The 57,671-nt window shown below is 45.9% G+C and carries 53 protein-coding genes (2 of these 53 only partly in view); 42 read left to right on the plus strand and 11 right to left on the minus strand.

The window, feature by feature from the left end:
- The 5 genes from P5G61_RS23280 to P5G61_RS23300 all read left to right on the plus strand — a co-directional run.
- Positions 1–474 carry the 3' portion of a GNAT family N-acetyltransferase gene (locus tag P5G61_RS23280; RefSeq protein WP_301248611.1) on the plus strand. It extends 186 nt beyond the left edge of the window, so the window shows 474 of its 660 coding nt (coding positions 187–660); its start codon lies off the left edge, out of view; its stop codon occupies positions 472–474.
- Positions 475–554: 80 nt separating this feature from the next.
- The gene (locus P5G61_RS23285) at positions 555–1,040 is read left to right on the plus strand and encodes a GNAT family N-acetyltransferase (RefSeq protein ID WP_301248612.1); all 486 of its coding nucleotides are present in this window, start codon (positions 555–557) and stop codon (positions 1,038–1,040) included.
- Positions 1,041–1,044: 4 nt separating this feature from the next.
- The gene (locus tag P5G61_RS23290) at positions 1,045–1,434 is read left to right on the plus strand and encodes a hypothetical protein (protein ID WP_301248613.1); all 390 of its coding nucleotides are present in this window, start codon (positions 1,045–1,047) and stop codon (positions 1,432–1,434) included.
- 82 nt (positions 1,435–1,516) lie between these two features.
- Positions 1,517–2,293, plus strand: a complete 777-nt coding sequence (gene murI / locus P5G61_RS23295; protein WP_301248615.1) for a glutamate racemase — start codon at positions 1,517–1,519, stop codon at positions 2,291–2,293.
- Between the two features lie 32 nt (positions 2,294–2,325).
- The gene (locus P5G61_RS23300; protein ID WP_301248617.1) at positions 2,326–2,877 is read left to right on the plus strand and encodes a histidine phosphatase family protein; all 552 of its coding nucleotides are present in this window, start codon (positions 2,326–2,328) and stop codon (positions 2,875–2,877) included.
- A gap of 69 nt (positions 2,878–2,946) precedes the next feature.
- On the opposite strand, the gene P5G61_RS23305 is transcribed toward P5G61_RS23300, so the two are convergent.
- On the minus strand, positions 2,947–3,309 hold the full coding sequence (locus P5G61_RS23305; RefSeq protein ID WP_301248618.1) for a DUF423 domain-containing protein: 363 nt from the start codon (positions 3,307–3,309) through the stop codon (positions 2,947–2,949).
- Between the two features lie 63 nt (positions 3,310–3,372).
- Positions 3,373–4,302: a type I pantothenate kinase gene (gene coaA, locus P5G61_RS23310; RefSeq protein WP_301248619.1), complete on the minus strand. Its 930-nt coding sequence runs from the start codon at positions 4,300–4,302 to the stop codon at positions 3,373–3,375.
- 193 nt (positions 4,303–4,495) lie between these two features.
- Between coaA and P5G61_RS23315 the strand changes: the two genes are divergently transcribed.
- From P5G61_RS23315 to odhB, 11 genes are all read left to right on the plus strand, one after another.
- Positions 4,496–5,281 carry a DUF3891 family protein gene (locus P5G61_RS23315; protein WP_301248620.1) on the plus strand — a complete coding sequence of 262 codons (786 nt, stop codon included), beginning with the start codon at positions 4,496–4,498 and terminating at the stop codon, positions 5,279–5,281.
- Positions 5,282–5,465: 184 nt separating this feature from the next.
- Entirely contained in the window at positions 5,466–5,975 is a 510-nt protein-coding gene (locus P5G61_RS23320; protein WP_301248621.1) for an 8-oxo-dGTP diphosphatase, read from the plus strand.
- Positions 5,976–6,003: 28 nt separating this feature from the next.
- The gene (locus P5G61_RS23325) at positions 6,004–6,372 is read left to right on the plus strand and encodes a YybH family protein (RefSeq protein WP_301248623.1); all 369 of its coding nucleotides are present in this window, start codon (positions 6,004–6,006) and stop codon (positions 6,370–6,372) included.
- Between the two features lie 175 nt (positions 6,373–6,547).
- Positions 6,548–6,970 carry a GNAT family N-acetyltransferase gene (locus P5G61_RS23330; protein ID WP_363325763.1) on the plus strand — a complete coding sequence of 141 codons (423 nt, stop codon included), beginning with the start codon at positions 6,548–6,550 and terminating at the stop codon, positions 6,968–6,970.
- A gap of 167 nt (positions 6,971–7,137) precedes the next feature.
- Positions 7,138–7,656 (plus strand): GNAT family N-acetyltransferase, encoded by a 519-nt coding sequence (locus P5G61_RS23335; protein ID WP_435874277.1) that lies wholly within the window; start codon positions 7,138–7,140, stop codon positions 7,654–7,656.
- Complete coding sequence (locus tag P5G61_RS23340) at positions 7,653–8,015, plus strand: cupin domain-containing protein (protein ID WP_301248624.1); 363 nt, start codon at positions 7,653–7,655, stop codon at positions 8,013–8,015. The genes P5G61_RS23335 and P5G61_RS23340 overlap by 4 nt, the downstream gene beginning before the upstream one ends.
- A gap of 143 nt (positions 8,016–8,158) precedes the next feature.
- A complete protein-coding gene (locus P5G61_RS23345) occupies positions 8,159–8,602 on the plus strand; it encodes an NUDIX domain-containing protein (protein WP_301248625.1) in 444 nt (147 codons plus the stop codon).
- Positions 8,603–8,943: 341 nt separating this feature from the next.
- Entirely contained in the window at positions 8,944–10,218 is a 1,275-nt protein-coding gene (locus P5G61_RS23350; RefSeq protein WP_301248626.1) for an S-layer homology domain-containing protein, read from the plus strand.
- A 26-nt stretch (positions 10,219–10,244) separates the two neighbouring features.
- Complete coding sequence (locus tag P5G61_RS23355) at positions 10,245–13,916, plus strand: DUF5704 domain-containing protein (RefSeq protein ID WP_301248627.1); 3,672 nt, start codon at positions 10,245–10,247, stop codon at positions 13,914–13,916.
- 642 nt (positions 13,917–14,558) lie between these two features.
- Positions 14,559–17,432: a 2-oxoglutarate dehydrogenase E1 component gene (locus tag P5G61_RS23360; protein WP_024628292.1), complete on the plus strand. Its 2,874-nt coding sequence runs from the start codon at positions 14,559–14,561 to the stop codon at positions 17,430–17,432.
- Between the two features lie 5 nt (positions 17,433–17,437).
- Positions 17,438–18,712 carry a 2-oxoglutarate dehydrogenase complex dihydrolipoyllysine-residue succinyltransferase gene (gene odhB, locus P5G61_RS23365; RefSeq protein ID WP_301248628.1) on the plus strand — a complete coding sequence of 425 codons (1,275 nt, stop codon included), beginning with the start codon at positions 17,438–17,440 and terminating at the stop codon, positions 18,710–18,712.
- Between the two features lie 125 nt (positions 18,713–18,837).
- Here the strand turns inward: odhB and P5G61_RS23370 are convergent, their stop codons facing one another.
- The 4 genes from P5G61_RS23370 to mnmL form a co-directional block, all read right to left on the minus strand.
- Positions 18,838–19,815: an alpha/beta fold hydrolase gene (locus P5G61_RS23370; RefSeq protein WP_301248629.1), complete on the minus strand. Its 978-nt coding sequence runs from the start codon at positions 19,813–19,815 to the stop codon at positions 18,838–18,840.
- 87 nt (positions 19,816–19,902) lie between these two features.
- Positions 19,903–20,880: a type I phosphomannose isomerase catalytic subunit gene (locus P5G61_RS23375; protein WP_301248630.1), complete on the minus strand. Its 978-nt coding sequence runs from the start codon at positions 20,878–20,880 to the stop codon at positions 19,903–19,905.
- 185 nt (positions 20,881–21,065) lie between these two features.
- Positions 21,066–21,650, minus strand: a complete 585-nt coding sequence (mnmM, locus tag P5G61_RS23380; protein WP_301248631.1) for a tRNA 5-(aminomethyl)-2-thiouridylate-methyltransferase MnmM — start codon at positions 21,648–21,650, stop codon at positions 21,066–21,068.
- A gap of 1 nt (position 21,651) precedes the next feature.
- Positions 21,652–22,605 carry a tRNA modification radical SAM protein MnmL/YtqA gene (gene mnmL, locus P5G61_RS23385; RefSeq protein WP_024628297.1) on the minus strand — a complete coding sequence of 318 codons (954 nt, stop codon included), beginning with the start codon at positions 22,603–22,605 and terminating at the stop codon, positions 21,652–21,654.
- 271 nt (positions 22,606–22,876) lie between these two features.
- Here mnmL and P5G61_RS23390 point away from each other — a divergent pair, with 271 nt between their 5' ends.
- On the plus strand, positions 22,877–23,065 hold the full coding sequence (locus P5G61_RS23390) for a hypothetical protein (protein WP_024628298.1): 189 nt from the start codon (positions 22,877–22,879) through the stop codon (positions 23,063–23,065).
- Between the two features lie 152 nt (positions 23,066–23,217).
- Positions 23,218–23,967, plus strand: a complete 750-nt coding sequence (gene trmB / locus P5G61_RS23395) for a tRNA (guanosine(46)-N7)-methyltransferase TrmB (protein WP_285074815.1) — start codon at positions 23,218–23,220, stop codon at positions 23,965–23,967.
- A gap of 116 nt (positions 23,968–24,083) precedes the next feature.
- On the opposite strand, the gene P5G61_RS23400 is transcribed toward trmB, so the two are convergent.
- Complete coding sequence (locus P5G61_RS23400; RefSeq protein WP_301248633.1) at positions 24,084–26,330, minus strand: AraC family transcriptional regulator; 2,247 nt, start codon at positions 26,328–26,330, stop codon at positions 24,084–24,086.
- 401 nt (positions 26,331–26,731) lie between these two features.
- On the opposite strand from P5G61_RS23400, the gene P5G61_RS23405 reads away from it, so the two are divergent.
- The 3 genes from P5G61_RS23405 (at position 26,732) to P5G61_RS23415 (ending at position 30,223) form a co-directional block, all read left to right on the plus strand.
- Complete coding sequence (locus P5G61_RS23405) at positions 26,732–27,637, plus strand: ABC transporter permease (RefSeq protein WP_024628303.1); 906 nt, start codon at positions 26,732–26,734, stop codon at positions 27,635–27,637.
- Between the two features lie 30 nt (positions 27,638–27,667).
- A complete protein-coding gene (locus P5G61_RS23410; protein ID WP_301248634.1) occupies positions 27,668–28,567 on the plus strand; it encodes a carbohydrate ABC transporter permease in 900 nt (299 codons plus the stop codon).
- A gap of 102 nt (positions 28,568–28,669) precedes the next feature.
- Positions 28,670–30,223, plus strand: a complete 1,554-nt coding sequence (locus P5G61_RS23415) for an ABC transporter substrate-binding protein (RefSeq protein ID WP_435874279.1) — start codon at positions 28,670–28,672, stop codon at positions 30,221–30,223.
- Between the two features lie 82 nt (positions 30,224–30,305).
- On the opposite strand, the gene P5G61_RS23420 is transcribed toward P5G61_RS23415, so the two are convergent.
- Positions 30,306–31,454 carry an MGDG synthase family glycosyltransferase gene (locus P5G61_RS23420; RefSeq protein ID WP_301248637.1) on the minus strand — a complete coding sequence of 383 codons (1,149 nt, stop codon included), beginning with the start codon at positions 31,452–31,454 and terminating at the stop codon, positions 30,306–30,308.
- 50 nt (positions 31,455–31,504) lie between these two features.
- Entirely contained in the window at positions 31,505–32,032 is a 528-nt protein-coding gene (locus tag P5G61_RS23425; RefSeq protein WP_024628307.1) for a phosphatase PAP2 family protein, read from the minus strand.
- 713 nt (positions 32,033–32,745) lie between these two features.
- Between P5G61_RS23425 and P5G61_RS23430 the strand changes: the two genes are divergently transcribed.
- The 9 genes from P5G61_RS23430 (at position 32,746) to P5G61_RS23470 (ending at position 41,588) form a co-directional block, all read left to right on the plus strand.
- Positions 32,746–33,984 carry a glycosyltransferase family 2 protein gene (locus P5G61_RS23430; RefSeq protein ID WP_024628308.1) on the plus strand — a complete coding sequence of 413 codons (1,239 nt, stop codon included), beginning with the start codon at positions 32,746–32,748 and terminating at the stop codon, positions 33,982–33,984.
- A gap of 312 nt (positions 33,985–34,296) precedes the next feature.
- Entirely contained in the window at positions 34,297–34,791 is a 495-nt protein-coding gene (gene infC / locus P5G61_RS23435; protein WP_024628309.1) for a translation initiation factor IF-3, read from the plus strand.
- A gap of 24 nt (positions 34,792–34,815) precedes the next feature.
- The gene (gene rpmI, locus P5G61_RS23440) at positions 34,816–35,019 is read left to right on the plus strand and encodes a 50S ribosomal protein L35 (RefSeq protein ID WP_017689665.1); all 204 of its coding nucleotides are present in this window, start codon (positions 34,816–34,818) and stop codon (positions 35,017–35,019) included.
- A gap of 88 nt (positions 35,020–35,107) precedes the next feature.
- Entirely contained in the window at positions 35,108–35,467 is a 360-nt protein-coding gene (gene rplT / locus P5G61_RS23445; RefSeq protein ID WP_017689664.1) for a 50S ribosomal protein L20, read from the plus strand.
- A gap of 577 nt (positions 35,468–36,044) precedes the next feature.
- Positions 36,045–37,085, plus strand: coding sequence for a BMP family lipoprotein (locus P5G61_RS23450; RefSeq protein WP_301248638.1), 1,041 nt, complete (start codon positions 36,045–36,047; stop codon positions 37,083–37,085).
- 340 nt (positions 37,086–37,425) lie between these two features.
- Positions 37,426–38,964, plus strand: a complete 1,539-nt coding sequence (locus P5G61_RS23455; protein ID WP_301248640.1) for an ABC transporter ATP-binding protein — start codon at positions 37,426–37,428, stop codon at positions 38,962–38,964.
- Positions 38,957–40,036 (plus strand): ABC transporter permease, encoded by a 1,080-nt coding sequence (locus tag P5G61_RS23460; RefSeq protein WP_301248641.1) that lies wholly within the window; start codon positions 38,957–38,959, stop codon positions 40,034–40,036. Before P5G61_RS23455 ends, P5G61_RS23460 begins: the two co-directional genes overlap by 8 nt.
- Positions 40,037–40,999, plus strand: a complete 963-nt coding sequence (locus P5G61_RS23465) for an ABC transporter permease (RefSeq protein WP_063564195.1) — start codon at positions 40,037–40,039, stop codon at positions 40,997–40,999.
- Positions 41,000–41,213: 214 nt separating this feature from the next.
- Positions 41,214–41,588 (plus strand): hypothetical protein, encoded by a 375-nt coding sequence (locus P5G61_RS23470; RefSeq protein WP_301248642.1) that lies wholly within the window; start codon positions 41,214–41,216, stop codon positions 41,586–41,588.
- Positions 41,589–41,594: 6 nt separating this feature from the next.
- Here P5G61_RS23470 and P5G61_RS23475 read toward each other — a convergent pair whose 3' ends face one another.
- On the minus strand, positions 41,595–42,041 hold the full coding sequence (locus P5G61_RS23475; protein WP_435874280.1) for a GNAT family N-acetyltransferase: 447 nt from the start codon (positions 42,039–42,041) through the stop codon (positions 41,595–41,597).
- Positions 42,042–42,639: 598 nt separating this feature from the next.
- Between P5G61_RS23475 and ilvB the strand changes: the two genes are divergently transcribed.
- From ilvB to P5G61_RS23495, 4 genes are all read left to right on the plus strand, one after another.
- Complete coding sequence (ilvB, locus tag P5G61_RS23480; protein ID WP_301248643.1) at positions 42,640–44,391, plus strand: biosynthetic-type acetolactate synthase large subunit; 1,752 nt, start codon at positions 42,640–42,642, stop codon at positions 44,389–44,391.
- A complete protein-coding gene (gene ilvN / locus P5G61_RS23485) occupies positions 44,388–44,870 on the plus strand; it encodes an acetolactate synthase small subunit (RefSeq protein ID WP_079346240.1) in 483 nt (160 codons plus the stop codon). The genes ilvB and ilvN overlap by 4 nt, the downstream gene beginning before the upstream one ends.
- A gap of 297 nt (positions 44,871–45,167) precedes the next feature.
- Complete coding sequence (gene ilvC, locus P5G61_RS23490) at positions 45,168–46,160, plus strand: ketol-acid reductoisomerase (protein WP_024628318.1); 993 nt, start codon at positions 45,168–45,170, stop codon at positions 46,158–46,160.
- A 123-nt stretch (positions 46,161–46,283) separates the two neighbouring features.
- The gene (locus tag P5G61_RS23495) at positions 46,284–47,825 is read left to right on the plus strand and encodes a 2-isopropylmalate synthase (RefSeq protein WP_301248644.1); all 1,542 of its coding nucleotides are present in this window, start codon (positions 46,284–46,286) and stop codon (positions 47,823–47,825) included.
- A gap of 227 nt (positions 47,826–48,052) precedes the next feature.
- Here P5G61_RS23495 and P5G61_RS23500 read toward each other — a convergent pair whose 3' ends face one another.
- A complete protein-coding gene (locus tag P5G61_RS23500) occupies positions 48,053–49,033 on the minus strand; it encodes an aldo/keto reductase (RefSeq protein WP_024628320.1) in 981 nt (326 codons plus the stop codon).
- 231 nt (positions 49,034–49,264) lie between these two features.
- Between P5G61_RS23500 and leuB the strand changes: the two genes are divergently transcribed.
- The 8 genes from leuB to P5G61_RS23540 all read left to right on the plus strand — a co-directional run.
- A complete protein-coding gene (leuB, locus tag P5G61_RS23505) occupies positions 49,265–50,350 on the plus strand; it encodes a 3-isopropylmalate dehydrogenase (RefSeq protein ID WP_024628321.1) in 1,086 nt (361 codons plus the stop codon).
- Positions 50,351–50,623: 273 nt separating this feature from the next.
- The gene (locus tag P5G61_RS23510; RefSeq protein WP_024628322.1) at positions 50,624–51,163 is read left to right on the plus strand and encodes a peroxiredoxin; all 540 of its coding nucleotides are present in this window, start codon (positions 50,624–50,626) and stop codon (positions 51,161–51,163) included.
- A gap of 357 nt (positions 51,164–51,520) precedes the next feature.
- Positions 51,521–51,937 (plus strand): hypothetical protein, encoded by a 417-nt coding sequence (locus tag P5G61_RS23515; protein ID WP_024628323.1) that lies wholly within the window; start codon positions 51,521–51,523, stop codon positions 51,935–51,937.
- A 442-nt stretch (positions 51,938–52,379) separates the two neighbouring features.
- The gene (locus P5G61_RS23520; RefSeq protein WP_301248645.1) at positions 52,380–53,483 is read left to right on the plus strand and encodes an ATP-binding protein; all 1,104 of its coding nucleotides are present in this window, start codon (positions 52,380–52,382) and stop codon (positions 53,481–53,483) included.
- A 127-nt stretch (positions 53,484–53,610) separates the two neighbouring features.
- Positions 53,611–54,579: an AAA family ATPase gene (locus P5G61_RS23525; RefSeq protein ID WP_301248646.1), complete on the plus strand. Its 969-nt coding sequence runs from the start codon at positions 53,611–53,613 to the stop codon at positions 54,577–54,579.
- A gap of 3 nt (positions 54,580–54,582) precedes the next feature.
- Complete coding sequence (locus P5G61_RS23530) at positions 54,583–55,698, plus strand: DUF58 domain-containing protein (RefSeq protein ID WP_301248647.1); 1,116 nt, start codon at positions 54,583–54,585, stop codon at positions 55,696–55,698.
- A complete protein-coding gene (locus P5G61_RS23535; RefSeq protein ID WP_301248648.1) occupies positions 55,695–57,011 on the plus strand; it encodes a DUF4129 domain-containing protein in 1,317 nt (438 codons plus the stop codon). The genes P5G61_RS23530 and P5G61_RS23535 overlap by 4 nt, the downstream gene beginning before the upstream one ends.
- Positions 57,012–57,094: 83 nt before the next feature.
- Positions 57,095–57,671 carry the 5' portion of an aldolase catalytic domain-containing protein gene (locus P5G61_RS23540; RefSeq protein ID WP_053780435.1) on the plus strand. The gene runs 380 nt beyond the window's last position, so the window shows 577 of its 957 coding nt (coding positions 1–577); the start codon lies at positions 57,095–57,097; the stop codon falls past the right edge of the window.

The raw sequence follows: 57,671 nt of genomic DNA on the forward strand, positions 1-57,671 counted from the left end.
CTTCCGCTCGATATTTCGAAGCTGATTAGAAGAGTAGAGACTTTCAGACCAGTGAAGGGTGTATGGATGGGTCCGGCGTATGCATTTCCCGAGAAGTGTGGCGAATGGCATGCAGATGTTCAGCTTATAGAGAGTGATCGTACCTATCTGCTGGCAGAGCATTTTCCTGAATTAATAGAGTGTCTGCATGTAAAAATGCCTGTTGCCGCTTATATCATTGAGGATTCGGCTGTCGCCGTATGTTGTTCAGCCCGTGTATCTAAACAGGGTGCAGAGGCGAGTCTGTATACAGCACCTGGCTACAGAGGACGGGGTTATGCAGCAGAGGCTGTAAAGTGCTGGCAGGTTCATGTTAAAGAGAGCGGGCGCATGCCGATCTATAGTACATCATGGGATAATATAGCTTCGCAGACGGTTGCCCGGAAGCTCGGACTCATCCAGTTTGGTGTGGATTTCAGTATCACGTCGTCATAAAGGATGGATTCATGTATGGTTAAATGGAGGGCAACGATCCACTGCGTTGAAGCCCGGAATCAAAAGTGGGTGCTGCAGCAATGATTAGGACCTTTGTGCAAAACGACCTGCAATATGTCATTGAAGCGCATATCCGTATCTATCGGGATGAGTATAATTATGATCATAGCTTTGCCGAGTTTATTGAAAATGCCGTAAATGAGTTTAAACGCTCCGGCAATTACGCGAGAGAAATGGTTTGGATTGTCGAGGTGAATCGGACTGCTTCTGGCTGCATTGGTCTGACTCAACTGGATGAACAGACAGCCCAATTGCGCTGGTTCCTCATTGAACCAGAAGCCCGTAATAGCGGCTGGGGACGACAGCTTATTGAAGAGGCTGTCCATTTTGCAAGAGAAAAAGGTTATGCATCTATCATCTTATGGACCAACGAGTCTCTGTCGGGGGCACGTAGATTGTATCAATCAATTGGGTTCGAAGTGGTTGAAATCCGAAGGCAGGTTCAGTCAGGACAGGAGCTAACGGAAGAAAAATGGGAGTTGATTCTGGAACAGGGGCAGGAGTGATTCCATGATTCGTAAACCTATTGCAAGTGGCATAGTAGTACTGTGTACAGCATGGACGTTGGCAGCATGCTCGAATCAGGCGGAAAGTCAGGACATAACCCGGAAGATTGAAAGCAACCTTCAGCAAGTCGTGAAGGGTCCTGAGATGACTCTGACCAGCAGTAATCCAGGGGATTATATTGGCGCTAACACTGAGGCATATGTTCAAATTCTGGATACGGGTGAAGAGGGACTGAACGTTCTAATTCATCAATTGGAGTCTAGTTCGCACGACGGGCTTAAGGAATGGATCATGGCTCAGGCAAGTACTGAGCTGCTCGGGGAACGTAATCCCGTTGAGCACTGGAAAAGTGGCAAAGACTGGCTCAGCCAGTATAAAATGAAGGTAGAATAACATAACTCACCTCCCAGTCATCATGAGCAGGAATGAGAGGTTCCAGGAACCCGAAAGAATACACGTTATAGAGGTGAAACCCTTGAAGAAGAAAATTGCATTTTTTGACTCGGGAATCGGTGGTTTAACCGTTTTGCATAAGGCGTTGCATCAATTCCCTGAAGAACAGTTTTTGTATTATGCTGATACACTGCATGTTCCTTATGGCCCCAAGTCCGCGGATGAGGTTAGAGGACATATTTTTAATTGTGTGGAGGCTATTGTTCAGGAAAATGTGCAAGCGATCGTGATTGCCTGCAATACAGCGACCAGTCTGACCGTGAAGGATTTGCGTGCCAAGTATGATATCCCCGTTATCGGGATGGAGCCTGCTGTAAAACCGGCAGTGGAGATGAATCGAAGAAGCGGCAAAAGGGTGCTTGTATTTGCTACTGCCCTGACCTTGAGTCAAACGAAATATCATGAACTGGTATCCCGCGTGGATGATCACCACAGTGTCGATTCCATTCCATTGCCTGAACTGGTGGAGTGGTGTGAGCAGCTGGATTTTGATCCACAGAAGATTGCGGCGTACTTCCGTCACAAGCTGGCGGATCTTGATCTAAACGTATACGGTACAGTTGTACTTGGCTGCACGCATTATCCGTTCTATACATCGATTCTTCGTATGGTTCTGCCAGATCACATTCAGATTATTGATGGCAGTACGGGAACGGTTAACCGCTTGAAGCAGCTTCTTGGGTTGGCGGATCAAAAGGGCGTATGGGCTGAGGATCAGGTTGATTTTCTAAGTTCGTCTGGCCGCTTGGAAGACCGGGAGAACATGCGAGTTGCACTCCAATATCTGGAGAAGCATTGAATGTAAGTTGAATCAACAGGAGGTGAGGGACGATGCAGTCTATTTATCTCATCCGTCATGCCAAAGCAACAGGGCAAGAGCCGGATGCCGAGCTTACAGATGAAGGACTTCGTCAGGCAGAAGAGCTTGCTAAGATGCTCGCAGAGCACCCTATACAATACATTGTGTCGAGTCCGTGGAAAAGGGCACTTCAGACCGCAGCGCCTCTGGGCAAAACCGTCCTGCAACATATACATACGGATGAACGTCTTCAAGAGAGGGTGCTCAGTTCCCTTCATCTGGATAACTGGATGGGTGTGCTTGAACGTACATACAAGGACGAAGACTGGACGGAGGAAGGTGGCGAATCTTCACGTTTCGCGACAGCTCGGGGCCTTGAAGTATTGGACGAGTTGTGGCGTCGACCTGAGCATGGCGGGGCTGTGATTACACACGGCAATATGTTATCTCTGCTCATTCGCAGCCATGATGCCTCCTTTGGATTCGAAGAGTGGAAAAAGCTAACTAATCCTGATGTATATGTCCTGGAAAAACAGCAGGGGGATGAAGTCACACACAGCATTCGCCGTATATGGCGAAGTTAAACATAAAGAGAGTGCTCCAGCGATTTGTAAGATCGGCTAGAACACTCTTTTCAATTTACGATGTTGGTTCTACAGAGCGGCGATTAATAACATGATCCAACCGGCCAGGAATGCTACTCCGCCCAAAGGTGTGATAGCACCCAGTTTTCGAACTCCAGTTACGCTTAGGGCATAGAGGCTGCCCGAGAACAAGAGAATACCGGCGAATAGCAGCCATCCGGCCAGCAAAACAAGAGAAGGTTGCTCCAGCCGATCAGCGAGCAGTCCAAGAAGAATGATTCCGAGTCCGTGAGCAAGGTGATACTGGACACCAGTTTCGTATATTTTGATCATATCAGCAGACAATCTGCGTTTGAGCGCGTGCGCACCGAATGCTCCGAGGGCAACAGCAAGAAACATCATGATACTTCCGAGTATAACCAGGGTCTGCATGTGTCTTGTCTCCTTTTAAATGGGTATTAAGCAGTACAACAGGATTTCTGCCTATTGTTATGTTTACAGCTTGCGCAATTGAATACGCTGAATTGAATGGTCCGCTTCCTTTTTCAGAATCAGTCTGGCTCGTCCTTTGGTTGGCAGAATGTTTTCATGCAGATTTTTGGCATTGATATCTTTCCAGATCTGATTTGCCGTAAGAACAGCCTCGTCCTCTTCCAGATTGGCGAAACGACTGTGGAAGAAGGAGTTCTTATTCTGAAATGCAGTATTACGCAGCAACTTGAAACGCTCAATGTACCAGTGACGGATATGCTCCTCTTCCGCATCAATATAGATGGAGAAGTCAAAAAAATCACTGACTAGCAGTGGAGTTTCCTTTTTGACCTGGAGCACATTGATTCCTTCAATAATGAGGATATCCGGCTGACAGATGGCCGTTTCCTCACCCTTAATCACGTCGTAGGCAAGATGGGAGTATACAGGAGCCTGTACTTTGGGTTTACCTGATTTGACATCACCCATGAATTGAATCAGTGACTTGATGTCGTAGCTTTCCGGGAATCCCTTCCGGTTCATGATACCCTTCTCTTGCAGCACGGCATTGGGATACAGGAAACCATCGGTTGTGACCAGATCTACCTTGGGATTTCCTTTACCTCTGGCGAGCATAGCCTGAAGCAGTCGGGCCGTTGTACTTTTGCCCACGGCAACACTGCCCCCAATACCGATAATGTAGGGAGCGTGATGTGCTTCTTTTTTCAAAAAAGATGCCGTTAAGCGATTCAGCTCTCGTGAAGCTTCGGCGTATAAGTCAATAAAGTGGGTAAGAGGTAGATAAATATCCTCAACTTCTTGAATGGATACCTCTTCATTTAATCCCTTTAGCTGTTCCAATTCCGCTTTCGTTAGTGGAAGAGTGGTCTGATGTTTCTTCAAGTCAGCCCATTCCTTGCGGTTAAACTCGGTGTAAGGAGAGTATAAATTCATGAGATCCCGCTTTCTGTATGTAATGTTATGTTGGCACAATCTTTAGTGTACCAAATTTCAGGGAACTGACAACACCTTTACATGGATGCTTCCTTTGTATATTCCCTGAAAGTTTAACGAAAAGCAACTTATAGGAAATTGTAAACCAAATTATGTTAAAGTCAACGTATACCATGCGGGAGGGTGACAGCAAATGATCGTATATGAGAGAGAGCATGATTTTGTTTTGACCGCACAGCATGAGCATGGACTAGTAGCCGGAGAAATGGCTTCCCATTGGAAAACGGAATTGTTAACGGATGAAGTGCATCGGGAAGATCTGATTCTTGCCGCAAGAGAGCATGATCGGGGATGGATTGAACTGGATTCGGCGCCATTCTGGAATGATTATAGTCAGATCCCATATTCGTTTCGTGATTTTCCGCTACGTCCGCGATTTGTATTTTATCGTAAAGGTATTGAAGAGGTACGTGAGAAAAACCTGTATGCCGGATTGCTGTGCAGCATGATGTATACAGAATTGTTTCAAAACAACCTGGGTGCTAACGCCCATGACGATGAAGACATCAGGGAGTATCTAAACGATGAACGGGAGCACCAGTTACGTTGGGAACAGCAGCTTGGTGGTGGTGAGGCGTTAAAACTCAGGCTGGAAAGTGATGTGGAAATCATGCTTTTTTGTGATCAACTCAGTCTGTTTCTCTGTATGGAGGAGCCCGGAACACCTGCTGCACGTTATGATTTTTTCGCCGAAGGACTCGGCTGTACCTTTGATGCCTGTTCAAGACAACCCATTCAGGCCGAGTGGCTGTCCAATGAGAAAGTAGGATTGTCTTTTGTGCCGTTCGATGAGGAATTTACGGTTACTATGCCTTACAAATCGGTGCCGAAAGCGAGTATCCGTAAATTCGGTCTGCTGCAGGCTTATCGCCGTGCCGAGTGGAAAGAGCGCCGGGTATTAATTACTGGCATGAGCTGAGTATCGCAAATCCGATAGCCGGTACAAAAAAACATCGCATATGTATAAAGATAAAGAGGCGGGCTTCGGAATTTTCCGGTGTCCGTCTTTCGTATGTGTTTATATCGAAGCAGGAAAATCTATCTTCATACCAGAATAAATTTCAAGGGGATTAGGTTTAGATAAGGCAAATGGGAGGATAAACATGAACACTCGAACTGAGATATTAACGATGTGTATGGTGTGGGACAAACAGAATGATCAGGTCCTGTTAATGAATCGACCGGATCGCAAAGGATTTCCTGGATATATTGCTCCTGGAGGAAAGGTCGATTTTCCGGAAAGTATTGTGGATGGTGCCATGCGGGAAGTTCAGGAGGAAACAGGAATTATAGTGAAAGAAATTACATATAAAGGTCTTGATGAATTCTGTGATCCGGAGCAAGGCTTGCGTTATATGGTATTCAACTATGTGGCCACTTCCTTTGAGGGGGAGCTACTGAGCGAGCCACCGGAAGGCGAACTGTTGTGGATACCTGTAGGGCAGGCGCTTGAATTGCCGATGCAGGATTGGTTTGCGGAACGTTTTCCGCGTTTTTTTCAAACAGGCACGTTTGAGCGGAGTGTGATCTGGGAGAAGTCAACCGGGCGCACACTGAAAGAAACATTTATGGTGTATAGCGATTCGGTTCTTGAACAGAGTGAAGTTAAATAAGTTAAAACATTTATTAGGAGGAAGAATCATGGGATACCAGCAAGCGCTGGAAGGATACATTGCGGCGACGAATACACATCAGTTTGATGAGGTAAACAAATGGTTATCACCGGATGCTGTCTATTGGTTTACGGGAACGTCTTGTACTACGCCTGGCGAAATTCGGGCTTATTTTGAGAATGCTTGGGAGACAGTCAAAGAAGAGGTTTACAGTGCAGAAGAGGTTACGTGGATTACAACTGGCGAAGAACAGGCGGTCTGTCTTTATAACTATCACTGGAAAGGAATTTACCAAGGGGAGCAGGCTTCTGGAAAAGGTCGGGCTACCAATGTATTTGTTGCAGGCATTAACGGAGAATGGAAATTAATCCACGAGCATTTAAGCACGGGTGAGTAACGTGAGGAAGTGAAATAGAACGCGTTGTGTTTTTATTACAGATGACTTGATTAAAGCAAAAAAATGTGGCTGTATTTGAATCTTGTCTCATATGTTATCAGCCAATTCTGTATATTTATATCCAGATATTATGATATAATGAAGTTTACTTTTTAAAAGGAGATGACTTGCTATTATGGAAATTACATTTCGTGAATCACTGAAAGGGATAGGTATCGACCAACTTAGCGGGAATTTTTTCGAAGGTTGGCCCAACCCTCCGTCTACGCCTACGTTTCTGAAGATGCTGGAACAATCCTATGCTGTTGAACTGGCTGTTGATGAAAATACCGGGAATGTGGTTGGCTTTATTCAAGCGATCTCAGACGGTGTTCTTAGCGCATATATTCCCTTGTTGGAAGTACTGCCGGAGTATCAGGGTAAGGGGATCGGAACGGATCTCATCAAGCGTATGTTCAATCGTCTGGGTGATCTCTATATGATTGATCTTTTGTGCGATAACGAACTTCAGGAGTTCTATGAGAAACAAGGTATGCAAAAAGCTTCTGGCATGATGATTCGTCATTATCACAATCAAGCTGGAGTAGTGAATAGCTAATAGATTTAGTGAACTAGATGGATGAAATAAAGTCTACAAATCGTTCCAAAGTAACCCAAGGTTACAAAAAGTGAAAAATATGAATATAGAACCAAACATTTATAGACGGAAGGTTGTTATATATTTGGTGATCTAGCCATACATAGGCTTCTGCAAACGGGACGTAAATGAATATGTACGATGAAAAGGTGGAGATTGGTGTGAAATTGTCGTTCCGGATTTTGGACTGGGAAGAAGAAAAACCTTATGGGCTTTTATTGATGGCAGATCCGTCCAAAGCCATAGTTGACGAATATCTGAGTCGCGGTGTTTGTTTTATCGCTGAATATGAAGGAGAAATGGTAGGAGAGTTTGTTTTGCTGAAGACGCGTCCAGAGACAGCAGAGATCGTTAATATTGCCGTACAGGAAGAATTACAGGGACAGGGCGTTGGCAAACACATGATCAAGGAAGCGATAGAGGCCGCCCGCAGGCTCGGTTGTCGAACGGTAGAAATTGGGACAGGCAACTCTAGCTTTCATCAGTTGAAGCTATATCAGCGTTGTGGGTTTCGCATTATAGGGGTCGATCGGGATTTCTTTGTGAAGCATTATGAAGAAGAGATTATAGAAGATGGCATTCGCTGCGTGGATATGATCCGTTTGGCGCTGGATCTGGAAACCGTTGCGGAGGAGAACAAGAAATGAAAATAGTTCGACTGAAATCAGAAGATTGTCGCAGCATCACCGCTTATGGCAGTAAGGGAGCGGAGATTACGCCGATACTCCGAAGCACATCAGCTTGTCACGTAGCCCAATTGAAACTGTCTGCAGGTGGAAGTGTGGGTTTGCATCCAGCGGTGGGTGAGCAGTTGTTTCTGGTGCTTGAAGGAGAAGGTTGGGTGGAAGGCGAGACGGGCGAACGGGTAGTAGTCCGATCGGGAGAGGCCGCGTACTGGACCAATGGAGAGAATCACCAATCTGGCTCGAACAAAGGACTAACCGCATTGTTGATTGAGGGTGAAGAACTGATTGTTCGGTTATCGCTAAAGGCGGAAGACTCTTAGATAGGGGCTGATGATTTGAGTGTCTGGGTCATTGTTATTATTATTGGGGCGATATTTGCTCCCTCGTTCTATCAGATGAATAAGCGCATTCGTAGATTGGAAGAGCAAGTTAGGCATCTCACAAACGAGAGGAAGAGTCTGTAGTGGATCAGTATACACATATGGGGGTATATGGTTTAGTCACTTGGGAGCAAAAAGTCCTGTTAGTTCATAAGGCGAGAGGAGCCTATATGGGGAAATGGGATTTACCTGGAGGAAGGTTGGAGTTTGGCGAGCAACCGGAGTTCGCCCTACATCGTGAGATCGAAGAGGAGACGGGCCTTTCCGATCTACAATTGGTGATTCATTCTGCGGAGTCGAATGTACTAGAGTGGATGTACGAAGGCAAGCCGGAAGAGCTTCACCATATCGGGATTCTGTACGATGTATATTTGACAAGCGAAAGTCGACCATCTGAGATCAAAAGGGAACCGGATGGCGAAGATTCACTGGGCGCACAATGGTTTACTTTGGAAGAGGTCGGAGCGTTATCGTTGACACCATTTGCAGAGAGTATGATTAAAAATTTTGATAGAAATTTATTTTGATTTGAATTTTAGGACTGGTCAAATGGAACAGAATCGTTTATTCTGTGATAGATAGATTACAAAATTTTCAATTGAATAGGACTGACACCTTAAAGCATAAGGCTATGAATCTGCGGATTCGTGGCCTTTTTTTGTGTTTTTACAGGTGAATTGGGTCTTAGGAAGGGGAGGTTGTATACCTTGTAGTGATGGGGATTGCTGAAAAATAATACCAAAAGCCTAGATTTGCATGGTAGAATATTGATGATTATGACAAATTTAGGTTTTGGTTTGAAAAGTAGTACGAGCGCTGAAGAAGCAGAAGTTTGCCCCATACTAAGGTACATAGGAGAGTGAGTAGATTGAAGAAACAGATGAGATTAGCTGATAGGAAATCAAAAAGAAATGTGTCGATCGTCGGTTTGTTGACGACGGCTTTGATGGCAGGAACGCTGCTGACTACTGGAACCGTGGGTCTGGTGTCTACTGTGGAGGCTGCTACAAGCACGAATGGAGCGGGCACGACGGCTCCTGCACTTACAAAGTTCAAAGATATCAAAGGGCACTGGGCGCAAGCTACCATTGTCAAAGCCTATGATAAAAAACTGATTTCCGGCTATCAGGATGGTACATTCCGCCCCAATGCCAAAATCACCCGTGGTGAGTATGCTACACTTCTCAGCCGTGCAACCAGTTTGGAAAAGGTACAAGGAGAGAATCCTTTTGCTGATCTCAAGGGACACTGGTCTGAATCAGCTGTGTCACAGTTGGTTGGTCAAGGCTTCATTGATGCTGGTGATTATCCAAAAGGATTCAATCCTAATGCCGAGCTGACGCGCTACGAGATGATGAAATGGATTGCGAACGGACTGATCAAATCGGGAACCAGTTTCCAGGATGCTTTTGACGACACTCGAGATACACTGCTACCTACCCCAGAAGTGAATCGAGGAACGATTCGTGCAGAGCAAATTCCTTATCTCGCACTTGTTCGCGGGACCGGTATTGTCGGTGGATTTGAGGACGGTTCTCTGAAGCCTGCTGATCCAACAACGCGAGCTGAAGTGTCTGCTATATTGCTGCGTTATATGGATGTGGAAGGTACGGATGCAGGGAAGTACAGTGATCTGAATGAGATGCGTGAGGTTGGCACAACGGGGACGAATTTAACGACGATTAGTAATTATAAGTATAGTTCTGGTTCTGCTAAGATTTCAGACTTATCTAAAGGCAATATTACCTTAACTAACAAATCTGGTGTAATGAAGATACATCGACTAATAGTTGTTGATACCACTAAGAGCATCCCTAAAGGTATTTATGCTTCATTATTATTGGAGAAAAATTATGTTCCTGGTTCGTATAAAACATTTTCTGATATTTCTTTCACTTCAAATTTAGAAGAATCCAATTTGTTAACATTTAACAAGGGATTTTCCGATTCTCTTATACAATTTAATCGTTTAGATTTGAAATTGGCAACAGAGAAGGGCTTTATAACGTTACCTATGAATTCTGGTGAACTCATTAAAAAAGGAGTTCAAACAAGATTCTGGATTACATCAACTTTAAGAAATAAATCTTGGTCCTACTTCTTGGAATCTGATACAGAAGGAGCGTTTAAAATCCAAAGGTAGACTGATTCAGGTGGTGAACAAAATGCATGAGCAAAATAGATAAACGTTTTTTTAGTCTCATTTTGGTAGCTGTGTTTGTTAATGAATTATTAGCTAATTTCCTTCTTCCCATTAACATCATTAACGCTGCGACAGATCAGTATGGGCCAAAATCAATGAAAAATCCTCAAAAAGTCACAGTCATAGCAACACCTACTATAGGAACACCAGGAGTGTACTGGTACCAGGTCGATGACGGGCGTTTCAAAGCAGAACATGCGGGGGGGCCAACTTATGCGAGAAACGCAGGGAGTTGTTCAAGTCCATATCCTGAAGCAAAAGAAGTACCTGATAATGTAGATTTTAGTCAATGGCCTGCAGAGAATTGGCCTGACTATAATGGGAACAGAGTAGATTCAGCAAACATTAAAAATATTCGAATACATGATGTGGATTATCAAGGCAGAGCAGATCAAAATTCCTATACTGGCGTTGATGACCCAACTCCACCGTTTCCTTCTACTATTGTTGCCATAAAGACTATCACTGGAGGTTATCATACTCCGACTGAAAAAAAACCATTTGCCAATGGTGGTGAGACAAATGCAGGCTGTCCCAAATACAATGTCGTTTATTACACTCCAATGGATATCATCTGGGAAGGCGATCTAGAAGAAGAAAAGGAAATTGACGTAACCCCAGATTCCACTCTAACGGTTGGACAAACCAAACAGATGGAAGCCAAAGTTAAGACGAAAAACTACGGTGCAACGAAATATAGTGAAGGCATCGACGTGAGTCGGCGTGAAGCTGAGACCACCTGGTGGTCATCCGATCCGAGTATTGTGAGCATTGAACCCAAAACAGGAATGGTTAAGGCTGAAAAGCCGGGTACTGCCTTTGTACGTGCAATCTGGAACAACGGTACATATCTCATCTCGGACACTGCTGACATTACAGTAACGTCCGAACCAGGACTCATTGTGAACCTGCCAAACGCCTGTAAAGCAGACACAGCTACACCGCTGCAAGCTAAAGCTATCCTGACCAAATCAGACCTTTCTGTTCATGAGCTTACCGCTCATTCCAAACTGACCTGGCAAAGCTCCAATCCGGCAGTAGCGACCATAGGTGCAGATGGGAAAATGACGATCAAGGGCATCGTCGGCAGCACCACTATCACCGCGCGATTTTTGGACCCTGCCCAGCAGTTGGATGAACAAGGTACGCAGGTGTTAGATGTAAAGGATTGCACAGGCAACGGAGGAGACGGGGGAACTGATCCAGGTAACGGGGGTGGTGTTGTGGGTTGCCCCGTGACCATCAGTCCACCTAGTAAAGGAGCGTTGATTGAATCGGCTGCCATGGACCCCTCCGTCCGGGGCGTGCTGAAGGCTGATGATCGGGGGTCTGAGAAGTTTGATGTCACCCGAGGCATCCCGACTTCTGAAGATCTCTATGCAAATGTCATGGCTAAAGGATACTTGTTCCAGCACCGTTGGGTGAACATGACGGGAACAGTGACTTATACGGTCAACGTAAAAAAGAAGTATCACAAAACATGGACGATTCCAGGCAGAGCCTCGACAGGACCGAATGATCCAGGCACTCCTCCACAACCTAAGGAACTAGACGTTCCTGGGGACAAACCAATGCAGGTCATCCGACAATATAGTTATTGGCAGATTGATAATTTGGAAGTCTTTCAGTTAAATCAAGCTACGATATCCAATTATGCACTTGGTGGCTACGGTGGTACAGTTACCCTGACTCCAAACGGATATACACCGCCGACCTTACAATCGGCTAATGATGATGCCATTACCGCACATGTGAAACCTGCACCTTGCAAGGAAATCGATCTTGGCACTGAAACTGTTCCAGGCGGTTCCACTGAACCGGCTACACCAGTCGAAACATCATTGTTCCAATCCAAAGCGGAGGCTGAGGTCAAAGAGAACACTGTAAATAATGACAAGGTCGTGTTTAACGGTGCCACTGTGATGGATTCTGCTCCGATGGATAAGACTGCTCCCCGACCTGGGACAATCCCTCAACCTGGCATGATCGGTGACAACGTGCTGTACCAAAATCGTTTAACTATTCAGAATACACTGGTCAACAAGGCGAACCAACCAACAACGGGCGAGATCGCATATGGCTTGATTCCTGGCAACATTAAAGGCGGGCAGGATCAGAAGTTTTCTATTCAAGGGATCAATTCTGTCACGGTGCATACACCTGTCGTTAACTACGCATGGGTGTCTGATGATCAGCCACATAACCAGAAAACGGTGCCTGATCTGACCAGTTCAGCGCTCATTTTGGAACGACCGTTTATTGTACGCATCCCGACTTCAGGCCAGCATCTGGACGTAAGCAGTTACCCGGGTTATGGCAATAGGGACTATGCGAAGTATTTTCGCATCAAGCAGATTCGTTTCCCATTCGACGTCTATAACGCCGATAGAAGTCAGTTCATTCCAGCCAAGACCTGGGTGGACATTCCAGTCAATCAGCTGGATACCGTTTTCTATCTTCCCGTATGGGTGGATGAAGGACATTACCGAATTGAATTTCGAAATATTGCAGAAAATGCTCCTTCGACATTCACGGAACAGCAGGATGCCAATACGAATCTGACTCATCATGTTGCGGTAGATACGGTTCCGGTAGAGGTTATTGGGCGATTGTATGATTTTCACGTTACGGATATCGCCGATTTTAATTGGGAGAACGTTTTCCGTAAACAGCTAGGGAGTTCGGAGCCGACAGGGTCAAGCTACTGGACAGGGCTTAACAGTATTGATGGTGATCCGAGAGGTAATCTGGCACCGTTTGTGTTACCTGTTCGACCAGGCAGTCATCCTGTGCAGGGTTTCAGTAATGTAGCCGTGAAAACAGGTTACCATGTCAAATTCGACCTGAAAACAAAGGGCAATATGTTTGGCAAACAGGATGGTGTTCGGATTACACCAACGTTCTACTTTGTGAGCAAAGATGGCTCTTCCAGACAAGAAGTCGATTTATACTATCACCGCGGTCAAGAACGGCTTATCCGGATAGGATCGGCACAGGATCTGGAGAAACGGTTTGTTGTCCTGAACTCAAGGTTGCGTAATGTACCCGGTACGGAATTGGGTGATACGGCCCGTTATCAGTATACTTATGAACTGACCGCAGATGAGCGCAACCAGAGTTCGCTCGCTGACTATATGGTTCGGCTTGTAGATCAAACCTCTCACCAGAAGACGTGGGTAGGCCGCTATGATTGGATGATTCTGCCCGCCTCCATTCGTACACTGATTGGACCAAAGGAGGACATTCCTTCCGGTGTTAGTGTGGACCGAGCGAATGCGTCTATCCAGCGTTGGTACGGGGAATACAGCCTGCCTGCAGATGTTTACGCCGTGCCAAAGGGAACCAATCTCGAATCGCTCGCCAGACAAAATCAACTGGATGAAAAGGCTTCTGTATTTCTGAAGGACGGATATATCGTGGTCAACTTCAATATCGAGACACTTCGGGATGGAAATACAGAAGCTCCACACCTGCAATATATTTATGCACCACTAATGAATCAGTGGCAGATGGAAGGTTTCAACAATAGTCCTGTAGACAGTCAGGGCAGAACTTGGCCTCTGATGGATGGCGATGTGGTCTTTTACCACGCCGATCAGTCCAGCCGGAACGATTTTCAGTCTCAGGTGCCACATTAAACGACTGACATCAGTGCTGGTTGGAACATTCAACAGATCTAAAGTTTGTCCGCGTAAAAACAATAAATCAAAAAAAGAAGCCGCCCGGATGCTTTTACGCATTACAGGCGGCTTTTGGCTTATAACAATGAATTGCAATAAATGCCCAATTTTTTGTTGAATACCAAACCAATTGGTTAATATTTAACTTGACGGTTTGTTTTTGAACATTATGGACCACAATTCTATATAAAGGAGGATCCGAGGGTACATTTGTGGGTCGGAAATGTTCTAATTATTCGATTCATCTAATTTATGCATCAATTGAACTAAAAATAGGAAATGCTCCTGAGCGCAAAAGTTTATAGAATAGATATTAGAACACGGACTTCAATTCATAAAGTTGAGGAAGGTGTAACCCTCGAACGGATCAGGACAGTATTCGACATCTGTGCGACGGTATATATAATCATCAGTTTACTATGATTTTGAAAACGCAGACAAACCTTGACGGGAGCGTCGGAACAACGTTACTACCACCAACAGCACGATTATTGGACTTCATGAAAAATTTAGCTTAAAATGTTGAACGAACGCAAATTACGGCTTAGTCAATGATTTCCGTCAAAAACTTATGACTAAATCAAGACGGAGGGAACGTCGATGACGATCGAGGAAGGCAACAAGAAACCCTGGGAAAGTTATTATGGTCCGAATATGGGATACGTACAGGAACAATATGAATTATACTCCCAAGACCCGGGTGCAGTTACACCGGCTTATCGGGAATTATTTGAACAATGGGGTGCGCCGCCGATGTCTGGCAGGGATGCACATACAGCCTCGTATTCTGGCAACGCCCAAAAGGCTTCCGGAAGCGTGGATATTAAATTATTACAGAAAGCGGTTACAGCTGGGAAGCTGGTAATGAATATTCGTACGTATGGTCACCTTGCGGCCGATATTGATCCACTTGGGATCAGTGAAGATTCAGATACGTCCCTGCTTGAACCGAAGCATTTTGAATTAAATGAAGAAGATTTGAAAGCTCTGCCCGCTTCCCTGATCTGGGAAGGTGCAGATGGACAGACAGTGACAGGATTGGATGCCATCCAGCGCCTGCGGCAAATATATACGGGTCCTATCGCTTATGAATTTAGCCATGTGCATGAAGTTCATGAGCGGGAGTGGCTAAACCGACGTGCAGAATCTCGTACTTCGCCGGCACCGCTTAATCCAGAGGAGCGCAAGGCTTTGCTGGAACGTTTGGTTGAAGTAGAGCAATTTGAAGATTTCCTTCACAAAACATTTGTTGGGCAAAAACGTTTCTCCATTGAAGGTAACGATGTGCTAGTTCCAATGCTGGATGAAGCAGTTCGAATTATGGCACACGCAGGTTCAAGCCATATTCTGATGGGGATGGCTCACCGTGGTCGATTGAACGTACTTGCTCATGTACTGGGCAAGCCGTATAGCAAAATTTTCTCTGAATTCCATCATTCTCCGAACAAGGATTTGGTTCCTTCCGAAGGGTCAACAGGAATCAATTACGGTTGGACGGGGGATGTCAAATATCATCTGGGTGCCAATCGTTATGTTAAAGACGGTGAAACAGTACAAGCGCGCCTTACCCTTGCCAATAACCCAAGTCACTTGGAATATGTAAACCCGGTTGTACAGGGCTTTGCACGTGCAGCACAGGATGACCGCCGTGATCCGGGATATCCGAAGCAGGATGTAACCAAAGCGGCAACCATTCTGATGCATGGTGATGCGGCTTTCCCTGGGGAAGGAATTGTAGCAGAAACACTCAATTTCAAAGCATTGCCTGGTTACCAAAATGGCGGAACGATTCATATTATCGTGAACAACCGTCTTGGATTCACAACAGATAGCGGCGATTCACGCTCAACGTACTATGCGAGTGACCTTGCCAAAGGATACGAGATCCCCATTGTGCATGTCAATGCAGACAATCCGGATGCATGTATCGCAGCTATTCGTATGGCAGCAGAGTACCGTAACCTGTTCAAAAAGGACTTCCTGATTGACCTGATCGGTTACCGTCGTTATGGTCATAACGAAACGGATGATCCGGAAACAACACAGCCGACAGTGTATGACAAAGTGAAAGCTCATCCAACGGTTAGCCACTTGTACCAAGATCATCTGAAAGAGGAATCTGTAATCGATGATGCTTCTATCAACAGCATTCGTGAGGCTGTGACGAACCGCTTAAAAGAAGCTTACGAGCAGATGAAGAATAATGAAGTGCATGAATATTACCAACGTCAAATTAGCGAGCCAGAAGCAGTTTCGGTTATTCCAACTGCGGTACCATTGGAAAATCTGCGGGCAATTAACGCAGACTTGCTGAAATGGCCAGAGAATTTTAATGTGTATCCGAAGTTGCAGCGCATTTTGCAGCGCAGAAGCACATCTCTGAACGAAGGTGAGAAAGTAGACTGGAGTCTTGCAGAGACGCTTGCGTTCGCTACTATTCTTGCGGATGGCAAACCGATCCGGATCAGTGGACAGGATGCAGAACGTGCAACGTTTGCCCATCGGAATCTGGTGTTGCATGATTCCGAGAACGGAGCAAAATTCTGCCCACTGCATAATCTACCGCAGGCAAGAGCATCCTTTGCGATTTACAACAGTCCGTTGTCTGAGGAGTCTGTAGTTGGATTCGAATACGGATATAACGTATATTCACCAGATACGCTCGTAATTTGGGAAGCTCAATTCGGGGATTTTGCCAACTGTGCACAGGTTATTTTTGACCAGTTCGTATCTGCAGGCCGTGCCAAATGGTCTCAGAAATCCAGTCTGGTCATGTTGCTGCCGCACGCGAACGAAGGTCAGGGACCTGAGCATACAAGTGCTCGCCTGGAGCGTTTCCTGCAGCTTTGTGCAGAAGACAATATGACGGTTGCGAACTTGTCAAGCGCATCGCAGTATTTCCATCTGCTGCGTCGTCAGGCTTCCTTGACCGAAACGGAGGATGCCCGCCCGCTGGTTATGATGTCGCCGAAAAGTCTCATTCGTAATCCACGTGTTGCTTCACCTGCAACAGAATTCAGCGAGGGCAAGTTTGAGCCGGTGCTGGAGCAAGCAGGATTGGGCACGAAGCCGGATCGCGTAGAGCGCATTATTTTGTGCAGTGGTAAAATCGCTATCGATCTGGAAGATGCTTTTGAGAAAGATAAAGCGGATTGGTCTTGGCTTCACATTATTCGTGTTGAACAGCTGTATCCGTTCCCGGCGGAAGAAATCAAGCGTGTACTCGCACGTTTCAGCAAGTTGAAAGAGCTGGTGTGGGTACAGGAAGAAAACAAAAACATGGGTGCCTGGACATACATGGAGCCTCGTCTTCGTGAAATCGCGCCAGAAGGCACAACCGTTAAATACGAAGGTCGCCCGGAACATGCGAGTCCTTCCAGCGGTTATCAGCTTGTGCATGGCATGGAACAGCAACAGATCATTACATCCGCGTTGAAGCAAACGACGAAGAATAATATTCCACTGGGGAGGTAACAGCTGTGAGTGAAATTAAAGTACCTGCAATGGGCGAGTCGATAACCGAAGGAACCGTATCCAGATGGCTGGTCAAAGAAGGCGAAACTGTTAATCAGGGTGATGTTCTTCTGGAGCTGGAAACGGATAAAGTAAATATTGAGATTAGTGCTGAAGAGAGCGGTGTGCTTGAGAAAATTATTCGTCAGGAAGGCGAGACTGTAGAGATCGGTGAAACGATCGGAACACTCTCGGCAGGAGCAGGAGCAGGAAGCGGCGCGTCCGCTTCCCAACCGGCAGCATCTGAGCAGAAACAAGCGACCCCTGCACCGGAAGCTCCAACTCCGCCACCAGCACCCGCTGCTGCGGCACCGGAATCTTCAGATAACAGCTCGAAGACAGCTTCACCGTCTGCACGCAAACTTGCACGTGAGCGTGGCATTGAGCTGGATCAGGTACAGAGCAAGGATCCAATTGGCCGGGTTTATCAGGATGATGTGAAAACTCACAGCACTCAGGCTGCCGCACCTTCAGCGCCTCCTGCCAAAGCGCCTGCGGCAGCACCTAGTGCTCCTGCAGCTGGAGGTTCCACATTTACCAAACCAGTGGAACGTCAACGCATGTCTCGCCGCCGTGCTACCATTGCGAAACGTCTGGTAGAAGCGCAACAGACTGCAGCGATGTTGACTACTTTTAATGAAGTGGATATGACGGCCATCATGGATGTTCGTAAACGCCGTAAGGACAAGTTCAAAGAGAAACATGAAATCAATCTCGGCTTCATGTCCTTCTTCACCAAAGCGGTTGTAGGCGCATTGAAAAAGTTCCCAACCATTAATGCGGAAATTGATGGCGAAGATGTTGTGCTTAAAAAGTACTATGATATCGGTATTGCGGTATCTGCCAAAGAAGGCCTTGTCGTACCGGTTGTACGTGATGCAGATCGTCTTGGCTTCGCTGAGATCGAGAAAAGCATCGCTGACCTGGCGTCCAAAGCTCGTTCCAACACGCTGGCGTTGTCTGATCTGCAAGGTGGAACCTTCACCATTACCAATGGCGGAACGTTTGGCTCCCTGTTGTCCACACCAATTTTGAATACACCTCAAGTGGGTATTCTGGGTATGCACAAAATTCAGCTTCGTCCAGTAGCGATTGATGCAGAGCGGATGGAGAACCGTCCGATGATGTATATCGCCCTGTCTTATGATCACCGTATTATCGATGGTAGCGAAGCCGTACGTTTCCTCGTGACGGTGAAAGAATTGCTTGAAGATCCAGAGTCTTTGCTGATCGAAGGGTAATCCATTAACACTCCAAGCATACTTGCCATTTTCATATATCTAACAGAAAAGCCCCTGAACGCGGAGCACAGTGTACGCTGTGCGCCCGTTCAGGGGCTTTTGTCATTGTAAAAAATCGCATCATATTAGATGGAATCGGCGTTCTCGGCATTTGTTGTAGAATGATGGGGACTCTGTTCAGGCATATGTCTTTCAAGCCACTCCACGACATGCCCTGCTACTTCAGTCCGATTCGTCTCGTGCAGCATTTCGTGGCGTCCACCTGGATAAAGGCGGTATTCGACATCTTCGAGCTGAAGCTCCCGATATTGGGAGACCAGGTTAAGCACTCCTTTGCCATGAAGTCCAACTGGATCTTGTTCGCCCGAGAAGAGGTATACAGATTTATCCTTGGGAATACGCTTCATGTTGCTTGGCAAGTGAATGTCCAGCAGCAGTTTGAAAAAGTCACGGAAAAACCCTGCGGAGCAGACGGCTCCACACAAAGGGTCATCGATGAATCGCTTGACCTCTTCAGAGTCCCGAGACAGCCAATCAAACGGTGTTGTTGCCGGACGGAAAGAGCGGTTAAAACCACCAAATACGAGCGCGTTGAGCAGCATACTTGGATGACTAGCCCCTTGAACGCCACATTGCAAGAGGGCCAATTTCTCTCCAATCCGAAGCAGACCACGTTTGCCATTGGTACCGGACAAAATAAATGCATGGTAACGCTCGTGGCCAGCATACATGAGATGCTGTACCAAAAACGACCCCATGCTATGCCCCATCAGAAAGAGGGGCACATCAGGGTTTTCTTTGGCGGCAACTTCTCCCAGATTCATCATGTCACTCGCCATCCAGCGGAAAGCATCGCTGCCGGCATTACCCAATAAATTCGAGTTTTCTACCGTTTTGCCATGTCCACGATGATCATTCGCGTACACAGCGTAGCCGTGAGAGGTGAGTTGTTGGGCAAATTCTGCATATCGGGCAGCGGTTTCGCTCATGCCATGTGCAATCTGGACCACACCTTTAACGTTGCACTCCGAATCGGGAAGCCAGCGGTACACATGAATACGGGTACCTTCATCGCCAACCAGGCTAAAGGCAGATTCCTGCATCTCGTGTAAAACCTCCTTCACAGGTTACATTAAAGCCAATTCAGTTCAAGGAAGTAACCTTGAATAGAAGATATTTAATTATTTGGATTAAGGCAAATAAGAGCGAAGAACAGTGGTGTTGCCATCCAGCGTATAGGATCCCAGGTTGGCAGGTAGTAAGTAGCATTGTCCTGCTTTCAGTTCAATCTTATCCGATTCTGCGTTGTCCCACTCGAGCGTTCCACTACCTTCACAGACCACAAGAATAGTGAAGCTTTCCGCACTTGTAGAGAGCTCCCAACGTTCTGTGACAATCCCTTTTTCCACTACAAAATAAGGGCAGTCCGCAAGTTTCAGCCACTCACCTGGAGTTGCATTGTTGGTTTTCATCGTTGTGGCACCAGCGCCCTCATAAGCTGTTACATTCAGTGAATCTTCAACATGCAGCTCACGTGGTTTGCCATCCAGACCCGGACGATTGTAATCGTAAATCCGGTAGGTTGTATCCGAGTTTTGCTGGATTTCAGCAACAACGACACCTGCACAGAGAGCATGTACCGTTCCGGCAGGGATAAAGAATGTATCTCCAGCTTCAACAGGAACTTGACGAAGGGTATCCATCACTGTACCGTTCTCCAGCGCTTCCTTCAGGACTGAACGATCAACGCCCTCATTCAAGCCATAAATGATGTGTGCTCCCGGTTTGGCGTCCAACACATACCACATCTCCGTTTTGCCAAGCTCGCCGGGAGGCAGAGCCTCGTAATCATCTGTTGGATGAACTTGTACAGACAGATCGTCGTTGCAGTCAAGCAGTTTGATCAGAAGGGGGAAACGTCCGCCCTTTTCCGATACACCTTTGGTTCCAAGCCATGCTGTGCCCAGTTGTTCACGAACTTCATCGAGACCTTTTCCGGCAAGTGCTCCATTTAATACTTTGGTTGTACCATTGGGATGATCCGCAATCATCCAGCCTTCTCCAATATGTCCTTCAGGCGGCGTCAGGCCGAATTGCTCCAGCGCACGGCCTCCCCATACACGTTCTTTGAACTCTGGTTGAAATTGCAGTGGGTATGGCGTAGACATTCCTAATCTCTCCTCTAGTATATGAAATGGTGGATCGCTTTAATCAATCATGACCGCGTAGCTGGCATGAATGTAACAGTGAATACGGTTGCACGTCTTTATGTAGAACACAAATCGCATAAATCCATCCAAGATTACTTTGTTGCGATTGTGTCTAGTTTATTGTATTTGTGGAGTAAAGGAAATTATTTTTTCTCGATGCCAATCAAAAAAGGGGAAGCCTTACGCTGCAATTGGCGATAGATCACTACCTGTGCCTGCTCTACAGGCAGAGCAGAGGACCATTCCATTACCGCATCTGCTTCCTCTGATCCTCCATCATGACCTGGATACAGCACAACGGTAATAATGCCGCGCGGCCGGAGCAATTCCAGGGCAGACTGGAGTGCGGCAATGGTACTGTCTGTTTTCGTGATAATGGTGGAGTCCGCACCTTCCGAAGGCAGGTACCCCAAGTTGAACATGACAGCACCGACATTACCCTGCCATGTAACAGGAACGGCTTCAGCCATTCGATCATGGCTTAGTTGAAGCAGGGAGATAGAGCCTAGTTGAGTACTGTCTTCTTGTTTGCGAATACGGGCTTGTGCCAGGGTAAGTGCCTCGCTCTGAATATCGAAACCAATGACTTGACCACGTTTACCCACTTGTTGTGCCAGAAACAGAGTATCCGCCCCTGTGCCTACCGTTGCATCAATGGCTAAATCTCCAGGCTGTAGACGGGAAGAAATCCACTGATGAGCACAGCTTAAAACCGAAAGAAAGCCCATCTTACGCCCCCCTCCAGTATTTTCCTTGCCATGAATCCCGCTCACGCAGCTCACGATCAATGGAATTCAACACTTCCCATTTGTTCATGGACCACATTGGTCCAATCAGCAAATCCCGCGGGGCATCCCCTGTAAGGCGGTGTACAATCATTTCAGGTGGCAGCATCTCCAGCGTATCGACGATCAGTTTAATATACTCGTCCTGCTCCAGGAAACGAAGAAGCCCGGCTTCATACTGCTTCACCATTGGCGTTTTGCGCATCAGATGAAGCAGATGGATTTTAATCCCCTGCACATCCATATTGGCAACAGCCCGTCCGGTATCCAGCATCATTTCATGGGTTTCCTGCGGCAGTCCATAGATGATATGTGTACACACCCGAATATTCCGTTTGCGCAGCTTCGCAACGGCTTCCTCATAACATTGAGTATCATGCGCACGGTTAATTAGGGTTGACGTGGACTCGTGAATCGTTTGCAGCCCCATCTCAACCCATAGGTAAGTGCGTTCATTCAATTCAGCCAAGTAATCAACGACGTCATCTGGTAAACAGTCAGGGCGAGTGGCTATGGATAGACCGACGACACCGGGTTGTTTCAAAATTTCTTCAAAGTATTCACGCAGTTCCTCAACAGGAGCATATGTGTTGGTATAGGCTTGAAAATAGCCAATGTAATGGGCTGTAGGCCATTTCAGATGCTGTTTATCCCGAATGGTATTAAATTGGGTGACCAAATCATCTCGTCTGCTACCGGCGAAATCACCCGATCCACGAGCGCTGCAAAATGTACAACCACCTTTGGCGATGGAACCATCACGATTCGGGCAGGTGAAACCGGCATCCAGCATCACTTTGAAAACCTTATTGTTAAACTCGTCTCTCATTTCGTAATTCCACGTATGGAATCGTTTATCTCCCCATAGAAGAGGAGGCTGTAGTGAAGGTGCATTCATCTTCAGGGTACTCCTTTGACTTACCTAATGACTTGCTTATTATATACCTAATTCGACTCTTTTTGAACCTTTACCATTGTATCAAAAAACTCAAAAAAAGGGGAATCTAGTCGCAAAAATAGGCCGTAGAAACGTGGTTTTATCCTTGCTATAGTTTACACATTATGTTATATTTAAACCAACGTCAGACACCATCTAATGGGTACTATTCATCATAGCATTTGAATCAATGTTGACGTCATGGACCATACTATACCGTGAGGTGATATGAATGAATTCCCAAGTCAAAAATAATGTTTCTGTAGAACTGACGGCAGAAGAAGCTCTGGCTTTGACAGGTGTTCGTTTCAATGGCAATCCGAAAGTGAAAGCGGCTGCAAGACAAAAAGTTCGCGATGCTTTCGAAAAGACATTTGATTTTTCACACCAAGATAAGGTAGACTATGAACTATTAAAGTAGTTGGACCCCAATTCCAAATAAATCGAAGAGGGAATCTTTGAGATTTGCCCCAAAGTGGCAGATCCGAAGATTCCTTTTTCATTGCTCTTTACAATTCGCCGGTTCTTCGGCAAAATGATTCTGAGACAAGTATGGATAAACGGAGGAATAAGATGCGTTTACGTGGCAGAAAAGGGATTCGTGAAAATCTGGAGCAACAAGTCGATCTCGTTGTTCTTGATCCCAAACAGTACAAAGGAAAATGGTCTGAACTGTTTGGTAATGACCATCCGATTTTTGTGGAATTTGGTATGGGTAAAGGTCAATTTATCAGCCAAATGAGTTATAAATATCCGGAATATAATTTTATCGGTATTGATATGTATGATGAACTGGTGCGTCGTGCCAGCGAGAAGGCTCGGAAAGCATGGAGTCAGGAGGAAGTGGAGACACCTCCCAACCTGAAGCTCGCTCTGGCCAATATCGAACAGATCGAGGAAGTATTCGAAGAGGCGGAATTGGAACGGATTTATCTGAACTTCAGCGATCCTTGGCCAAAAGCCAAGCATGCACGTCGCCGTTTGACACATCCGCGCTTCCTCAAGAAATACACAGAGCTGCTTAACACAAAAGGACAAATCCATTTCAAAACAGATTCGGAGACATTGTTTGATTTCTCTCTCAATGCGATTGCTGATTTTGGTTTGCAAATGACCAATTTGTCCCTGAATCTGCACCGCGATGGATTGAATGAAGAGCATGTCATGACAGAGTATGAGCAGAAATTCATGGGCAAAGGCATGAACATTCACCGGGTTGAAGTCATCGTTGGTGAAGAGGCATTGCGCGAGTATCAACAAATCCGCTTGGACAAGTATAAAGTTCGGGAAGCTACGGACGAGTCTGGCGAAGATCAAGAGTAATATATTATAAAAAAGCGTGATATGGATCTGGCTACCAGACTCTCATATCACGCTTTTTTGCTATTTTGACCGAACTAAACCTTATGAAAACGCTGTGGCTCTTTGTTTTACTGCTACTAAAGCTCCGAATGAAGATCCTTGCGGCGATAATCATTGGGAGTAACCCCGTTAAATTTCTTAAACATCCGATAGAAATAAGAACTGTTGGTGAATCCGGTTTGCTCGGCGATATCAGCCACAGAGTTTTCCGTCTCAATGAGCAGATATTGCGCTTTGGCTATGCGGGTCTCGTTAATGACATCGGTGAGTCCTTTTAACGTTAGTTGTTTATAGAGTCTGCTGACATATATGGGTGACATGGCTAGTTCATCCGCAATCGAGGTCAGACAAAGATTGGTGTCCGCGTAATCTCGTTCAATAATGCAATTGATTTTGCGAATAAGTTCTTCATGTTTGAGCGTTCGCTTTTCCTCTACTTTGGATCCAAGCTCGTCGAACATGCGATAGAAGTGTGCGTGAACTTCGCTGAGATCCTCTGCATCATGAATCGGCAGCATCGAACGGTCGGATATGGATTCAAGTGTGAGCTGGTTGTTCTTTTTGAGTGTGTTTCGTACATGATTCAGAGTCATGGTCAGATGAGACAGAGCCAGTTGAAATACGGTAAACGGATAGGTTGCCGTTTCACTCACGATGTCGGCATAGACCTGCTTGGCTTCTCCTGTTTTGCCTGTCATCAGGCAATCAATCAGCTGTCTTTCTTTTCCAACAGGGAAAGCGTACTCTTTGGCATGATACGCCATAATGTCCGAGGTATAGATCAGGCATCCAGGACCCATGAACAAACGGTGAAGCGAAGCCTCTGCCGATCGGGTGTAAGAAGCAATACTGTTTTCCAGTGAATCTTCCGCTGGTCCGATGGTAAAAGAAATGGAGCATCTCAGATGTGTCATCACGGCAGCCTGCATCATGCGCAGCAGCTCCTCAATGGAGCCTTGGTCATTATCAGCTTCATTCTGAATTTTGTCATTAAAGATAAGGGTGATCAGATCGCCGCCCATATCCACCGCTTCGGTGTGATAGTTGAGGTCAGCGGTTTCGGTGCAAATGTTCATCATCGCGTATTTTACAAGTTGGACTTCATCCCGGTAGGTATCACTGAAGTCGGTAAAATGATCAATTCGCAGTAGTACCAGTCTGGTTAGACGATGAACATCAACAGCAGAGCCGTAGAACTTCATTCGTTCCTCCAGCATGCCTCCTGTTACCGTTTCCCGTCCTTGCAAAGCCCCGCGCAAAAAATCCTGTCGCAGAAGATGCAAACTGCCGCGACGCTCCGCTTCCATTACACGCATACGGACAAGCACTTTATCAATGGGATGATATAGCTTCCGTGAAACGAGGTAGGACAGCAGCACTCCCGCAATTAATAGCCCAAGACAAAAGAGAACGGTGTGTGTTCGCATATGACGAATATCTGTGGTAATCAGGTCATAGGGCGTGATTCGTACATAGCGCCATCCAAGGTTATCAGGGGCGGTGTAGGTAATGAGAGACTTCTCCCCATCAACCTCTGCGGTAAAGTAGGCGGACTGCTCCGTATTTTGCAGGATTGGCTGTATAAATGTTTCATTGGACAGGTCTTTCATCAACGCCCGATCACTGAAATCGGACAACAACTGCCCCTGTTCATTGATAATAAACGTTTTCCCTGGCTGATCGACTGAGTTCATATTTGGACTGAGCCAGTCGTCCTTGATATTTACAACAACCGCATAATTCAGTGTGGCATTGTCATTGATTGTGTCATAACAGAGGTATGTATAGCTGCTGACCTGAGTTTCCTCGGTCGAGCCCACTTGGTATGTACGCGGAATGGGGACAAAAGGTTTGTAATCATGGAACCGGTCGAGGATGCTTGTAATCCCTTTATCGTCAATTTCCGAGATGGACTGTTGTCCATTGCGAACTTCATTGGAACTGATAAAGAACTCATCATTTTTGGAATTATATACATAGATGGATTCGATAAAAGGGAGGGACATGCGATAGTTGTCGAGTTGTTCCATCGCTGGCGTAATTTCATAGATACTCGGATTCGAATACAGCAGCAGAGCAGAGATGGTGTAATCCTGATAAATCTGATAAGACAGTGATTTGGCGGTTTCGGTCATCTTGGAGACTTCGCGACTGGTCTGGGTGAGACCATTCATATCTGTGTGGTAGACCTGACGAAGGGCAATACGATTATAGTTGACGTACAAAATGGTAGAAGCCACAAGCAAGGTGGCAACGGTGCTAACAATAATGCCGATGAGAATCCGTGCAAACACCTTCTGGCTGTCCTCTGAACGTTTACGCATGACCTTTCCTCCCGTGGACCTCCAGTTTTGGATGAACAAAGTTAGACTTCATAACGAAGGATAAGATTTCATATGTGGGCGTAGTGAATCACGGATGTATCTAGAATTATATATTATGTATGCGTTTACATCAACGACAGATGGCATGCTATGCCCGATTTCCTTAGCTAAAGTTCAACTTTCGCTGTATTGTTCACTAGGTTCAACCTATGCACGATATCAACTTTTGTGAACGCTCAGACATTCATTTCAGTGTTCGTTCATATTGTTCATATTCCATTTCGCAGAATCGTTCATGATCCGGCCGAATGATTCAGTATCCGGTAGCGCTTAGGGCATCTACAATAAAAACAGAGCTCCACTGCGCGCCGCGCCGTAAGAAATTCGGGAGGGATCGAGCCATGCTCAAAGAATTGAACAAAAACAAAATCATGTTCCTGATGCTACTGCCTACACTGATCTTTTTTCTGATTAACTCGTATTTTCCAATGGTCGGCATCTATTATGCGTTTACCCGTTATGATTTTGAAGGTGGTCTGTTCGGTAGTCCATTTGTGGGCCTGGAGAACTTTAAGTTTCTGTGGCAATCCGGAATGCTGCTGAAGCTGACAACCAACACCGTGGGGTACAATTTGGCCTTCATTATATTGGGAAACGGGCTAGCGATCTTCTGTGCGATTTTACTCAGTGAAATTCGGGGGAAAGTGTTTAAAAAAATATCGCAGTCGGTCATGTTTTTACCGTATTTCATCTCGTTTGTACTATTAAGTGTAATCGCTTACAACATGTTCAACTATGAATCCGGTTTTGTGAACACCGTACTCAAACGTTTTGAAGCAGGTCCAATCGATATTTACAACACACCCTGGATCTGGGTGTTTCTGATCATCATTTTTTATCTGTGGAAAAATCTCGGGTACAGCATGGTCATCTACCTTGCAGCCATTACAGGCATCAGCGATGAGTATTACGAGGCGGCTCGCATTGACGGAGCTAACATCTTTCAGCGCATTTGGTACATCACCGTACCGATGCTAAAACCGACCTTTGTTATCCTGTTGTTATTCTCGCTTGGGAGCATTATGAAGGGGCAGTTTGATCTCTTTTACCAACTCATTGGAAATAACGGGGTCTTATATAACGCTACAGACATTATCGATACGTATGTGTACCGTTCCTTGAAAGTAACGTTTGATATCGGAATGGCTACCGCGGCGGGTCTGTATCAATCGCTGTTTGGTTTTATCCTGATCATGACCGTGAACTATATCATCCGCAAAGTCAATGAGGACTACGCCTTGTTCTAGGACGCCCGCAGGGCAGAAGGGAGAACCACCATGCATACTCGTGCCAGAGATTCCGAATTCACCTTGTTGTTTCAAGTCATCGCTTACAGCGTGATCCTGATCCTTTCCTTAATCTGTATCGTGCCATTTCTTTTGATTTTATCCGGCTCCTTCAGCAGCAATGAATCCATTGTGAGAGATGGTTATCACCTCTTTCCCACCGATTTTTCCCTGGAAGGTTACAAGATGGTGTTCAAATTTCCGACCCAGGTGCTCAAAGCCTATGGCGTGACGGTCTTTACAACTGTTGTGGGTTCGGCCCTTGGACTGTTTCTCATTACGATGGCGGGATTTGTACTGCAGCGCAAAGATTTCAAATACCGGAACGCCTTCTCGTTTTTCATCTACTTCACAACCCTCTTTGGTGGGGGATTGGTACCTTGGTACATCATGCTGGCAAACTATTTCAATCTCACGGATACGTATACCGTGTTGATTTTTCCGGGACTGATGACACCATTTCTCATTATCCTGATGAAAAACTTCATTCGTTCAGCCGTTCCGGATGAGCTGATTGAGTCAGCCAAAATCGATGGAGCGAATGACTTCCGCATTTATTTTAGCGTAGTGCTGAAACTGGCGATGCCCGGCATTGCCACTGTGGGGTTATTTCTGGCACTGGGATACTGGAATGACTGGTTCACATCATCCTTGTTCATTAACAACCCAGACATGTACCAGCTGCAATTCTACTTGTATAACACGATGAACACGATTACCTTCATTGACCAGATGGCGATCGGTACCGGCATAACACTCAGCCAGGATGTACCTACCGAATCGACGAAAATGGCCATGGCTATTGTGGTTACTGGCCCCATCTTGTTCCTGTATCCATTTGTGCAGCGCTACTTTGTTAAAGGGCTTACCATTGGTGCGGTAAAAGGTTAGAACGTGCACGCGCTGTGAGGGCAGATCGCTGAAATAGTTGTCTGCCTCTCTGAATCACGGCGAGTCTGCGCTAACATATAAGGTTGACCACAAAAAGGGAGGATGCGTATGCGTAACAAAACAATTCGGCACCTGTCGATGGTACTTGCCCTGATGCTGTTCGCCGGGGTGCTTGCCGCATGTAATAACGGTTCGGGGGGATCGACGCAAGGAAGTGAGCAGGGAGGCTCTTCTGGAAGCAAAGGGGAGAAGGTAACGCTGCAATTTTATATGCTTGGTGACGCACCCAAGGATCTGCCTGTAATTGAATCAGAAATCAACAAGCTGGCTGAGGCTGATTTGAACGTTAATGTAAAATTCAACTATACGTCCTGGACAGACTGGGATCAAAAATATAAACTGCTGCTGTCTTCCGGTCAACCGATTGACCTGATCTTTACAGCGGATTGGACGTTTTATCAGTCCTATGCAAAAAAAGGAGCATTCCTGCCGCTGGATGAACTATTGCCTAAGGCAGCACCAACGCTTAAGGCTTATGTACCTGAGGATATGTGGAAAGCGGTAACAGTCAATGACAAGATTTATACGGTGCCCTCTACATGGACTGAGTATGTGACGGAGGGTATTGCGTACCGTGAGGATTTGCGTGAGAAGTACAATTTGCCCAAACCGGAATCTTTGGAGACCCTCGAAGCCTATCTGGAGGGAGTCAAAGCCAATGAACCAAATATGATTCCAATCGCGGATAGCAATGCAAATCATACCCATGGTATTCGTCAATTGACATCCAAGCTGGTGAATACTGCAGGTCAGCTCCCTTATGGTCTGGACATCATGTATGATACACCATCCGATATCACCTCCTATTGGGGATCTGCACAGCATCTGGAAGATTTGAAAACGTACAAACGCTGGATGGACAAAGGCTTTTTCCCGAAAAACGTGCTGAATGTAAAGGATACGTCCAACTCCTTGCTGCAAAACGGCAAATCGGCTGTTGTTCTGTCGGGAGAGAACCCGAACAAATTTAATGCCGATGTGATTAAGGTCCAGTCCACTCACCCGGATTGGAAGCTAGGTTATTTCCCTTACCCGAATGCCAAAGGATTTGCACAACCGGTTCATCCGATACACAATGGTTTCGCCATCCCGCGGAGTAGTAAAAATCCGGAGAAAGCTTTGGCATTCTACGAAAAGCTGGTTACCGACAAACGTTATAACTGGCTGACCGAATATGGCGTGGAAGGTAAAAACTTTGAAGTACAGGACGGTTACTATAAAATGGTGGGCGATGCCCAGAGCAATGGATTTCCGCGTGAAGGCATGAATGGCTGGGCTTGGCGTAATCCCGAATTCATGCTCTATGATAAGAGCTTTGATGATGTGCTGGCTATTTTCAAAGAGCTGGACAAAATGAAAAAGCCGGATATTTACACCGGATTTGCTGAAGATTGGACGCCATACCAAGCCGAGAAGGCTGCCCTGGAGCAGGTAGAGAAGCAGTATCTGTACCCGCTAAATGTAGGGTTGGTGGACGATGTAGAAGCAGGGCTGAATACATTTATGGAAAAAGCCAAACAGGCAGGTCTTGAGAAGATCCAGAGTGAGTACACCAAACAGTGGCAGGACTACTTGAAGTCTGCTGGTATTCAATAGTTTGTACTTTTCTTCATATTAAAAAAGGTGCCTTCGATTCGAAGGCACCTTTACTGTGTACATGCAGGCTTGTTTGAAGCTGTTACAGTCTGGCTTGGTCTGCCGAGTAGGGACGCAGGTCCAGAAGGTCGATAATACTCTGTGCGCTCTGCATTGGGTGATACTTGGCAATTTGCGCCATGTGGCGTTTGCGTTTACGAACAATCTCAGGATAGTTATGAAGCAGTTTGTTCATCCATTTTACAACAACCTCAAGCGAAGTAATAGGCTCCCCCAAACCTCGTGCGGTGAAATACTGAACGTTCTCTTCTTCCTGGCCCGGTATGGGATTATGGAACAACATCGGGATTCCCTTTGCCAAACCCTCGCTGCATGTCATTCCTCCCGGTTTGGTGATCAGGAGATCGGATACTTCCATTAATTTGTCCACCTCATTGGTGTACCCGATGATATGGATATTCTCTTTTTGATACAACGGATTTTGCTCCATGCTGATTCGGCTTTTGTCATTGCGGCCAAGGCAGAAAATGATCTGAACATCCGCATGCCAGCGTGTCAATAATTGGTTAACTACTTCATCGCTGAGCATTCCCCAGCCCCCGCCCATTACAAGCACCGTAGGCATGTTTTTCAAATTGAATTTGCCACGGATTTCATCCCGTCCGGGATGTTCCCAGAAATTGGGGTGGATTGGGATACCGGTAACCCGAATTTTGTCTAAAGATACACCCCGCAGCATTAATTTGGACTTTACCTCATCTGTAGAAACAAGATACAGGTCTACTTCTGGACTAATCCATGTCCCATGCGCGTCATAATCGGTGATGACTGTACACAGTGGAACCTGTACTCCCAGACGTTTCAGTCTGGAAATAACGGCACTGGGAATAGGGTGTGTGCATACGATAACATTCGGACGAAGCTGACGCACAATACTGCGTGTATGGGTATAAAACAATTTATGCAGCGCGAGTGTAGTTAGCCGGTTTAAGGATTTTTTATATTGATGCCTGTATACATACCCGATGAGCTTGGGCTGATTAATGACCGTTTTTTTGTACGCTGTAATAATGAGTGGCGCAACTCTAGGGTTCAGAAAACTTCCCAACTCAAGCACTTTGGTCTGCACATTCGGCGAAAGTTTTCGCAAACTGCTGGACAGTGCATAAGCGGCTTGAGTATGACCTGCGCCAAAGCCTTCAGATAATAGTAATACTCTTTTTTTCTCCACGCTTGCTTCACCTGTTCCTGCTAGGTTTTCCTTAGTCTAACATATTCGCGTTATGTCCATAAAGCAACTGTTGCAAGTGCGACTAAAGTACCGATCGTAGCACCTGCAAGCACATCTGAGGGATAGTGCAATCCCAGGTAAATTCGAGAAAATCCGACAATTAATGCAACAGGGAGTAACATCAGCAACAGGAACGGCTCCATTGTCATAAAGGGAACTGTCACCGAGAATATGGCGGTAGTATGCCCTGAAGGGAACGAATGGTCCGTCAGGGGATTGCGGAACGTAATCGTATCCGGCAAGGCCAGGTAAGGCCGAATGCGTGGATACAGTTTTTTGGCGATAGCTACAGGAATGTGACTAACCGCAAGGGCGATGCATGCCTGAAGTCCTGTTGTGCTCCAAGGAGCTGGAGCCAGAAGCCAGATCAGTAAGGATACTGCGATAGAAGAAGTTGCTCCTCCCAGATGGGTGAAATAATACAGCCAAAAATTCATAAATCGATTATGAAGTCGACCATTAATCCACATAAATACATTTCGATCATACTCTTGAAACTTTACGAATAAACGGCTCATATTGGCCTCCTGCCAGTCAGGCCCCGTGTTGGCGGCAGTATTTCCGGTAAATTGCTGTGTCCGGTTTCGTCCTGATTTAGTATATAACCGTTTTTCGTGAACTTGAGGTTATTTCAGGTATATGTTTATCATATTTTTAAATGTTGTCCTTTTCAAGAAGAACACATGTGAAGAAAGTAAAATTCATGTTAAAGAGTGGTTAAGAACCCAACTTAACTTTTTGACTTGGACGATCTAAAAAAGATACAATGATTCAACATGGCTGAAATGCGGTTAAAAAATTGTGAGTTTAAGACTGAACTTTTTGAGGTCTGTTTACGTTATTTAATATAGAGCCTCCGTCGATATGGATCGGCCTGATGAAAAAAGCAGGGACTTTAGAAATAAAAATCAAGTAAACGGCTGAAAATAAGATATAACAGGCATGAATGCGAGGTTGGAGTGTCACAAAGTGCCTATTCAGCGTTTAAAGTTCACATTTCTGCTTCAGGAAGTGGAATTGCGGTTTTGACAAATGGCTGAAAAGAATACAAAATCGATAAAGCAGCCAACTGGCAATCAACCATGCTTGAAACATTGTCTGAAATATTTGCGTAGTAAACAAAAGAACAGGGTCATATTCTGCGCGTCACAAAAAAATAAAAGTGCAGAATCCAGGAAGAGAAATGATTTAAAGTAATCTGGTTTTGAAAAAAAGGGGGTAACAGAGAACGATGTTGGACGCTATATTCGTCACGATGCAGGTCATTCTGGCACTGCTAGCCGTGTACCAATTCACGTTTTCGCTGTTCGGTCTGATTAAGAAAAAGAAAAAGAAACACTATCCGGCGACAAAGTCATTCGCTGTACTCGTCGCAGCGCACAATGAGGAACAAGTTATTGGTGCGTTGATGGAGAACTTGAAACAACTGGATTATCCGGAAGATCTGTACGATGTGTTTGTCATTTGCGACAACTGTACTGATGGAACGGCTCAAATTGTAAGACAGCATGGACTGAATGCTTGTGTACGTACCAATGCTGATCTCAGAGGTAAAGGGTATGCCATCGAATGGATGCTTAAATACCTGTGGAAATTGCCACGTCAATATGATGCAGTCGTTATGTTTGACGCGGATAACCTGGTTGACCGTAACTTCTTGCTTGAGATGAACGACGACTTGTGCAATGGTTCGCGTGTTATTCAGGGATACATTGATACGAAAAATCCGGAGGATTCCTGGATCACTGCAGCATATGGTGTATCGTACTGGTACATCAACCGTCTGTGGCAGCTATCCCGTCATAATTTGAATATGGCGAATTTCCTCGGAGGCACGGGAATGTGCTTCGAGACGAACCTGCTCAAGGAAATTGGCTGGGGCGCTACAAGTCTGGTTGAGGATCTGGAGTTTACAATGCGCAGTGTTCAACGTAATGTGTATCCTGTCTTTAACTACGATGCCAAAGTATTTGATGAGAAGCCGTTAACATTTAAGGCTTCCGCAAGACAACGCCTTCGCTGGATGCAAGGTCACTTTACCGTCGCGCGTAGATATTTCTTCCCGCTGCTGTGGCAAAGTATCAAGGAAAGAAGCTTGGTGAAATTTGACCTTGCTGTGTATGGCGCAAACGTGTACGTTGTTTTGCTTACGTTCCTGATGACAGCTGTCTTGTGGGTGGATACAGCGATATTCAGTGGTCCGCATATCGCCAACATATACGGGTACTTCCCGCTTTGGGTAGGATTCGTAGCGATTGGTCTGAACATCCTGACATTCCTGTTGTCCATGGCGCTGGAAAAGGTTACTTTTGCCAAAGTGTATCTGTACCTGATCTTGTTCCCGATTTACCTTCTTTCTTGGTATCCAATTACGTTCTATGCGTTCTTTACGCAGAACAACAAACAATGGAGCCATACCCAACATACACGAGTTGTACGTTTGGATGAGGTGCAGAGCAAGCAGGGATAATGAATTATTGACTTGGACGAAAGCCTCTCTGTAAAAAACATTGTAGATATGTTGACAATCGTTTTGCAGGATGTTATAGTATTCAAGTGCGTTAAATGAATAGCTATGGAATCACAAGTAGAAGTCCGACTTCTCACCTGATCAACAAACATGTTGGCTGGTCAACGATCCCAATAATTTATGAAGTGTTTACTCATGAAGAATTGTGTTGATTACAGGGATGTCGGTAGCTTAACCGGCATCCCTTTTATTTTTTTGTGTAACTGGATATTCAAAATGACCTGGAGGTGGACGGTTATTAGTAAAGATCACATGATTAATGATGAGATTCGGGCGAAGGAAGTACGCCTTGTCGGAGCTGAAGGAGAACAAATTGGGATCACGCCGATTCGGGAAGCACTGCAAATGGCGATTGACCTGAACTTGGACCTGGTCAATGTGGCACCACAGGCTAAACCGCCGGTATGCCGCATCATGGACTATGGCAAATTCCGCTATGAGCAACAAAAGAAAGACAAAGAAGCCCGTAAGAACCAGAAAATTGTTGATATTAAAGAAGTATGGTTCCGTTCCAATATTGAGGAGCATGATTATCAAACGAAGCTTCGTAATGTAGTTAAGTTCTTGAAAGAAGGCGACAAGGTAAAATGTTCCGTTCGTTACCGCGGACGTGAAATTGCGCATGCCGCTATTGGTCAACGGATTTTGGAGCGCGTTAAAGTGGAAGTTGCAGAACTCTGCACCATCGAACGTCAACCAAAATTGGAAGGCCGCAGTATGATCATGATTCTGGCTCCTAAAGCCTGATAACATTGAAGGAGGAAACACAAAATGCCTAAAATGAAAACACACAGCAGTTTGAAAGGACGCTTCAAAATTACCGGTTCCGGTAAAGTCCTGCGTTACAAAGCTCACAAAAACCACTTGCTTTCCCACAAATCAAAACGTGCTAAGCGCGTTCTGAACGGTAACCCTGTTATGGCTGCCGGGGACGTAAGACGTTTGAAACAAGGTTTGGCTAACTTGAAAGGCTAACTTGAAATAGTACATTCCGTATGGGGGATCGGCCTAGGCCGTACACATACCACGGATACATTTAATATTTATTGGGAGGTTCTTTAATATGGCAAGAGTAAAAGGCGGTTTTGTAGTACGTCGTCGTCATAAAAAGGTTTTGAAACTGGCAAGAGGTTATTTCGGTTCCAAACACCGTATTTTTAAAACAGCTAACGAGCAAGTAATGAAATCCCTGGTTTACGCATACCGTGACCGTCGCAACACGAAACGTAACTTCCGCAGACTGTGGATCGTTCGTATCAATGCAGCAGCACGTATGAATGGTTTGTCTTACAACAAACTGATCCATGGATTGAAACTTGCTGGTGTAGACATGAACCGCAAAATGTTGGCTGATCTGGCCGTTAACGACATCAATGCGTTCAACTCTTTGGCTACTGTAGCTAAAGGTAAAATCAACGCTTAAAATTGCTTATTCAAGCCGCCGTACCTATGGCGGCTTTTTTTACGGCTTAAAGAATGATCTTGCTAAAAGGGCCGTTGTGGGAAACGAATATGCTGCAGTCTGTAAGGACACACTGAATGCATATAACTTGCGAATAACAGGCCGTGATAATACATAAAATACGAACGGTGAAATAATGCAAATGAAAACTGGTGAAATCCATTTCTTACTATAGAATGTGATATGATTTTGTTACATAACATCACATCGTTGTAACGTTAGTGTGTTAAATCGCTAAAATATTAAGCGCTTTCAATAAAAAAAGAGCAAAAATAAGTGAACTTTGGTGATGAAACATCTGGATTTTACCACGGGTTGAATGTATAATCACCTCTAGTAGGCTAGTCCTATAATTTTCTCTTCATGTCATAATGTTCGGTTTTTCGACAGGTGACACAATCGTTTATGGGTAAGAATGCGCTTTTAATGTCGAAGAAACCATACATTCCACATAAAAGCCATATTATCGATCTGTTGATCCGTTCCGTTTTGGCCTGAACAGGAATTAGGTATATATCATTAAGGGGGAACAAGAGAAATGAAAAAGATGCTCAGCTTGTCTTTGGTCATGTTGCTGGCAGTATCGGTTATGCTCGCAGGTTGCGGTAGCAAGCCGAAAGAGGAAACAAATGCCGGAGGAACTACAGGTGGCGAAAACACTGAAGCTAAATCCGATTTGAAAATCGGTATGGTTACAGACGTAGGTGGAGTTAACGACAAATCGTTTAACCAATCCGCTTGGGAAGCTCTGCAAGCGACTGAAACAGAAACAGGTGTAGCTGTTAAATACCTGCAAAGTAAATCTGATGAAGAGTACATTCCAAACCTGAACGAGTTCGTTAAAGGTGGATATGATCTCACTTGGGGTATCGGTTTCCAATTGGCTGATGCAATCAAGACTGTAGCTGAACAAAATCCTGATTCCAAACTCGCGATCATCGACAGTGTTGTTGATGCTCCTAACGTTAAATCGGTAACATTTGCTGAAGAAGAAGGTTCTTACCTGGTAGGTGTTGTAGCTGGTCTGACAACTAAATCGAACAAAATCGGATTTGTTGGCGGTATGGACAGCCCACTGATCAAAAAGTTTGAAGTAGGTTTCAGAGAAGGCGTTAAAGCGGTAAATCCTGATGCTGAGTTCATTTCCAACTACACAGGTGCTTTTGATAAGCCTGACCTGGGTAAAGCAGCAGCTGCTACAATGTACAACCAAGGCGTAGATATCATTTTCCACGCTTCCGGTGCTACGGGTAATGGTGTGTTCAACGAAGCAATCGCTCGTAAGAAACAAGGTCAAGATGTTTGGGTTATCGGTGTAGATAAAGACCAATCCCTGGAGTTTGGTGATGATGTAACACTGACTTCTATGATCAAAAAAGTTGACGAAGCTGTTAAGCGTGTAAACGCAGAAGTTATTGATGGAACATTCAAAGGTGGAGCTGAGAATCTGACTTTGAAAGAAAACGGTGTAGGTATCGCTGATACTTCCACGAAAAATGTTTCTGCTGATACACTTGCAAAAGTGGACGAGTACAAAGAAAAAATTATCAACGGCGAAATCAAAGTTCCTACAGAGTAATTGGATTTAGCCTTTAAAAAGAACAATCATCGAGGCCGGTCTTGACCGGCCTTATGATTGTCAGAGCAGGAAAATTTGCTCAAGTCACTATAACAATTGTACAAGCATGCAATACGAGCTTTGGGGAAACCCCATAGCGAAAGCAAGAAGACTTCGTATCAACGCTCCGGTAGGAGCTTTTCTTAAGATTATGGAATGCATACGTTTCAGTGAAACTGAAGGATTCGATAATCCCAAGAAAAAGTACCGCTAAAAAGCGGTCATCTTCCTTGAATAAACGTCGATAGACGTTTTTCTTACGTTTGCGGAACCACACTATATCAGGTATAAGGGTGATTACATGGGTGCAGCAACCCCCGTCGTTGAGTTGAAACAAATCACGAAGCGTTTCCCAGGCATTGTTGCCAACGACGCCATCAGCCTTCAGCTTCGTAAAGGCGAGATCCATGCTCTACTGGGCGAAAACGGCGCTGGTAAATCAACGTTGATGAATATTGTCTTTGGTCTCTATCAGCCGGATGAAGGTTCCATTGAAGTGAATGGCAAGCCTGTCATCATCGACAGCCCTAACAAAGCAATCGATCTTGGCATCGGCATGGTGCATCAGCACTTTAAGCTTGTACAGCCGTTCACGGTAACAGAGAACATTATTTTGGGATCTGAACCAAGGAAGGGTCTCAACATTAATTATAAAAAAGCTGCTGCTGAAGTGCAGCGACTGTCTGAACAGTATGGACTCAAAGTGAACCCGCATGCCAAAATTCATGACATTTCCGTCGGAATGCAGCAACGTGTTGAGATTGTAAAAACGTTGTATCGTGGTGCAGACATTCTGATCTTTGACGAGCCTACTGCTGTATTAACACCTCAGGAGATCAAAGAACTGATGGTGATCATGAGAAAGTTGGTGGCCGAAGGCAAATCCATTATTCTGATCACACACAAACTGAAAGAAATCATGGAAATCTCCGATACGGTGACAATCATTCGTCGTGGTAAAGTGATTGACTCCGTTACAACATCAGAAACGAATCCGAATGAGCTGGCAGAAAAAATGGTTGGTCGCAATGTTACTTTTAAAGTGGATAAGAAGCCAGCTACACCAGGAAACAATGTACTGGAAGTCAGCAAATTGACTGCCAAAAATAAAGAGGGTATCTCGGTTCTGAACGAACTCAACCTGAATGTACGTGCAGGAGAGATTGTAGGAATCGCAGGTGTTGATGGTAATGGACAGAGCGAACTTATTGAGGCTCTTACCGGACTGCGTAAAGTAGATAGCGGTTCGATTCGCCTTGAGGGTAAAGAACTGTCTAATCATTCTCCGCGCCATATTTCGGAGTCGGGTGTAGCCCATATTCCGGAAGACCGGCACAAACATGGACTTGTCCTTGATTTTTCTGTGAGTGAAAATATCGTCCTGGAATCGTATTATAAATCTCCTTATACCCGTAAAGGATTCCTTAACTTCGATGCGATCAAGAAGCAAGCGAAGCGTCTTGTCGAGGCATTTGATGTGCGTACACCAAGCATTGAAACAAAAGCCCGCTCCTTATCGGGAGGGAACCAACAGAAAGCCATTATCGCACGTGAGGTTGATAAGAACCCTGAACTGCTTATTGCTGCCCAGCCAACTCGTGGTCTGGACGTAGGTGCTATTGAGTTTGTTCAAAAACAATTGATTGCACAACGTGATCAGGGCAAAGCGGTATTGCTGATCTCATTCGAGCTGGATGAAATTATCAACGTATCCGACCGAATTGCTGTCATCTATGAAGGACAGATCGTGGGCGAGGTGCTGCCGGAAGAAACCAATGACAGGGAGCTCGGCTTGATGATGGCGGGCAGCACCCAAAAGAGAGGTACTGTGCATGAGTAACGTATTGAAATGGTTTACCCGTGATTCATTTATATTACCTATTGTAGCCATCATTATGGGTCTGATCCTGGGTGGTATTGTCATGCTGATCGGTGGATATAACCCGATTGAAGCCTATAGTGCACTGTTTACGAAGGTTTTCGGAGACATGTACAACTTTGGTGAAGCAGTCCGGGAAATGACACCGCTGATTATGACAGGACTTGCATTTGCATTTGCGTCACGTGCAGGGCTGTTTAATATCGGTGGAGAAGGACAATTTCTCGTCGGTATGACTGCCGCAACTTTTGTAGGCGTGAAGTTTACAGGTCTGCCAATCTACATTCATGCTCCACTGGCATTGATTGCCGGTGCGGTATTTGGTGGTCTGTGGGCAGCCATTGCCGGTTACCTGAAAGCAGCGCGTGGGGTTAACGAAGTTATCAGTAGTATCATGCTGAACTGGATTGGTCTGTATCTGGCCAACCTGATTGTGCGCCAATTCCTGCTGTTAAAAGGGGAAAATCGTTCGGTCGATATCAGTGATACGGCATCGATTAGTCTGACATGGCTTTCCGAACTGATGGGCAACTCTCGTGTTCACATGGGAACATTGATTGCTCTTGTCATGGCTGTGCTCTTTTATATTTACATGTGGAAAACCAAACAAGGGTACGAGATTCGTGCCGTAGGATATAACCCGAATGCGGCAGAGTATGCGGGTATGCATGTCAATCGCAATATTGTAAAAGCCATGTTTATCAGTGGTATGCTTGCGGGTCTTGGCGGTGCATTCCAGGTACTTGGAGTGTTCCAATATCAGACTGTTATGTCGGGCTCACCAGGAACAGGTTTTGACGGCATCGCGGTTGCACTGATTGGTTTGAATCATCCGTTTGGTGTGTTGCTGGGCGCGTTGTTGTTCGGTACGCTCACTTATGGATCTGCGGGAATGAGCTTTGCTGCGGATGTACCGCCCGAGATTATTCGGATTGTGATTGGTTCGATTATCTTCTTCATTGCGGCACAAGGCATCGTGCGCTGGGTACTTAAACCGTTCTATTCCAAGCGCAAGAAAGAGAAGGTGTTGTAGATGGACTTGTTGACAATTGGGCAAATTATCAATACGACGCTTGTCTTTGCCACGGCATTGATTTTTGCATCACTGGGCGGAATCTTTTCGGAAAAATCCGGTGTGACCAACCTTGGACTTGAAGGTTTCATGGTATTTGGTGCCTTTGCAGCGGGAATTGCTGCGCACTATGCTCAAGAAGCCGGTATGGGAGGAACGACATCTGCCTGGATGGGGATTCTGTTCGCGGTTGTGCTGGGTGTAGTGGTTTCGTTGATCCATGCGGTTGCCTCAATTACATTTAAGGCGGACCAAATTATAAGTGGTATCGTAATCAACTTCCTGGCAGCAGGAAGCACACTTTATTTGGTAAAACTGCTGTTTGAAGGATCAGGCGATTCCCCACTGGTACAAGGTTTTAGCAAGTTTGATGTGCCACTGTTAAAAGATATTCCGTTGCTTGGGGAAGCGTTCTTCAAGAACGTGTACCCGACAACATATCTGGCTATTCTGTTCGTTTTTCTGACTTATTACATCATGTACAAAACTCCATTCGGCCTTCGTCTTCGCTCGGTTGGTGAACATCCAAGTGCTGCGGATACCGTGGGTGTTAAAGTGCGTCGTTACCGTTATGTTGCGGTGATGATCAGTGGTGCGCTGGCTGCTATCGGTGGAGCTGCAATTACGCTGACTACGACAGGCACATTCTCTCATAATACGGTTTCCGGTCAAGGTTACATTGCGATTGCAGCGATGATCTTTGGTAAGTGGAATCCGATTGGTGCCTTTGGGGCCGCTGTGTTCTTTGGTTTCTCGCAAGCGATTCGGAACTATGTACAGCTATTCGAATGGTCTCAAAGTATTCCCCAGGAAATTATTTATATGCTGCCATACCTGCTCACCATCATCGTGCTCGTTGCGGCTGTCGGGCGCTCGTCTGCTCCGTCTGCACTCGGGGAACCGTATGATCCGGGGAAAAGGTAACGACAGAATTGATGTTTTCCCACCTTATTCTTTACTTCAAAAGGTTCGCCTCGTGCGAGCCTTTTTGTGTTTTTATAAGAAAAAAAAGCGAACTGCCAAGATGCTTGACCGTGATGGGGAAGACACCCATATTTTCATTTAGGGACAAAGAAACAAGCGAAGCTGGCTCTGGACGAATACACTGTTTTGAACGATCCGAGGAGGAGGGGAAAGTATGAAACAACATGTTACGCGTGATGAAGCGATGAAATTAATAGGCAAAAATATTGTTGCGATCAAAAAAGACGGTACTCGGGTGAGCGGGAGGCTGTTGAAAGTATCGGGCAATAAATTGGTGCTGAAACGCTCAGTTGGCAAAAAAGTACGCACCAAAGCCATTTTGCCATTGGTATTATTTGATCTGCTCGCAATCGGTACGCTGCCTTATGCTTACGGCGCTGGTCCTGGATTCGGTTATGGTCCAGGTGCTGGTCCAGGGTATGGCCCGGGACCAAAACCAGGCCCAGGGTACGGACCAGGATTTGGTGGTGGATATGGACCAGGACCTGGATATGGACCCTACGGACCACGGCCGCCAGGCTTTTTCTAAACCGATTTATAATGTTTTTTCCAACTCGTAGCAGCGGCTTAACATAATGTATCGAATCGTGATATATCCATTTTTCTGGTAAAATCGAAGTCCTTTTGTATTGCCTTCGTCAACCATCACTTTGGATCTTTTGCAACCTCGAGAAGCCGCAAAGTTTTCCGCTTTGAGCAGTAAAGTCTGGCCGTACCTCTTTCGCTGTTCTTTTGGAGCAACAGCCATCATATCCACATACAGCAGTTCGCCGTGCATGAGAAAATGGATGAATGCGACAGCTTCGTTGTCAGGATTCGGTGAGACAACAAAGGTCATGCCCCTGTTCATTCGCAGGGGTATTTCTTTGCGTATTTTATTGATTTCACTTTCACTCATATGAGATAGAGGAACAAGTTGAGAGTCAATCAGCCTCATTATGGCGGCATCATCTAGCTTGGATTTACGTTGCCGAAGCACCATCGGAAGCCTCCTTTCAGGACCAGTCGTGCTGCTCGTATATCCTATGCCTGAGGGAAGTTGAAAGGTGACTGAATGAAGCGCAGGGATTGGGATAACGTTAAAGATTCAGGATGAAAGATTAGGGATGTTCTGAATTTTTATACAAAAGGGGTATTGACTTATCGGTTGGAGGAATCATATAATGTTCCTAACATTTAACGAGAATATTTCATCGGCTATGAAGAGGACGAAGTTTTAAGGGCTCTTTTGCTCAGAGAGTGGCTGGAATTGCTGAAACCACCACCATTATCCCTTATATACGAGCTCACCTCGGAGCTGTTTTCCTGAAAAGCATTGGATGTCACTCCATTGGGTTATTAGGGAAAATCGTATGTCTGCGTTACAGACAACAGGTATGGAGAACGGGTATGTCCGTTTGGTCTATCATTTTTTGTACCTGGTAAGGTCCGTTATTGCGAAATTTCGGACAAAGTTGGGTGGTACCACGGAAGCGATAACCTTTCGTCCCTCGCAAGCATGAACTTGTTTGCAGGGATGGAAGGTTTTTTTTGTAACTTTAAATGTCAGAATGATGTAAATTCCGAGAGGAGGATGACTGATGGGAGCTCAAATTCCAGAAGTACGATCGACAGATGAATTACGTGAAAAATGGATGAAGCCGGAGGTCATTAGCGGTTCAGAAATTCTGCTGAGAAGCTTGTTGCTGGAAGGTGTAGAGTGCGTTTTTGGTTACCCGGGCGGCGCAGTGTTGTACATTTACGATGCGATGTATGGTTTCGAGGATTTCAAGCACGTGTTAACCCGTCACGAACAAGGCGCCATTCATGCAGCTGACGGATATGCACGGGCGAGCGGAAAAGTGGGTGTCTGTATCGCTACCTCCGGACCTGGAGCAACGAATCTGGTTACGGGGATTGCAACAGCGTATATGGATTCCGTACCACTCGTAGTCATTACGGGAAATGTTATTTCCAGTCTAATTGGCTCTGATGCTTTCCAGGAAGCGGATATTACCGGAATCACGATGCCAATCACCAAACACAGTTATCTGGTAAAAGACGTAAAAGATTTGTCACGTGTCATTCATGAGGCATTTCATATTGCGAATACAGGACGTAAAGGTCCCGTATTGATCGACATTCCGAAGGATGTATCAGCTAACAAAACGTTGTTTGAACCCGTGACTGAACCTGTTATATTGAGAGGGTACAACCCACGGACAGTACCGAACAAACTTCAGGTTGATCGTCTGGCTCAGGCGATTCAGGAAGCAGAGCGTCCGATGATTCTGGCAGGCGGCGGTGTAGTTTACTCCGGTGGACACGAAGCGCTGTTCGAATTTGTGGAAAAGACAGGCATTCCAATCACGACAACACTTCTCGGACTTGGAGCATTCCCGAGTGGTCACGAATTGTGGACCGGGATGCCGGGGATGCATGGAACATACACTTCCAATCAGGCGATTCAAAAATCGGATTTGCTGATTAACATCGGAGCACGCTTCGATGACCGGGTAACAGGCAAGCTGGACGGATTCGCTCCACATGCCAAAATTGTGCACATTGACATTGATCCGGCTGAGATTGGCAAAAACATTGCAACGGACATTCCAATCGTTGGTGATGTGAAGACGGTTCTGGAAATAGCGAACAAAGAGGTTCAACGCGCTGAACGTGCAGACGCATGGAGAGACCAGATCAAACAATGGAAACAAGAGAAGCCATATAGTTACACAGATTCAGAGGAAGTATTGAAACCGCAGTGGGTTGTGGAAATGCTGAATGATACAACCAAGGGCGAAGCAATCGTCACTACGGACGTTGGCCAGCATCAAATGTGGGCAGCACAATATTACAAATTCAACCAACCGCGTTCATGGGTAACTTCCGGTGGACTGGGAACGATGGGTTTTGGATTCCCTTCTGCAATCGGTGCTCAAATGGCCAACCCGGACAGACTTGTTATTTCCATTAACGGTGACGGCGGCATGCAGATGTGTTCTCAGGAGCTTGCGATTTGTGCCATTAACAACATCCCGGTGAAGATTGTTATTATCAATAATCAGGTGCTTGGAATGGTTCGTCAGTGGCAAGAGATCATCTATGAGAACCGTTACAGTCATATCGATCTGGCAGGCAGCCCTGATTTTGTAAAACTTGCTGAAGCTTATGGCGTAAAAGGATTGCGTGCAACCAACAAGGAAGAAGCTGAGCGTGCTTGGCAAGAAGCCCTGGATACACCAGGACCGGTCGTTGTTGAATTCGTAGTTCGCAAGGAAGAAAATGTTTATCCAATGGTTCCGCAAGGAGCGACAATAGATCAAATGCTGATGGGGGATGCTGAGGAATGATTAGACATACGATTTCGATATTGGTCAACGATCAGCCTGGCGTCCTGCAGCGGGTATCAGGGTTGTTCGGTAGACGGGGATTCAACATTGAGAGCATCACGGTGGGTCAATCCGAGGAACCGGGTTTGTCTCGGATGGTCATTGTGACGATCGGTGATGACAAAACGCTGGAACAGATTGAAAAGCAACTGTACAAAATCATTGATGTCATCAAAGTGGTTGATTTTAGTCTGAAACCGATGGTTGCCCGTGAACTTGCGTTGATCAAGGTAAAGGCAGAGCCCTCCGAACGTCCAGAAATTCTGGGTGTGGTGGAGACATTCCGCGCCTCAGTTGTAGATGTTGGTCCAGGCAGCCTGATTATACAGGTGGTCGGAGATACGGATAAAATTGATGCGATGATAGAATTGCTTAAGCCCTATGGCATTCGCGAACTGTCACGTACAGGAATAACTGCATTGGTACGAGGTAACGTTTAAACAGTCATATTAAAAAGCGATGTCTGATGCTTATCCATGGAACGACAAAGGTATATTAGCAGCACGGAGTTGAAATATACCGTTATTCTTAGATGAGGTACCAGTCCCGTACAAGTTGCAATTTAACATTTTAGTGATGTAACGCTTGACAATATAGCCACACACCCGCATTAACGGGCGGGTGTCTGAACGGATCGGATCAGACCAGAGACGCTATAGCAGGAAAGCGTACCGGTCCCTTGAGACACCCGCTCATTAATGAAGGGTTCTTTACAATACAAAGGAGGACTTATAAACATGCCAGTAACTACTTATTATGAACAGGATGCAGAACTTAGCGTATTGAAAGGAAAAACGATTGCGGTCATCGGTTACGGTAGCCAGGGCCATGCCCAAGCTCAAAACCTGCGTGACAGTGGATTGAACGTAGTCATCGGACTTCGTGAAGGTAAATCTTTTGACACTGCAAAAAATGACGGATTTGAAGTTCTGTCCCCGGCTGAAGCAACTAGCCGTGCAGATGTAGTTCAAATTCTGCTCCCTGACGAAACACAAGCATCTGTGTACAAAAACGAAATCGAACCAAACCTGAAAAAAGGCGCAGCATTGCTCTTCTCCCACGGTTTCAACGTTCATTTCGGTCAAATCGTTGCTCCAAAAGACAGCGATGTATTGCTGGTAGCTCCTAAGTCCCCTGGCCACATGGTACGTCGTACCTACGTGGAAGGATTCGGTGTACCGGGCCTGATCGCAATTGAGCAAGATGCAACAGGTAAAGCAAAAGATATCGGTCTGGCTTATGCCAAAGGTATCGGTTGCACGCGTGCAGGGGTTATCGAAACTTCCTTCCGTGAAGAAACAGAAACAGACCTGTTCGGTGAGCAAGCTGTTCTGTGTGGCGGTGTAAGTGCCCTGGTAAAAGCTGGATTCGAAACGTTGACAGAAGCGGGTTATGCTCCTGAAATGGCATACTTCGAGTGTCTGCACGAATTGAAACTGATCGTTGACCTGATGTATGAAGGTGGACTTGCAAGCATGCGTGATTCCATCAGTAACACAGCAGAGTACGGTGACTATGTAACTGGACCTCGCGTGGTAACGGAAGATACGAAGAAAGCAATGAAAGAAGTCCTGACAGATATCCAACAAGGTAAATTTGCACGTGACTTCATCCTGGAAAACCAATCCGGCCGTGCGTTCCTGACAGCAACCCGTCGCAACGAAGCTGAACACCCAATCGAAGTGGTTGGCGGACAATTGCGTGAGATGATGCACTGGATCAAGAAGTAAGCATCGGCTTTAAGGTCATCAAGTAAACTTACAGCTTTAACCGGGAATAGCGGCCGTGCATATGCGTGTGCCGCTATTACTGGTTTAGAGGAACATAAAATACAAGTCTAGGAGGTGCGAGGCGTGCGTAAAATCTATGTATTTGACACAACGCTGCGTGATGGAGAACAATCCCCGGGGGTCAATCTGAACACTCGTGAAAAGGTGGAAATTGCGCACCAGCTCGAGCGGCTTGGTATTGACCGGATGGAAGCCGGTTTCCCTGCGGCCTCTCCAGGCGACTTGGCGGCAGTTAATGCAGTAGCCAAAGCGGTCAATAATGTTACTGTTATTGGCTTATCCCGCTCCAGAGAGCAGGATATCGATGCGGTGAAAGAGGCGTTGAAGGGCGCTCAAGACCCGTGTATCCACATCTTTTTGGCAACTTCACCCATTCATCGCCAGCATAAATTGCGCATGGACAGAGCTCAAGTTCTTGACACAGCTCGGTCAGCCATTCGCTATGCGAAGAATACTTTTTCGAAGATTGAATTCTCTTTGGAGGATGCAGGTCGGACCGAGTATGATTTCCTCGTTGAGATGGTGAATATGGCTGTGGAAGAAGGTGCAGCTGTTGTAAATATCCCGGATACCGTTGGCTATCTGAGCCCATATGAATACGGAAACATTTTCAAACATCTCAAGGAAAACGTACACAACATTGATAAGGTGCAGCTGAGTGCACACTGTCATAACGACCTGGGGATGGCAACTGCCAACACTCTCGCAGCGATTCTGAACGGAGCCGATCAAATTGAGGGCACCATCAACGGCATTGGTGAACGTGCAGGTAATACCGCGATTGAAGAGATTGCCATGGCACTGGAGACACGTCAGGAATTTTTCCAGGCGAAAACTTCGCTGCAGCTTTCTGAAATTGCTCGGACCAGTCGTCTCGTGAGTCGTTTGACGGGTATGGTTGTGCCTGGGAATAAAGCGATTGTTGGTGCGAATGCGTTTGCACACGAATCCGGAATTCACCAGGATGGCATGCTGAAGGAGAAAACAACCTACGAAATTATGACGCCAGAGACCATCGGTCTGAAGGAAAGCAAGCTCGTGTTAGGTAAACACTCGGGACGTCATGCCTTCCGTGAGCGCTTGATTGAGCTCGGTTATGAACTGGAAGATGAAGCATTGAACCGTGCTTTTGCCCAATTCAAAGATCTGGCTGATAAGAAAAAAGAAGTGACAGATGAGGATTTGCTGGCGGTCATCGAAGAGAAATTGCAGGATGCACCTGAAGTGTTTAAACTGGAATCCATCTTTGTGACATATGGTGATGAATCCATTCCAACTGCTAAAGTTCGTATTGCTACACTTGAGGGTGATACGGTGGAACAAAAAGCTGAAGGTAATGGGTCTGTTGATGCCATTTATAATGCGATTGACCAAGTGAGCGGAGAAGAGGTAACGCTATCCGACTACTCGATCAAATCGGTTACGCATGGTAAGGATGCATTGGGTGAGGTTCATGTCGTACTTACTCAAAATGAAATATCTGTACAAGGACGTGGCGTAAGTACCGATATTCTGGGTGCCAGTGCTCGTGCTTATGTAGATGGCTTGAACAAATTGATAGAGAAACGTAAGACTTACACGAATCGCGTTAATGTGAACCTGTAACATATCATTTGCAGCAAGCAAAGCTCTTCATTGGACAGGAATTCGTCTGGCTGGAGAAGCTGAGATGGAGTTCCCAGCCGGGGTATGTCAGTGCAGTGAGGTACATAAAAAGTCTGACCCTCAACATGTGAAGGTCAGACTTTTTTGTTGTTATATCATAGAATAATTGATTTCTATATAGAGCATTTTTCGTTAAAAAGATGTATTCAGTTTAAGCTGTTAAGCTTTTACCAAGCATATGCATTCGGAGCTTGTCCTCCCGGACCCGGAAAGATTTCATCCAAACGTTTGAGGACCGCTTCATCCAAAGTAACATCCAAACATTTGAGTGCTGTTTCAAACTGCTCCAGCGTACGCGGCCCAATAATGGGTGCGGTAACTGCCGGATTAGCGGCAACCCAGGCCAAAGCTATGGTATCCTGCGGTTCGCCGAGTTCACGGCAAAGTGCCGCGAATTGTTCCAACTGCGTTTGATGGGACTCAATGCGTTCAGCAATGCCACCGCTGCGTGTGCCTTCCAGCTTTTGGAGTGCATTACGTCCGAGTAACCCACCATCCAGCGGACTCCACGGAATAACGCCAAGGCCCAGCTCTTTCGCTGCGGGCAGCACTTCGAGCTCAGGCAAACGGCAGTTGAGACTGTATTTATGCTGCTCGGATACAAGCCCGAGGAAATGACGATTCTTGGCTTCACTTTGAGCAACGGCAATCTGCCATCCAGCAAAGTTGCTTGAACCTACATAACCAATTTTGCCCTGATGAACAGCGTTTTCAAATGCGCCCCACAGCTCGTCCCACGAAATAGCAGGATCAACGTGGTGCATCTGGTAGAGTTCAACATGATCGGTTTGCAGGCGACGGAGGGAACCTTCCAGATGACGTCTGATTTTGTAAGCGGAGAGGCCAGCATCGTTGTTTGGACCGTCTGTATCATCGTGCATGGAGCCATAGACTTTGGTCGCCAGAACGACTTTTTCACGTCTACCGCCGCCCTGTTTAAACCAGCGTCCAATGATCTCCTCGGTGAGACCCGAATTTTCGCCCCAGCCATAAATGTTAGCGGTATCAAAAAAGTTCACACCGGCATCGAGTGCTGCATCCATGATACGGAATGCCTCTTTTTCGTCTGTAGCAGGCCCAAAATTCATCGTGCCGAGACAGATCCGGCTGACTTTAAGACCTGATTTTCCCAAGTACGTGTATTGCATGATTGCAATCCCTCCTGAGTTACCTGAATTTGTCTTCAGGGTTTATTTTAACTCAGTCAGAGGTACAGAACAACCAATTCAAAACCACTTATAGGCAAAAACTATTAAAGTCATAGATTGTATATCTTGGTCAAATGACCTCTGAATATGATACAAAAGAGAGAGTTATAAATGACACGTTAATTATTAAAGCGAACAATCGAATGAATCGATATAAGGAGTGGACAACCCATGGCAGACGTGAAAAAAATTGCAGTAATCGCAGGCGACGGAATCGGTCCTGAAGTTGTAGCCGAGGCAGAAAAAGTTCTCAAACGTACGGAGGAAGTGTTCGGATACCGTTTTGAGACAGAGCATGCACTGTTTGGTGGAATCGCCATTGATGAGAAGGGTACACCGCTTCCTGAAGAAACACTGACCGTATGTAAAAGTGCGGATGCTGTGCTGCTTGGAGCCGTTGGCGGTCCAAAATGGGACAACAACAGCAAGGAATTGCGTCCGGAAACAGGCTTGCTTGGCATCCGTAAAGCGCTCGGACTGTTCTCGAACCTGCGTCCGGCCGTCGTATTTGATTGCTTGAAGGATGCTTCTACCTTGAAACCGGAAGTGCTGGAAGGTACGGATCTGATGGTCGTGCGTGAGTTGACCGGAGGAATCTACTTTGGTGAAAAGTTCAGACGTGAAGGTGCACAAGGCGAGGAAGCCGTAGATACCTGTGTATATAATGTAACCGAAGTGGAGCGCATCGTTCGTCAGGCGTTTGTAATTGCTCAAGGACGCAGCAAAAGGCTGGCTTCTGTAGATAAAGCCAACGTGCTCGAAACTTCCCGTCTTTGGAGAGAAGTCGTTAACCGTGTAGCACCGGAATATCCGGATGTTGAAGTGGAACATGTACTTGTTGACAACTGTGCAATGCAGCTGCTGCGTCGTCCATCCAGCTTTGACGTAATCGTGACTGAAAATATGTTCGGGGATATCCTTAGTGATGAAGCAGCGATGCTGACAGGTTCGATCGGCATGCTGGCATCCGCATCGCTGGGTGAAGGCAGCTTTGGTTTGTATGAGCCAGTACACGGTTCAGCACCGGATATCGCAGGTCAAGGACTGGCGAATCCGATCGCAACAATCCTTTCGCTGGCGTTGATGTTCCGTACAACTTTTGGTTATGCGGAAGGTGCTGACGCAATTGAAGCAGCTGTGTCTGATGTGCTGAATGCAGGACATCGTACGAGCGACATCGCTGTAGACAAGAGCAAAGCGATCAGCACGACGGAAATGGGCGATCTGATCGTCGCGGCAATTCAGAAACAGGCGTAATAATAGGAATAACAGAACAGCTCTTTGCTCCGATCCGGAATTGCAGAGGGCTGTTCCTTTATGATTTTTGCCACGAAAAATCCTTATTTATAATTATTATAAAAAAACAACGATTATAATCTTGACTTTGAGAAGTCCGGATGATAACATTTTACTTGTACTTGTTATCAAGTAACAATATTACTTTAATTAGAAGAAAAACGTTCACGTTTTTCTTAATGATGAGCATTCAACTTGAGTGCTTACATAATCCCGAAGGAGGAATTGTTAGTTATGGCAGAACGTTTGGTTGGTAGACCCGCACCGGATTTTGCAATGGAAACAGTATCGGGAGATGGACAAGACTTTGGTTCCGTAAAACTGTCCGATTATCGTGGCAAATGGCTCGTATTTTTCTTTTATCCTTTGGATTTCACTTTTGTGTGCCCAACTGAAATTACAGCTTTGAGTGATGCTGCTGAGCAATTCAAAGCTTTGGATACTGAAGTTCTTGGCGTGAGCGTTGACTCCGTACACAGCCACAAAGCTTGGATCAACACACCTAAAGACAGCAATGGCCTGGGTCAATTGAACTTCCCATTGGCGTCCGACATCACGAAACAAGTTGCTAAAGATTATGGCATTCTGATCGAAGAAGAAGGCGTTGCACTGCGCGGCCTGTTCATCATTGATCCAGAAGGCGAATTGAAATATCAAGTAGTTAACCACAATGATGTAGGCCGCAGTGTTGAAGAAACACTTCGCGTACTGCAAGCTCTGCAATCCGGTGGATTGTGTGCAATGAACTGGAAACCAGGCGACAACAACCTGTAAGCCTGATTTAACTTGAACATTTATAGTTCAAGCCCTCATCCCTCATGGGATTGAGGGCTTTTTGCACCCTTTTGCCAGAATATAAGACCTATAGGAAGAAAAGTGTTTAACCAGGGACGTAAACGTGGTAATGATGTAATAGAAGAATGCCTTCATTTTATCTTTGGAAAGAGGAATCGAAGGGCCTTAAGGCGAATAGGGTATGGAAACCCGGTAAATATTCCGGTGCTCTGCATTTATAATTTGTACATGAATGTGATACACTGATGGAACTATTCCTTTTTTGGAAGTGCTTGAAGTGTACGGGACTGCTGTCCATTAAAAAGTCTCGGCACGTTATAAGGAGGGTGAACAAAAATGAGTTACTGTTGTGGGGCAAGTATGGTGGGAACAAAGGGCACGCTGAAGCATTACCGCACCCAGGTTCATAATGTTCCCCTGCTGTTTTGTCCGGTATGTCACCGGGTAGAAGTGCATTATAAAGTGGAAAATGAATATGAAATTCTGGCTGAATATGCGCATGGAGATGGTGCGTCGGAGATTGATTTTCAAGATTACGTGACGGAAGATGAAGATGCGATTTTTGAAAATTGCGTGAATCGTGAAAGCGAGGATGCTATGGTCATTGTACAGCGTCAGATCGACATGTCTCTGGATCTGCTTCGGCTTGCCAAGGAAATGAAGGATGAGAAATGGGAAAGCGAACTCAAGCGTCGGTTAGCCGTCATGAGTCAGCGCAGACTCAAAATTCAGCATAACAAGAGTGGACTATAAATTGAATTGAATTATTTAAAATTTAAACTATACGAACGAAGCTGATTCGCCAATAAAGCGAAAAAGCTTCGTTTTTGTTGTGTGGAGAAACTAATTCACGGTTTTTCTTAAAATAATTTCCATTCGACACTTTCTCCGATTGACTCCCTTCTATAAACTTGTCTATGATAAAAACAGACTTGCAAAAGAGGCGGAGCAAAAAATGTTCGTGTTTGGGAATAGGAGAAGCTTAGAATGGAACAGACGTATAATGTTTTCCGGATCGACTCTTGGTTACCCGGAATAGACCAGCTTGGGTTCCGGACATGCCATCCATATTTTCGGCTCAGCCCCCTAATGAAAGGGCACCGGTAATGAATATAAAATCGGCCCTTCCTGTTTCTGTGATGATATGATGTCCGAATGGCAAGTTTATCATTTACGTGAAAAGGAGGAACCTGACATGATTAGTGAATTTCAGGATACAGTGCCTCGACCAACGAATGGATTCCCGCCTGTACATCTGGATAACAACAAGTATGAGAATGTCCTGGAGCATCTGGATAGCGGTATTATGTTGTTTGACAGTAATGGTGTACTGACGTTTATTAACGTTCAGATGGCAAAATTGTTGGAGCTTCCTAGAAGTCTGTTGAGCGGCTGCACCCTGATGCAAATGCTGCATCATCCACAGATGAGCCGATTCAAGAAAAAGAAAATTCTACGCATCTATCGGGAGACCATTTTTCATCGTAAGCGCTATCATGAATTGATTGACGAGTATGGCAGGCATTGGCTAGTTACAGTAACGTACGGGGATCAGATGGATGGTGACTTCCTATTCAGTGTGAAGGATGTTTCCGATTATAAACAAATTGAGCAGACCGCTTATCAAAATGACAAACTTGCAATGTTGGGGCGGATTTCGGCATCTATTGCCCATGAAATTCGCAATCCTTTGACGGCTATCCGCGGATTTATCCAGTTGCTTCGGCCCCATTTATTGCAGTTGGGGAAAGACGAGTACGCTCGAATCATTCTAACGGAGATTGACAGGGCGAACGACATTATCTACGAATTTCTGAATTCCTCCAAACCGTCAGCTCCTCAGAAGACCATTATGTCTGTTAACTCTTTGCTCAAAGAGGTGGTCTTGCTGACAGAAAGTGAAGGATTAATGAAGGGATGCGAGATTACCCTGGATGAAGCAGAAGTTCCGTTAAATGTGTCCATTGATGTCAAACAGATTAAGCAGGTAATTTTGAATATGGTTAAAAATGCGATGGATGCCATTGAGGATGTGGGCGAAGAGCACACAGGTCTGATTCGGATCTCCACGGGAACCGAGAACAAGTATGTACAGATCTCCATTGCAGATAATGGACAGGGAATGGACCACAACACGCTTGTGCGTTTGTTTGACCCATTTTTCACCACGAAGGAGAGCGGGACGGGGCTGGGACTTTCCGTGAGTTACCGCATTATTAAGAATCACGGAGGCAACATCTCTGTGGATAGCAAAAAAGGGGAAGGCACGCGGTTCATTATTATGCTTCCCGTGGTGTAAAGGCAAGAGCTGAGCGAGCAGGAATTGGCTAAACGCCGGTTCCTGTTGTTTTTTGTTGGGACGATTAGGGTTATAGTTAGAATGAATGCGAATACATAAGCTCAATTCACGGGAGGAAGAACCAATTATGGATATCCAGAGAATGGAACAAATGAACAAGCAGCTCATGGATCATGTAGGAAAGATCATTGTGGGGAAAGGCCGAACGATTGAGCTTGTGATGACAGCCATCATTGCTTCAGGACATGTTCTGCTGGAGGACGTGCCAGGTACGGGGAAAACCATGTTGGCAAAATCGGTAGCCTCTTCATTGGATTGCACCTTTCAGCGTATTCAGTTCACACCGGATCTGTTGCCATCCGATTTGACGGGTATTCATTTCTTCAACCAAAAGGAAGGTGACTTTGAGTTCAGACCTGGCCCTCTGTTTGCCAATTTGGTACTAGCCGATGAGATCAACCGAGCTACACCGCGTACTCAGTCGAGTTTGCTGGAGTGTATGGAGGAACGGCAGATTAGTATTGATGGTTCGACCAGACAGCTGGAGCGACCATTTATCGTCATTGCTACGCAAAACCCGGTAGATAACCAGGGAACCTTCCCTTTACCGGAGGCACAGATGGATCGTTTTATGATGAAGATTCGAATGGGCTATCCAAGCAGTGAAGAAAGTGTGGAAATTCTGAGACGTACGGTAGCGAGCCGTTCTGTTGCTGATCTGTCCGCGATCATTAGTCGTGAGCAGCTGCTTGAGGCACAGAACACGTATACAACGGTCCAGATTGACGAAGATCTGTTGCGCTATATTATTCATCTGACAGAAGCTACCAGGCAGCATCCCGAGCTTTCACTTGGCGTAAGTCCACGAGGAGCTCAGGCATTACTCAAGGCAAGTCAGGCTTGGGCTGCATTACATGGCAGAGACTTTGTGCTCCCTGATGATATTAAAATATTGGCAGAGCCTGTCCTCGCCCATCGACTTGTATTCCGCAACCGGGTGAGGCAGCAAGAGGGCTTGGCGGAACGCATTATTCAGGAACTTTTGAGCCAGATTGAAGTGCCGACGGAGAATTTTGCTGCAGGCAACGGGCGATAACTTATGGCATTACTATGGCTTGTCATTGTTGGAGGTATTGTTATTGGAGTACACGGCATATGGTTTGGACGTCCCGCTTTACGCAAGCTGAAGTATACCCGACAGTTCAGCAAAACGCGCTGTTACGCCGGAGATGAGCTGGAGATGGTAGAGACCATTGCAAATGAAAAACGAATTTCGGTTCCATGGCTTAGACTTGAAGCTATGATGCCAGTATCATTTGTATTTCGTTCTGGCTCGGGCATGGATATCAGCCAAGGAGATATTTATCAGAATCATAAAAGTATCTTCACTTTGAAACCGTTTACTCGTATTACCCGCAAGCATCCTTTTGTATGCAGCAGACGTGGGATATATACGTTGAACACCGTGACAATGACCGGAGGGGATCTGTTTGGTCTCTGGCGTACCTCGAAGCCAATCCCCGTTCATCTATCCATGGTTGTATATCCTTCACTTGTTCATGCGGAGGATCTGCCTGCGATCTATCAGGTATGGCAGGGTGAGGTTGAGGTATCCCGTTGGATTGTCGAAGATCCCTTTCTGATCCTCGGGGTACGTCCCTATGGTGCGGGTGATCCGATGAACCGCATTCATTGGAAAGCGAGTGCACGTACGGGAGAGTTGCAGGTGTACAAGCAGGGATGGACTGCGGACCCTCAATCCTGGATTGTGGTCAACATTCAGGAGTCTGCGGATATGTGGAGCGTCGTTACCCGCCCGGAGCTGATCGAACGTGCACTCCGTTATGCGGCAACTGCAGTAGTAGATGCGATCGGAAGAGGGTTGCCCGCAGGATTTGCTCATAATGGCTACCGAGTAAGTGGAGGGCGTGAACCATTACGAATTGAGCCGGATTACGGCAGTCCACATCTGGAAATGCTGCTGGAAGCTATGGCGGAGACGGAGTTAAAATGCATGGTTCCCATGGAGCAGTTTCTGAGTGATGAAGTAGAACGCAATGAAGAAGCCCAGCAGGTTCGCAGTTATCTCTTAATTACGTCCTATGTATCTCCAGCCATGGAACATGAAATTGCGCGTTTGCATGAGCAAGGCCATCGTGTGACCATACTCCCGGTAGAGGGTGGGAAAAGCGATGCTAAGGCGGTGAGTGCATGAATGATGCCAACAGTACCAATACGAAAGAAAGAGTGCTTTTATCCATGTCGGCCGTTCTGTTGATCGGCTTATATCTTTATCCGCTTCTGACCCTAACGGCCCTTTATGCAACCGGACCTTTGCCGTATACACTAATGAGTATCTTTGTTGTAGCTGGTTGGTTAGGTCAGTGGGTGCAGCACAGGTTACCAACCATTAGCGAAAAAAACACTTTTATTCGATGGGGTGCAGCGCTGGTTATGGGGCTGCTGGTCTCATTGGTTATTGCAATAGTAGCCGTTCTTCCTTTACCAGATTTGCTCACGGCAGTGGTATGGGGTGTAATCTCAGCCTATATTGGATTGAATTTTCAACCTGTCTTTCGTTCGATTTTGATTTGGCGCTTGCAGATTTGGGGTGTGGTCAGTGCAATTGTGCTCAGTGGGGCAGCCAATGGGATTGAATTCATGCAACCCCTCCTGATGTATACTGGAACCATATATACAGCGGGAGTCATCAGTTTTGCTGGATGGTTGGTAGGTCAGTACAGTGTGCAGCTGGATCGGGCGACATTAAATGATGGCTCAAGAAGGATTGTGCTGCGTGAGTTTGCCCGGACGAATCACCAGCGTCTGTTATGGATGCTGATTGTGATCGCAGGGATCGGCGCTTTTCCCAGTCTTGTTGCCTGGCTAGGTCCACTGCGTGACCGTCTGCTTGCATGGATCAGAGGATTAATAGGTTCGAGTTCCAATCAGGAGCCTCTTACGCCTTCTACAGCTCCAAATGAACCGCCGATGCTACCTGAAGGAATGGAACAGCCAGGGGAGCCCTCTATTTTCTGGGATATCCTGGGTTGGATCGTCATGGGGGCTGTTGCCGTTGTTATTCTGTGGCTTATCCTGCGTCTGGGGCAAAAGGCCATAAATAAACTTTTGGAGCGTTTCAAAGGGCTGCTGCAGCCAGGTCAGAAGAAGATAGAACCCAGGACGGAGTATGTGGACATCAGCGAAACGTTAGAGGCGCCGGCCAAAACGCGCAAATCCTGGTTCCGCAAGAAGGAGCCGCTGCCCTCCCAGGAAGCTGAACGTGTTCGATACTATTATCGGAAGTGGATTGACAGAGCTGCACATCGGGGTGTGGACATACAGCGTGCACATACGCCACTGGAGGCTGCGGAGACGATTGTTCAGCACGGAGCTAGAGAAGATGAACAGAGACTCTCTGCGATGCTGCCAGATACCTATAACGCTGTACGCTATGGAAAGAAATCTCCAGAAGATTCCGAGATGAGTGAGATGGATCGGATATGGAAATCTTATCGAAGTAAATAAGTCGGGAATCCCTTTACTTTTCTTGTTACGTTCAAGTATCATGAGAGGAATACACAAGTTGGTCAGAAAAGGAGCAGACATTAATGAAGACAAATCATTGCAAAATAGTAGATTGTACAATCCGTGATGGCGGATTGGTAAATAACTGGGACTTTAGCGTGGACTTTGTTCAACAGCTCTATGCTGGATTGAACGAAGCTGGCGTTGATTATATGGAAATTGGATACAAAAACTCACCTAAGCTTTTGAAAGGTGCGGAAGAAGCAGGACCATGGCGTTTTCTGAATGATGATTTCTTGCGTAAAGTTATTCCTCAAAAAGGCAACACCAAATTGTCTGCACTGGTTGACGTTGGACGTGTGGACGAGAATGACATTCTGCCGCGCAGCGAAAGCATGCTGGATCTGATCCGTGTAGCCTGCTACAGCAAAGATGTAGATAAGGCTCTAGCTCTGGTTCAAACGTTCCATGATCGTGGATATGAAACGACGCTGAATATTATGGCATTGTCTAATGTAATGGAAAATGAACTGCTGGAAGCATTTGAACTGATCAAGGAAAGCGCTGTGGATGTTGTATACATAGTAGACTCCTATGGTAGCCTGGATCATAACGATGTGAAATACCTGGTGGAGAAGTTCAAGACTCATCTGCCGAACA

The organism is Paenibacillus vandeheii (assembly GCF_030433635.1).
Classification (GTDB): Bacteria; Bacillota; Bacilli; order Paenibacillales; family Paenibacillaceae; genus Paenibacillus; species Paenibacillus vandeheii.

Bases quoted from the DNA above. Each gene is read 5' to 3' on its own strand.
- rplT (WP_017689664.1), top strand. From the start codon at position 35,108: ATGGCAAGAGTAAAAGGCGGTTTTGTAGTACGTCGTCGTCATAAAAAG.
- P5G61_RS23285 (WP_301248612.1), top strand. From the start codon at position 555: ATGATTAGGACCTTTGTGCAAAACGACCTGCAATATGTCATTGAAGCG.
- P5G61_RS23535 (WP_301248648.1), top strand. From the start codon at position 55,695: ATGAATGATGCCAACAGTACCAATACGAAAGAAAGAGTGCTTTTATCC.
- P5G61_RS23355 (WP_301248627.1), top strand. From the start codon at position 10,245: ATGAGCAAAATAGATAAACGTTTTTTTAGTCTCATTTTGGTAGCTGTG.
- P5G61_RS23330 (WP_363325763.1), top strand. From the start codon at position 6,548: ATGGAAATTACATTTCGTGAATCACTGAAAGGGATAGGTATCGACCAA.
- P5G61_RS23320 (WP_301248621.1), top strand. From the start codon at position 5,466: ATGAACACTCGAACTGAGATATTAACGATGTGTATGGTGTGGGACAAA.
- P5G61_RS23530 (WP_301248647.1), top strand. From the start codon at position 54,583: ATGGCATTACTATGGCTTGTCATTGTTGGAGGTATTGTTATTGGAGTA.
- rpmI (WP_017689665.1), top strand. From the start codon at position 34,816: ATGCCTAAAATGAAAACACACAGCAGTTTGAAAGGACGCTTCAAAATT.
- ilvC (WP_024628318.1), top strand. From the start codon at position 45,168: ATGCCAGTAACTACTTATTATGAACAGGATGCAGAACTTAGCGTATTG.
- P5G61_RS23370 (WP_301248629.1), bottom strand. From the start codon at position 19,815: ATGCAGGAATCTGCCTTTAGCCTGGTTGGCGATGAAGGTACCCGTATT.
- P5G61_RS23500 (WP_024628320.1), bottom strand. From the start codon at position 49,033: ATGCAATACACGTACTTGGGAAAATCAGGTCTTAAAGTCAGCCGGATC.
- P5G61_RS23290 (WP_301248613.1), top strand. From the start codon at position 1,045: ATGATTCGTAAACCTATTGCAAGTGGCATAGTAGTACTGTGTACAGCA.
- trmB (WP_285074815.1), top strand. From the start codon at position 23,218: ATGCGTTTACGTGGCAGAAAAGGGATTCGTGAAAATCTGGAGCAACAA.
- P5G61_RS23390 (WP_024628298.1), top strand. From the start codon at position 22,877: ATGAATTCCCAAGTCAAAAATAATGTTTCTGTAGAACTGACGGCAGAA.
- P5G61_RS23415 (WP_435874279.1), top strand. From the start codon at position 28,670: ATGCGTATGCGTAACAAAACAATTCGGCACCTGTCGATGGTACTTGCC.
- P5G61_RS23300 (WP_301248617.1), top strand. From the start codon at position 2,326: ATGCAGTCTATTTATCTCATCCGTCATGCCAAAGCAACAGGGCAAGAG.
- P5G61_RS23455 (WP_301248640.1), top strand. From the start codon at position 37,426: ATGGGTGCAGCAACCCCCGTCGTTGAGTTGAAACAAATCACGAAGCGT.
- P5G61_RS23375 (WP_301248630.1), bottom strand. From the start codon at position 20,880: ATGTCTACGCCATACCCACTGCAATTTCAACCAGAGTTCAAAGAACGT.
- P5G61_RS23465 (WP_063564195.1), top strand. From the start codon at position 40,037: ATGGACTTGTTGACAATTGGGCAAATTATCAATACGACGCTTGTCTTT.
- P5G61_RS23475 (WP_435874280.1), bottom strand. From the start codon at position 42,041: ATGGTGCTTCGGCAACGTAAATCCAAGCTAGATGATGCCGCCATAATG.
- P5G61_RS23325 (WP_301248623.1), top strand. From the start codon at position 6,004: ATGGGATACCAGCAAGCGCTGGAAGGATACATTGCGGCGACGAATACA.
- infC (WP_024628309.1), top strand. From the start codon at position 34,297: ATGATTAATGATGAGATTCGGGCGAAGGAAGTACGCCTTGTCGGAGCT.
- P5G61_RS23430 (WP_024628308.1), top strand. From the start codon at position 32,746: ATGTTGGACGCTATATTCGTCACGATGCAGGTCATTCTGGCACTGCTA.
- leuB (WP_024628321.1), top strand. From the start codon at position 49,265: ATGGCAGACGTGAAAAAAATTGCAGTAATCGCAGGCGACGGAATCGGT.
- P5G61_RS23515 (WP_024628323.1), top strand. From the start codon at position 51,521: ATGAGTTACTGTTGTGGGGCAAGTATGGTGGGAACAAAGGGCACGCTG.
- P5G61_RS23360 (WP_024628292.1), top strand. From the start codon at position 14,559: ATGACGATCGAGGAAGGCAACAAGAAACCCTGGGAAAGTTATTATGGT.
- P5G61_RS23315 (WP_301248620.1), top strand. From the start codon at position 4,496: ATGATCGTATATGAGAGAGAGCATGATTTTGTTTTGACCGCACAGCAT.
- mnmM (WP_301248631.1), bottom strand. From the start codon at position 21,650: ATGGGCTTTCTTTCGGTTTTAAGCTGTGCTCATCAGTGGATTTCTTCC.
- P5G61_RS23450 (WP_301248638.1), top strand. From the start codon at position 36,045: ATGAAAAAGATGCTCAGCTTGTCTTTGGTCATGTTGCTGGCAGTATCG.
- P5G61_RS23305 (WP_301248618.1), bottom strand. From the start codon at position 3,309: ATGCAGACCCTGGTTATACTCGGAAGTATCATGATGTTTCTTGCTGTT.
- P5G61_RS23460 (WP_301248641.1), top strand. From the start codon at position 38,957: ATGAGTAACGTATTGAAATGGTTTACCCGTGATTCATTTATATTACCT.
- P5G61_RS23470 (WP_301248642.1), top strand. From the start codon at position 41,214: ATGAAACAACATGTTACGCGTGATGAAGCGATGAAATTAATAGGCAAA.
- ilvB (WP_301248643.1), top strand. From the start codon at position 42,640: ATGGGAGCTCAAATTCCAGAAGTACGATCGACAGATGAATTACGTGAA.
- P5G61_RS23410 (WP_301248634.1), top strand. From the start codon at position 27,668: ATGCATACTCGTGCCAGAGATTCCGAATTCACCTTGTTGTTTCAAGTC.
- P5G61_RS23335 (WP_435874277.1), top strand. From the start codon at position 7,138: ATGAATATGTACGATGAAAAGGTGGAGATTGGTGTGAAATTGTCGTTC.
- P5G61_RS23405 (WP_024628303.1), top strand. From the start codon at position 26,732: ATGCTCAAAGAATTGAACAAAAACAAAATCATGTTCCTGATGCTACTG.
- P5G61_RS23425 (WP_024628307.1), bottom strand. From the start codon at position 32,032: ATGAGCCGTTTATTCGTAAAGTTTCAAGAGTATGATCGAAATGTATTT.
- P5G61_RS23340 (WP_301248624.1), top strand. From the start codon at position 7,653: ATGAAAATAGTTCGACTGAAATCAGAAGATTGTCGCAGCATCACCGCT.
- P5G61_RS23525 (WP_301248646.1), top strand. From the start codon at position 53,611: ATGGATATCCAGAGAATGGAACAAATGAACAAGCAGCTCATGGATCAT.
- P5G61_RS23520 (WP_301248645.1), top strand. From the start codon at position 52,380: ATGATTAGTGAATTTCAGGATACAGTGCCTCGACCAACGAATGGATTC.
- mnmL (WP_024628297.1), bottom strand. From the start codon at position 22,605: ATGAATGCACCTTCACTACAGCCTCCTCTTCTATGGGGAGATAAACGA.
- P5G61_RS23400 (WP_301248633.1), bottom strand. From the start codon at position 26,330: ATGCGTAAACGTTCAGAGGACAGCCAGAAGGTGTTTGCACGGATTCTC.
- ilvN (WP_079346240.1), top strand. From the start codon at position 44,388: ATGATTAGACATACGATTTCGATATTGGTCAACGATCAGCCTGGCGTC.
- P5G61_RS23510 (WP_024628322.1), top strand. From the start codon at position 50,624: ATGGCAGAACGTTTGGTTGGTAGACCCGCACCGGATTTTGCAATGGAA.
- coaA (WP_301248619.1), bottom strand. From the start codon at position 4,302: ATGAATTTATACTCTCCTTACACCGAGTTTAACCGCAAGGAATGGGCT.